Genomic DNA, 51,171 nt, shown 5'->3' on the forward strand with positions numbered 1-51,171 from the left:
GGCGGGGCGGCGGTGTCGGCCTGCGCCGAGGACTGCTGCTGGGCGGAGCGGGCGGTGGACTGCGCCTGAGCGGCGGCCTCCGCCTCGGCCTGAGCCTGAGCGGCGGCCTCGTCGGCCTGGCGCTTCTGCTCGCCCGCGAGGTACTGGGTCTCGGCCTCGACCGAGGAGTCCTTCAGCAGCGCGAGCTGGGCGACCAGCTCCTGCGACTTCTCCTCCTGCGCCGAGAGCGACGCGCGGGCCGACTCGGCGGCGGCGTCGGCGTCCTTGCGGGCTGCGTCCGCCTCGTCCGAGAGCGCCTGGTGCTCGGTGACGGCGAGGTCGGCCTGGTCGCCGAGCGACTCCGCGTTCTGCTTGTCGGCGAGGGCGTCGGCGTAGACCTTCTGCGACTGCTCCGAGAGCTGCGACATCGCGCCGAGCTGGTAGAGCAGGTCGCCCGCGTCCTTGCCCTTGGCCACGAGGCTGGCGGAGAGGTCGCCACCGGCGGCGCGAGAGAGGTGCGCGGCCAGCAGGCCGGCGCGCATCTTCGAGGTCTGGGCCTTGGCGGAGGCGGTGGTCGCCTTCTCGTCGAGGTCGTCGACGGCCTTCGCAGCGGCGTCGAGCGCCTCCTTGGCCTGGCGCCAGGCCTCGGCCTTCTTCATCGCGGTGATCGACTTCTCGTCGACCGCGGTCTGCAGGCTCGCGATGAGGCCGGTGATCGAGTCGATCTCGGCCTGCTTGCTCGCCTCGTCCTTCTTGGCGTTCTGCACGTCGTCCCACGAGGGGTACTTCGCGTCGTCGGCGAGGGCCGGGGTGATGCCGAGGGACGCGGTGACCGCCGTGACCGCGAAGGCGGCGGAGATGACGAGCGGGAGGCGGCCCTTCCAGGCGCGCTCCCGGGGTGCCGGGGTGAAGGTGCGTGCGGTCGTCTGTGCGTCAGCCAAGGGTGACTCCTCGTTGGGCCATGAAAGGTTGGGCGTCGACGGCGGAGCCGTTGACGCGGGTCTCGAAGTGCAGGTGGCAGCCGGTGGAGGCGCCGGTCGAGCCGACGGCGGCGATCTGCTCGCCCGCCTGGACCTGCTGGCCGACGCGGACGTAGATCCCGCCGGACATGATGTGGGCGTAGCCGGTGCTGATGCCGCTGCCGTGGTCGATCAGAACCCAGTTGCCGTAGGTGCCGTTGGGGCCCGCGTAGGAGACGGTGCCGCTGTGCGCCGCGAAGATCGGGATGCCGCAGCCGCCCGCGAGGTCGGTGCCGCGGTGGTACGAGCCGGAGGATCCTCCGCCGGTCGAGATGCTGTCGCGCGGGCCGAAGGTGCCGGTGATGCGGCCCCCGGCGGGGCGGACCCAGCCGGAGTCGCTGACGGCGCTGGAGCCGCCGCCGCCCGAGGGGGCGACGTACCCGCCGCCACCGCCGCCGCTGCCGCCGCTGGACGCGGCCCGGGCGGCCTCGCGGCGCGCGGCCTCGGCCTGGGCGGCGGCCTGGCGGGCGGCCTCCTCCTCGGCGAGCTTCCGGAGGCGCTCGGCCTCGCGGGCGGCGACGCCCGCCTCGTACTCGGCCACGGTCTTCGACTCGGTGTCGCGGAGCGCGGCGAGCTGCTGCTCGAGCACGACGCTCTGCTCCTGCTGCTCGGCGAGCGCGGCCTCGGACGCCTCCTGGGCGGCGGTCGCCTCGGCCAGCTTCTGCTCGGCTGCGACGCGGAGGCGCTCGCGCTCCGCCTGCGCGACCTCGGCCTGGTCGGCGAGGGAGGACGCGGTGTTGCGGGCGGTGCTGGCCTGCTCGTAGATCGCGGAGGAGCGCTCGACCAGCTTGGTCATGCTCCCGATCTTCGACAGCAGCTGGTCGGCCTGGCCGGCCTTCTGGTCGAGGAAGATGTTGACGGACAGGTCGGTGCCGGTGCTGCGGTAGAGCTGCGCGGCGAGCAGGCCCGCCTGCTGCGAGGCCTTGTCGGCCTCCTCGGCGCTGGCGGCGGCCCGGTCCTCGAGCTTCTTCGACTGGTCCGAGGCCTCGTCGAACGCCTGCTGAGCGGCGAAGTGCTCGTCGCCGCGCTGCTGCGCGAGCTGCTGAGCGGAGGCGACCTCGCTCTGGAGGTCGCCGATCAGGGACGTGATCCGGTCGACCTGAGCGGCCGCGGCGGCGGTGTCGCCCTTCGCCGCCTCGACGTCGGCCCACGACGGGTACTCGACCGCCTGGGCGGGAGTGGCGACGAGCAGGCCTGCGACGAGCGCGACGACGGCGGAGGCCAGGGCAGCACCTCGGAGTCGCCCGAGTCGCGGCGCGCCGGGGAGGCGGGCGGGACGCGGACGGCGCAGGGAGTGGGGCATGGGACCTCGGGGATAGGGGGCCCTCCCTCCGCGGCGGTGCGGCTCCGGCGCGCGGGTGGGGGGAAGAGCGATTCCGCCCCACCCTAACCGCGGCCCTGCCCGATCTCCTAGACCCGGGTCAACCCCGGACGAGGTGCACGCCGCCTGCGGAACCGTCGATTTTGCATCCTGCGCCGCGGCCCCCTATGCTTGCGTGTCGGTAGTCATGGGGGGTCGGCCGCAGGGTCGCCCCGCGAGTCTCCGGCCCCATCGTTTAGTGGCCTAGGACACCGCCCTTTCACGGCGGCAGCACGGGTTCGAATCCCGTTGGGGTCACGGATGGGTCGGTACTACCAGCACCACCAGAAGTACCAGCACCACCGGAAAGTGCATCGGCTCGCGAGGGTCGGGGCGTGAAAATAGAACAGCCTCGAAGGCAGTATGCTTGTCTTCGCAACGAGGCCCTGTAGCGCAGTTGGTTAGCGTGCCGCCCTGTCACGGCGGAGGTCGCGGGTTCAAGTCCCGTCAGGGTCGCAAAGAGGCCCTTCCGAGAGGAAGGGCCTTTTTCAGGAGATCACCTCTCCAGCGACATCACGTCGCAACGGCTCTGTAGCTCAGTTGGTAGAGCGCACGACTGAAAATCGTGAGGTCACGGGATCGACGCCCGTCGGAGCCACTGGAACCCTCGCCTAGCTTCTACATGGCGGGGGTTTCTTCGTACCCGGAGGTCCCCGCCGCCGCGATCCACTACGTGCGTCCGTCCTGCCGATCCGGACCGCGCCGAGCAGTGACGGCAGCCCGGATCCCGTCCAGGCGGTCTGCGTAGGCTGGCCCGGCCATGCAACCCGACGCCTTCCCGCCGCCCGATCCCGCGACGCTCGCGCCCGACTCCGCTGCGACGACGTCGTGGCCGGCCGAGCCCCTCCCCTCGGTCCACGCGCCCTACTCCTCCCTCCTCTACCTGCCCGATCCTCGGGTCCGCTGGGGCCTGCCGACCGCCGTGCTCACGATCGTCGGGATCGTCCTGCCGCTGGCCGTGCTCATCCTGCTGTTCGGGTTCGGCGTGCTCCCCTACTCCGCCGGACTCGCCTTCGCGGGGGCGCTCGCGAGCTACCTCGTCGCGCTGATCGTCCCGTTCGCGGCGTCTCGGCTGCGCGGGCTGGGCACGATGGCGGCCGACTTCGGGCTGCGGTTCCGCTGGATCGACGTGCCCATCGGGATCGGGCTCGGCATCGCAGTGCGCGTCGTGATCCTGTTCGTGCTCGCCGCGTTCGCTCCGCTCCTCCAGGACGCGCAGGGGAACCTCGACATCGACCCCGATCCGCTGTGGTTCGTGCTGAGCTCGGTCCTCATCCCCGTCGTCGTCGCGCCGCTGGTCGAGGAGGTCCTCTGCCGCGGCGTCGTGATGCGCGCGGTGCGGAACCGGATGCTCCGGGGCTCGGCGGAGTCGGCGCCGCCCACCCGCGGCCGCCGCGTCTGGGCGATGGTGTTCAGCATCCTGGCGTCCACGGCGGTCTTCGCCCTGCTGCACGGGCACCAGATGGTGAACCCGGCGACGATCGTGACGCTCGGCGTGACGACGGTCACCGCGGGACTCGCGCACGGCTGGATCGCGACGATCACCGGGCGGCTCGGAGCGGCGATCGTCTCGCACGCGACGCTGAACGGCTCCGCGGTGCTGCTGCTGGCGCTGCTGCCGCTGCTGACTCCGTAGGGGGATCTCGAGAGGCCCGCTGCGCGGGGTGCTCGATCGGCAGGAGTCGGGGCGGCCCGATCGGGGGCGTGGGGCGGCGCGTCAGACGTCGTAGGTGCGCGCCCCGGGCAGCGGGCCGCGGACCTGGCGGTGGAGGCGCTCCATGTCGGCGTCGAGGGTGGCGGCGGTGCGGGCCGCGTCGGCGAGGCCGTCGAGGAGCTCCTGCGGGACCTGGCGGTCGTACTTGTAGTAGATCTTGTGCTCCAGGCTCGCCCAGAAGTCCATCGCGATGGTCCGGAACTGCACCTCGACGCAGACGTCGACCGATCCGCCGGAGAGGAACACGGGCACCTCGACGATCGCGTGCAGGCTCTTGTAGCCGTTCTCCTTCGGCTCGGCGATGTAGTCCTTCACCTCGAGCACCGTCACGTCGGACTGCGAGGTGAGCAGGTCGAAGACGCGGTAGACGTCCGAGACGAAGCTGCAGGTGATCCGCACGCCGGCGATGTCGGTGATCGCGTCGGCGATGCCCTCGAAGGTCGTCTCGCAGCCCTTGCGCTCGATCTTCTCGATCAGGCTGTCGGCCGACTTGAGCCGGCTCGTGACGTGCTCGATCGGGTTGTACTCCTGCAGCTCGCGGAACTCCTCCTGCAGGATCGACACCTTCGTGACGATCTCGTCCATCCCGAACTTGTACTGGAGCATGAAGCGCGCGAAGTCGTCGCGCAGGGCGCGGATCTCGGCGACGGTGGTGGCGTCGAGCGCTTCGGCGACGGCATCCGTCAGCGGAGGGACGGCGTGCGCGGGTTCGGGGATGCGGGATTCCACAGTCGGACACCCTACGCGCGGAGTCGTTCGAGACCGGTGGGAGGCGCCCGGCCTAGCCTGGGAGCGTGATCACCGAGCCCCGCCCGCTGCGCTTCTGCGCGTTCGTCATGAACACCGCCTCCCACATCCAGCACGGCCTCTGGCGCCACCCCGACGCCCGGCAGCACGAGTTCGACGACGTGCAGCTCTGGATCGACCTCGCCCGGACGCTGGAGCGCGGCCGCTTCGACGCGATGTTCTTCGCCGACGTGGCGGGGCTCTACGGTCCGGCGGACGGCGACTGGGACGTCAACGCCCGCGAGGGGCTGCAGCTGCCCAGCAACGACCCGTCCGTGCTGCTCTCGGCCCTGGCAGTGAGCACCGAGCACCTCGGCTTCGCGTTCACGAGCTCGGTGCTGCAGTCGCATCCGTTCGACTTCGCCCGGAAGGTCTCGACCCTCGACCACCTCTCGAAGGGGCGGATCGCCTGGAACATCGTCACCAGCGCCCTCGACGGCGCGGCCCGCAACTTCGGCTACGACCGGCTCGAGGAGCACGACGAGCGCTACGCCTGGGCGCAGGAGTACCTCGACGTGGTCTACAAGCTGTGGGAGGGCTCGTGGGACGACGGTGCGCTCCTGCGCGACAAGAGCGGCTCCTTCGCCGACCCGGCGCGCATCCACCGCATAGACCACGTCGGGAAGCGCTACCGCGTGCAGGGGCCGCACCTCTCGGCTCCGTCGCCCCAGCGCACGCCCGTGCTCTTCCAGGCCGGCTCCTCCCCCGCGGGTCGGCGCTTCGCCGCGCGGAACGCGGAGGCGCAGTTCGTGTTCTCGGGGTCGCCGGAGAAGACCCGCGAGCTGATCGAGGACACGCGGGCCCTCGCCGCGGCGGCCGGTCGCGGAGCGGGTGCGCCCTCCTTCTACCTGGGGCTCTCCTTCATCACCGGCGACACGGAGGAGGAGGCGCGCCGCGCTGAGCGCGAGATCGACGAGTACCTCTCCTCCGACGCCTTCCTCGTGCACTCGAACCTCGGCTTCGACCCGGCGACGGGCGAGAAGCTCGACCCCGACCTGCCGCTCTCGGCGATCGAGACCTACGCCGGCCAGAGCCACCTGCAGTGGATCCGCGACGCCTCCCCCGACCGCGAGCCGACCGTCCGCGACCTGGCCCGGCTCTCGGCGAAGCTGCGCGGACGGGTCGTCGGCACTCCCGAGCAGATCGCCGACCACCTGGCGGGCTGGCGCGACGCGGGGATCGACGGGATCAACGTCGTCAACTGGATCCTGCCCGGCAGCTACGAGGAGTTCGTCGACCGGGTGATGCCGGTGCTCCAGGAGCGGGGCCTCGCGCAGACCGAGTACGCCGAGGGGACGCTGCGCCGCAAGCTGTTCGGGACGGACGAGCTGCCGGCGACGCACCCGGCGCGGGCGTACCGTGGGGCGTTCGCGGGCTGAGCCCTCGCGGGCCGGGCTCTGCGCGTCCACTGCCCCTGCACCGGCTGCCCGCCCCGCCCCGCGCTCTCCGCCGAGCTGGGGACGCGAGGGCGGGCGCGGCTCCGTAGCGTCGAGGGATGATCCAGACCTGGGGAGTCCTGACCGCGCTGTACGGAGTCGTCGTGACGGCGGTCGCGGTGCTCGCGATCGTCCTGCTGGTGCTGCTGTGCCGCCTGGTGCTCGCCGCGCGCGAGAACCTGCAGACCTCGACGAGGCTGCGCGAGCTGCAGATCGAGCGGATGCTGCTCGAGGACGAGTAGCGGACGCGCGACGCCGGCCGCGATCAGGTCCTCGGCGAGGAGCAGTCGCGGCCGACGACGCGCGGTCCGGTCAGGGCAGAGCGGGTCGCGCCTCCGGGCGGGGCGCCCGCGGGATGAGCAGGCCGAGGGCGACGGCGACCAGCGCTCCGATCGCGCCGATCACGAACGTGGTCTCGAAGCCCTGCGAGCTCGGCAGCTGCACGTCGCCGACGGACACGGTCAGCTGCGCGAGCACGCCCGCGGTCACGGCGGAGGAGAGCGTCGTGCCGAGGGTGCGCATCAGCGAGTTCAGCCCGTTCGCGGCGGCGGTCTCCGAGGCGGGGACGGCGTGCATGATGAGCGTCGGCATCGCGGCGTAGGCGAGGCCCAGCCCGACGCCGATGAGGGCGTTGATCACCAGGATCTGCCACACCTCGCCGCCGAACGGGAGGATCAGCAGGTACGAGACCGCGATCAGCCCGGAGCCGGCGATCAGCACGAGCCGCGGCCCGGACTGCGCCGAGAGGCGGGCGGCGAGCGGGGACGTCGCCATCATCGCCAGGCCCGAGGGCGCGAGCACGAGGCTCGCCACGATCAGGCTCAGGCCGAAGCCGACGCCGGACGCGGTCGGCAGCTCGAGGCGCTGCGGCAGCGTGATCTGGGCGCCGAAGAACGCGAAGCCGACCGCCACCGAGGCGAGGTTGGTGAAGAGGACGGCGGGGCGGGCGGCCACCCGGAGGTCGACGAGCGGGCTCTCCTGCCGCAGCTCGTACCAGCCCCAGAGGAGCAGGACGGCGATGCCGCCGAGGCCGGAGCCGAGGATCGCGGGGCTCGTCCAGCCGGAGTCGTTGCCGCGCGAGACGGCGATCAGCACGCCGCTCAGTCCGAGGGCGAGGCCGATCGTGCCGACCACGTCGAAGGTGCCGGCCGAGCGCAGCGTCGACACCGGCACGACCAGGAGGACGAGGACGATGTCGAGGACGCCGAGGCCTGCGGACATCCAGAACAGGACGTGCCAGTCGGTGTTCTGCGCGATGAGGGCGCTGAGCGGCAGGCCGAGCGCGCCGCCGATGCCGAGGGTCGCGCTGACCAGGGCGATCGCGCCGGGGAGCCGGTCGCGGTGGAGGGTGTCGCGGAGGATCGAGATGCCGAGCGGGATGACGCCCATCACCGCGCCCTGGAGGGCCCGGCCCACGACCAGCGTCCACACGTCGCCCGCGAAGGCGCAGACGATCGAGCCGATCACGAGCACGACCAGCGCGGCCACGGCCATCCGCCGCTTGCCGTAGAGGTCGCCGAGGCGGCCCGAGACCGGGGTGAGGATGCAGGCGCTCAGCAGCGTCGCGGTGATCACCCACGCGGTCTCGGTGCGGTCGGCGCCGAGCAGCGTCGGCAGCTCGGACTGGATCGGGACGACCAGCGTCTGCATGAAGGAGGCGCTCATGCCCGCGAAGGCGAGGACGGCGGTGATGAGGCGCGGGTCCGGCGAGCGGGTCAGGGAGCGTCTGTCGGAGTCGGGCACGGCGGTCCTTCGTGTCGGCGGCGGACGCGCACCCGGACCGCGGCGGCGGGCGGGCCGTCGTCGGCGGGATCGTATCGCTCGGCTCTGCTTTCGACCGGCTCGGGTCTCAACAGCGCGGGCCGCCGCTTTGTTCCCTCCTCCTCCTTCCCGCGCGCGTCGGGCAGGACGAGGATGGGCGGATGATCGACATCGAGAGCTGGATCGCCGGCTACGAGAAGGCCTGGGCCACGGACGACGCGGCAGACGTGGCCGCACTGTTCACCGAGGACGCCGAGTACTTCACGGCGCCGCACCGCGACGCGATCACTCCGCGCGACGCGATCGTCGAGTGGTGGCGGGCGGAGGAGGAGCCCGCCGACCCGACGTTCGCGTGGGGCCTGGTCGCGCTGACGGAGGAGACCGCCGTGGTGGAGGCGCGCACCGTCTACCCGGGCGACCGCACCTACCTGAACCTCTGGGTCATCCGCTTCGCCCCCGACGGGCGGGCGCGCTCGTTCACCGAGTGGTACATGGAGGAGCCGGCCGACTCCGTGTCCTGACCCGCGCGGGTCCCCAGGTAGCGGCGAGGAGCCCTCAGCGGCGCCCGGTCAGAGCTGCGCGGCCGCGAAGGTGTCGCAGCTGGTGGCGTCGCCCTCGAAGCCGGCCTGGAACCAGCGCTGCCGCTGCTCGGCCGAGCCGTGCGTCCATCCCTCCGGATCGACGGTGCCGGTGGCCTGCTCCTGGATGCGGTCGTCGCCGACGGCGGCCGCGGCGCCGAGCGCGTCCTGGTACTCCTGCGCCGTCACCGGCTTGAGGTAGGGCGTGCCGGTCTCGTCGGGCACCGTCGAGGCGTCGCCCACCCAGGCTCCGGCGAAGCAGTCGGCCTGCAGCTCGAGGCGCACCGAGTCCGACTCGGGGCCGGTGCCGGAGCGGTCCGCCGACTCCATCGCGCCGGTCAGGTTCTGGATGTGGTGGCCCCACTCGTGGGCGAGGATGTACATCTGCGCGAGCGATCCGCCCGAGGTGTCGAACCGGGTGCGCAGCTCGTCGAAGAAGTCGGTGTCGAGGTAGATCGTCCGGTCCGGCGGGCAGTAGAACGGGCCGACCGCGGCGGTCGCGCTCCCGCAGCCGGTGGTGGTGCTGTCCTCGAACAGGTCGACGCCGGTCGGGGTCGTGTAGGCGACTCCGAGGGTGGGCGTCTGCTCGCCCCAGTAGCGGTCGAGCGACTCGGCCGCACCCTCGAGGCGGCAGTCGACCTGCGTGTTCGCGTCGGCGCCGCTGTCGCAGGCCACCGCGGTGGAGGTGACGCCCTCCGGCGAGGACCCGCCTCCGCCGAACACCTCGCCGAGGCCCGAGAGGTTCACGCCGAGCAGCTGCGAGAGCAGCGCGAGCACGACTACGCCCACCGCGCCCCCGCCGACGGCGATGCCGGTGGTGCGGCCGCGACGGCGGACCTTGCCGCCGCTGAGCTGGGAGTCGTCGTTGAAGGTCATGCCGACGAAGCTAGCGCTCCGCGGACGGGCTCCGCTCGGGCTTGCGGTCAGCCCCAGCGCGACTCGCTGGCCGAGCGGATGATCTCGAGCAGCGCCTCGCGCAGGGGGCCGTGCTCGAGCGAGCCCGGGAACATGTCGACCTCGAGGCGGTGCGCCCGGCGCCAGGCCTCGCCGCCCGCGTCGGTGAGCGCGACGAGCTGCCGGCGGCGGTCCGACGGATCCGTGGTGCGCGAGACGTGGCCCTCGCGCTCGAGGCGCTCGATGGTGCGCGACATGGTCTGCACCTCGACGTGGGCCGCGGCGGCCAGCTCCTTCTGCGCGACGGGACCCGCCTGCAGGAGGTGCAGCACGATCAGGCCGGCGTGGGTGAGGCCGATCTCGGCGAGAGCGCCGTGCCAGGCGTGCTCGACCATCCGGGAGGCGGTGGAGAGCAGCCGGCCGGTGGGCCAGTCCTCCATACCGGAGGCGTCGTCCGCGCGCATCTGATCAGGGTAGACCCGCTCCCGGGGCACGACGGCACCGGGCGCGGGACGCTCAGGCACGGGCGCCCGGGCATCCCGGCCGCGAGGCGCGGACCGCCCCGCGCGTCAGGACGCGAAGCGGTCCGTCGCCTCGATCAGCGCGTCGAGGATCCCCGGCTCGTCGAAGGCGTGGCCCGCGTCGGCGATCATCCGGAAGTCGGCCTCGGGCCAGGCCCGGTGCAGGTCCCAGGCGGTGAAGGCCGGGGTGCACATGTCGTAGCGGCCCTGCACGATGACGGCCGGGATGTCGCGGAGGACGCCGGCGTCGCGGATCAGCTGCCCCTCCTCCAGCCAGCCCCTGTGCACGAAGAAGTGGTTCTCGATGCGGGCGAAGGCGAGCGCGAAGACGGGATCGGACCAGTCCGCGATCAGCTCCGGCTTCTGCAGGAGGGTGATGGTCGACGCCTCCCAGGTGGTCCAGGCGACACCGGCGGGGCCGTGCACGGCGGGGTCCGCGTCGTGGAGCAGGCGGTAGTACGCCTCGATGAGGCTGCCCCGCTCGCCGGCCGGGACGACGGAGGTGTAGCCCTCCCAGAGGTCCGGGTAGACCGCGGCGGCGCCGCCCTCGTAGAACCACTCGAGCTCGGCGCGGCGGAGGGTGAAGATCCCGCGGAGGACGATCTCGCTGACCCGCTCGGGGTGGGTCTCGGCGTAGGCGAGGGCGAGGGTCGAGCCCCAGGAGCCGCCGAGCACGAGCCAGCGCTCGACGCCGAGGTGCTCGCGGAGGCGCTCGATGTCGGCGACCAGGTACCAGGTGGTGTTGGTCGAGAGGTCGGCCTCCGGCTCGCCGGCGTGCGGGGTCGAGCGGCCGCACATGCGCTGGTCGAACAGCACGATGCGGTACTTCTCGGGGTCGAACAGCCGGCGGTGGGCGGGCGAGGTGCCGGCTCCGGGGCCGCCGTGCAGGAACACGACGGGCTTGCCCTCGGGGTTGCCCGAGACCTCCCAGTAGAGCGAGTGGCCGTCGCCGACGTCGAGCATGCCGGAGTCGTGGGGCTCGATCTCGGGGTACAGAGTGCGCATGGCCCGCACCCTACCGACTGTCAGGGTCGCGGTCCGCGAGGCGGGCGGCCCGGCACCGGAGAGGGCGGGAGCGCCCGCGTCCACCCGGCGCACCCGCATCCCGCGGTCGTTACTGTGGAGCGGACCTGCACGCCCCCGTCGAAGGAGCCCCCATGCCCACCACTGTGCGCGGCGTCATCGCCCGGTCGAAGGGCGCTCCCGTGGAGCTCGTCGACATCGTCGTCCCCGACCCGGGCCCGGGCGAGGCCGTGGTCGACATCGAGACCTGCGGTGTCTGCCACACCGACTTCCACTACCGCGAGGGCGAGATCAGCGACGACTTCCCCTTCCTCCTCGGTCACGAGGCGGCCGGACGGGTCAGCGCGGTCGGAGAGGGAGTCACCCATGTCGCGGTCGGCGACTTCGTGGTCCTCAACTGGCGCGCGGTCTGCGGCGAGTGCCGGGCCTGCACCCGGGCCGAGCCCTGGTACTGCTTCGACACCTTCAACGCGACGCAGCGGATGACCCTGGAGGACGGCACCGAGCTCAGCCCCGCCCTCGGGATCGGCGCCTTCGCCGAGAAGACCCTCGTGCACGCGAAGCAGTGCACGAAGGTCGATCCGGAGGCGGACCCCGCCGCGGTGGGCCTGCTCGGCTGCGGGATCATGGCCGGCCTCGGTGCGGCGATGAACACCGGGAACGTGACGCGCGGCGACTCCGTCGCGGTCATCGGCTGCGGAGGAGTCGGCACGGCCGCCGTGGTCGGCGCCGCTCTCGCGGGCGCCGGCACGGTCATCGCGATCGACCGGGACCCCAAGAAGCTGGTCGCGGCCGAGAAGCTCGGCGCCACGCACGTCATCGACTCCAGCGGCCTCGACGAGGCGGGCGTCGTCGCCGCCGTGCAGGCCCTGACGAACGGCTTCGGAGCGGACGTCGTCATCGACGCCGTGGGCCGCCCCGAGACCTGGCGCCAGGCGTTCTACGCCCGCGATCTCGCCGGGACCGTGGTGCTGGTCGGGGTGCCGACTCCCGAGATGACGCTCGAGATCCCCCTGCTCGACGTCTTCGGCCGCGGCGGCTCGCTGAAGTCGAGCTGGTACGGCGACTGCCTGCCGGAGAGGGACTTCCCGATGCTGACCGGCCTCTACCTCCAGGGCCGCCTGCCCCTGGACGAGTTCGTGAGCGAGCGGATCGGGATCGAGGACATCGAGGAGGCCTTCGCCACGATGGCCGGCGGCGACGTGCTCCGCTCGGTGGTGGTGCTCTGATGGGCGCGCGGATCGAGCAGCTCGTCACGAGCGGCACCTTCAGCCTCGACGGCGGCACCTGGGACGTCGACAACAACGTCTGGATCGTCGGCGACGACTCCGAGTGCGTCGTCATCGACGCGGCCCATGACGCGGACGCGATCCTCGCGGCCGTCGGCGAGCGCCGGCTCCTCGCCGTGCTGCTGACCCACGGGCACGACGACCACCTCGACGCGGTCGAGGGAGTCCGCGCTGCGACCGGCGCCCCGGTGCTGCTCCACGAGGCCGACCGGATGCTGTGGGACGCCGTGCACCCCGGCACGGCCCCGAGCGGCGCCCTGGTCGACGGGCGGATCGTGCCCGTCGCCGGCGTCGAGCTCGAGGTGCGGCACACCCCGGGCCACACCCCCGGCGCCGTCTGCTTCGTCGCCGAGGCGCTCGGCACGGTGTTCACCGGCGACACGCTCTTCCAGGGCGGGCCGGGGGCCACCGGCCGCTCGTACAGCGACTTCCCGACGATCATCGACTCGATCACGGAGCGCCTGCTGACGCTGCCCGCCGCGACGGTGGTCCGGACCGGCCACGGCGACTCGACGACGATCGGAGCGGAGGCGCCGCACCGCGAGGAGTGGATCGCGCGCGGGCACTGACCGGGCGGGGCGGGGGCGGGGGCTGCCGGCCCTCCCGCTTCGGCGTTCTGCTCGCCCGGATGTCCGACGGGTGTGGGAGTTTCGCAACCGATGGTCGTGCTCCCTTGTTACCGTGAACAATCGCCGGTACCGTGCGAAGACCATACCGCTGGCGGGATCCCCCGTCCGCCCACCGGTTCGCTGCAGAACCCGAGAGGACACGTCGACGATGACGTCACGACCCCCGGGCGGAGGCAGGCCCTCGCGCCTGCTCGCCGCCACCCTCGCCGCATCCGCGACGATCGCCCTCGCCGCCGGCGCCGCCGTGCCGGTCGCCGTCGCCGCGACAGCGGCGACCACTCCCGCGCAGAGCCTGCTCGCGGACTTCACCTTCGACACCGCCCCGAGCGGAGGCGCCTTCACCGACAGGTCGACCCGCGCCGCCGTGAAGGGCACGCCGACCCTCGTCGCCGGCCGCACCGGGCAGGGCAGCGCCGTCTCGCTGTCGTCCTCGTTCTGGCTCGACCTCACTGCGACCGACGGGCAGCCGCTGCTGAAGGGTCGCGACTCCGTCACTCTGTCGTACGACTCCAAGCCCGCCGCCGCGGACAACGTCGGCTGGTCGGTCTTCGCCGCTCGCTCGGCCGCGACCCAGGACTACGCCCAGGAGAAGTACGTCGGCGTCCTCGACAGGACGAACGGCATCACCGTCGAGCGGTACGCCAACAGCGGCGCCCGCGACTCCTCGGGCAACCTCACCGGCCCGAGCAGCACGGAGTGGAAGCACGTCGATCTCGTGCTGAGCGCCGGCACCGCCCGCCTCTACGTCGACGCGAAGCCCGTCGCCGTCACGACGGCCGGCCCCTCGCTCGCGACGGTCCTCGGATCGACCGGCGGAGTCCTGCAGATCGGCAAGGCCAACTGGGGCGGCGGGGAGTACTTCGCCGGACTCCTCGACAATCTGCGCGTCTACGACCGCGCCCTGACCGGGGCCGAGCTGGGCGCGACGAGCAGCACCGTGGCAACCGACCTGCGCGCCGCCCTCGACGTCCCCACGACCGTGCTCGGCGACCTGCCCGCGCAGGTCCTCGGGAACACCGTGACGTGGACCGCCTCCGGCGCCGGCGCCGCGCGCGTCTCCTCCACCGGCGCCGTGAACCTCTCGGGCCTCACCGCTCCCGTCGCCGTCCGCCTCCAGGCAGCCGTCGCCGGGCAGACCTACGCGTGGGACAGCACCCTCGCCGTGCCCGGCGGGCGCATCGCCACCTCCGTCAAGACCGTCACCACGACGAACGGCGTGAAGGACGACCCGCTGGCGTACAACGACGACCGCCGCGCGGACTCGCTCTTCACGGCCGCACTGCCCGCCGGCGCGACCACCTGGGAGCCGCTGAACCGCTCGCAGTCGATCCTCTCCGTCCTCAAGGACGGCGATCAGGCGCAGCGCCCGAACGCCCAGATGGGCTCGCCGCTGCTGTTCCGCTCGAAGGACGGCTCGCTCGGCGCGGTCTCGTCGCAGAACAACGCCACGGACTCCGTCTACCTCTGGAGCTCCGCCGACGGCCGCACGTTCCGCGACCAGCGCGTCCTCCGGGTCGCGCCGGGCTCGGTCGTGACCGACCCGCGGATCGTCTTCGACTCCGCCCTCGGCGTCTACAAGCTGTTCTGGACCGATCTGCTCACCACCGAGGGCCGCGTGACGCTGTTCACGGACCTCGCCTCCGGCACCGCTCCCGGAGCGACCACCCGCGCCGACGCCCGCGTCCCCGGTGTCCAGGGCTCGGGTCTCCCCGCCGGGTTCACCCAGGGCCAGGCCGGCGAGACGGCGCTGACCTCGACCGAGTTCAGCACGTTCTACCGCGAATACGTCGACCTGAAGAACACCGGTGTGAAGTCGCTCAGCGGCTCCGTCGACTCCGGCGCCGGATCCGCTGCGATCGCCGCAGCGCTCCCGGGGCAGGCCGTGATGGAGTACAACGACGGCTCGACCAAGTCGCTCAACGTCGACTGGCAGGACGATCTGACCACCGCCGTCGACACCTCGCGTCCCGGGACCTACCGGGTCACCGGCTCCGTCCAGCAGGACCCCGAGGCGATGGTCAACGAGGCCCGCGCGGATCCGCACGTCTTCTTCAACGAGGACGACGGCTACTACTACCTCACGGGCTCGCACTACGGTCAGGACTCGCTCGGCCCGATCGAGGAGAGCTCCAGCTACCGCAAGATCGGCCTCAAGCGCTCGAAGACCATCGCCGGTCTCGACTCCGCTCCCGAGCAGATCGTGATCGACCCCGACGCCGGCACGCCCGGTCGCCAGAGCCAGTACCCGAACACCTTCTACGGCTGGGGCGGATACATCTGGGCGCAGGAGTTCCACAAGATCAACGGCACCTGGTGGATCGTCGCCGGCATGAACAAGGGCTACGCGCCTGTGGGCGGCTGGTGCGACAACACCGTCCTGATCCCCTACACCGGGACCGACGCCTCGATCGCCGAGGGCGGATTCCTCGACCAGACGAAGTGGGGCGAGCCGGTCGTCCTCGAGGGCGCGGCCTTCGACGTCAGCTACATCGACCGCCAGGAGAACGGCGCCACCCAGGGCTACTGGGTCCTGCCCAACGGCAACACGCTCTCCCTCGCCAAGGCGACGATGGGGCCCAAGGGCACCGTCCCGCTGGTCACCGGTGCGGTCACCCGCATCTACGGCGAGAGCCAGCCGTGGGAGTCGGGCAAGCGCTCGCCGACCCCGTCCGACACCACCGAGGGCAACGACCAGGGCGTCGTCGAGGCGCCGTTCATCGTGTCCAAGGGAGGACGCATGTACCTCACCTACTCGGGCGGAACGGTCGACAAGTACTACTCGCTCGGCATGCTCACGGCCGACGCGAGTGCCGACCTCCTCAATCCCGCGACGTGGACGCAGACCGCGTTCCCCGTGCTGGACACCGAGGACACCTACCTGGGCCGCCTCGGCGCGGACGAGACGCAGTACTTCTCGCGCCAGCAGGCCGGCACCGGGCACAACTCGTTCGTCGAGGACGAGTCGGGCAACCTGCTCCTCGCCTACCACGCCCGCCCCTACCCGGACCCGCACACGGCGACCGACCCGCAGAACGCGGGCGGCCTGTTCGACTCGGACCGCAACACCTGGTTCAAGGGCGTGAACATCCGCGCGAGCGGCCGGCTCGACCTCTCGCTCTCGAAGGAGCAGGAGGTGGCCTCGGCCAACCGCACCGTCACGGCGACGATCACCGTGAAGGCGCCGGCTGTGCCCGTCACCGCCACTGCAGCGGCTCGCTGCGTCGCGGGCAAGGTGGTGGTCACGCTGACCACCGTCAACAAGGCAGCGTCGACCGCCGACCTCCGCTGGAACACCCTGTGGGGCGCGAAGACCCAGCAGATCGACGCGGGCCGGACCGCCTCGCTGGCCGTGACCACGCGGGCCGCCTCGGTCACCGCCGGCACCGTCCAGGGGGTCGCCACCGTCGGCAGCGCCTCCGCTCCCGTGAGCGCCGCCTACCCGGCGCTCCGCTGCGGCTGACCTGACCGGGTCCTCCGACCGACGACGCCCGGCCGCCTCTCACCTGAGGGCGGCCGGGCGTCGTCGTTCCGGTCTGCGGTGATGTGCCGGGCGACCGGGTCGCGACCCTCGATGATCTCGGCGGTGCAGCCGGCATCGCGGGAGAAGACCCACCGGATGACGCAGCCGCGTCGGACGACCGGACCGTTGCGATCCACGAACGACTCCCCATCGAGGGGAGGTCGTCGGTCGGCGACGTACGGGGTGTCGTGAGTCGGACGGGAAGAGGCGAGCCGGTCTGCCGCTGCTGCACGAACCGGCCCGCCCCTTCGGCATCGTCTCAGTGGACGAGGGCGGCCTCCGCCTCGTCCCAGGCGGGGTTCAGGTCTTCCTTCTTCCCTCGGATGAGGAGGAATCCGGTGAGAGAGGCGGCGACCATGGTCACTGCTGCGGCCAGGAACACGGCCTTGTAGCCGTCGGTGAATGCGGTGAGCTCGGCCGTTCCGGACGCGATGGCGGAGTCCGCGGTGCTCGCGTAGAACACGGTGAACACCGCGAGACCGATGGACCCGCCGATGTGGAAGACGGAGTTGACGACGGCGGAGGCCACTCCGGCGTCCTCGTTCTCGACCCCGAGAAGGGCGAGGTTCTGGACGGGCACGAAGAGCATGGAGAGTCCGATTCCGAGCACGACCAGGGCGGGCAGGACCTGGAGGAAGTAGTTTCCGTCCGGGGTGATGCCGAGGAGCAGGAAGAGCCCTGCTGCCGAGACGAGCGGCCCGACGATCATCAGGGGTCGGGGGCCGAACGTGTTGAGGATCTTCGTGGTGACGGGCGAGAACGCCATGATCGCGACGGTCATGGCGAGGTTCGCGAGTCCTGCCATCAGCGGTCCCATTCCGAGCACGATCTGGAAGTAGAACGCGAGATAGAGGATGGCCCCGATCATCACGGCGCCATTGGCGGCCTGGATCAGGATCGCGCCGCCTCGCACACGACGCAGGATGACGCGCAGGGGCAGCAACGGCTGGTCGACCGTGCGTTCGATGAGCACGAAGACGGTCAGCAGGACGATGCCGAGTGCGAGGAAGGCGACGGTGTCGATCGCGCCCCATCCGTGCTCGGCTCGGGTGAACCCGTAGACGATCGCGCCCAGTCCCAGGGTCACGGCGACGGTTCCCCAGACGTCGTAGCGGTTGTCTCCTTCTGCCTTGCTCTCGCGAAGCACGAGAGCCCCGCCGACGAGGCCGAAGGCGACGAAGATGAGGTTGACGAAGAGGCACCAGCGCCAGTCGGTGAATTCGGTGAGCACGCCGCCCAGGATCAGGCCGATTGCGGCTCCGGATCCGGCGACCGTGCCGAAGACGGCGAAGGCGAGATTGCGCTCCTTGCCGTGGGCGAACGTCACGGTGAGCATGGCGAGTGCGGCGGGGGCGAGCAGTGCCGCGAAGGCGCCCTGGACACCGCGGGCGATGACGAGCTCCATACCGCTCTGAGCCAGTCCGGCCCAGAGCGAGGCCGCTCCGAAGCCGATCATTCCGACCATGAAGGTGCGCTTGCGGCCCCAGTAATCGGCGATCCGACCGCCCAGAAGGAGAAGTGCTCCGAAGGCGAGGGCGTAGGCGGTGACGACCCACTGGCGCAGGCTGTCACTCATCCCGAGATCCACTTGGGCCTGAGGCAGGGCGATGGTGACGATCATCGTGTCGAGGACGACGACGAGCTGGGTCATGGCGAGAACGGCGAGCGCCCACCAGCGGGCGTTCGGCTTGTCCGCGATTCTGGACATGAAGAAACCTCCAGGCTTCTGAGGAATGAAGTCGCTGGAGGTTTTCAGCCTCGGATCCCGCACCGGCAGTGCATCTGACCGCCCGCAGCTCCGAAGCTGGGCAGGCCGTTACCGTACCACAACTGTACAATCATGAATGTACAGTTGCTTTCTGATTCGTCGACCTTGACAGCCGTCCCTCCGGCTGCAGTCCGTCGTCAGGACGGCTCGACACCGAGGGGGTCGAGCCTCACCTTCCGACGTCGGCAGGAGAGGATGGCAGACTGGCGGCCGACGCTGTCGCACCCGCTCGTGCGGTGACGCGTCGACACCCTCCGGGCGCCTCAGCACCCGCCGTCCCTAGCCGCTCACTCGGACCGAGGGAGCGGCGGAATCGATCACGACATGGAACCGAACCCGCCCAGCGGTGAGGGGGTCCTGGCTTCTCCTCGGACGTCTCCTCGCGCGACGCGACCCAACAACCGGACTCGGATCCTCGACGCAGCGGTCCGTGTCGCGGCGAGGGAAGGTTCTGTTCGCGTCACGCTCGAAGCGACTGCCGAAGAGGCTGGGCTGACACGCGGTGGAATGATGTACCACTTCCGCGATCGAGCCGATCTCGCCCATGCTCTCCAGGAGCACGTCGCGGCCGGCTGGGAAGCCCAGCTGATCGACGTCGCGGGGAAGACCGCGGACGAGGCCACCTTGACGGAGCGCGTGAGTGCCTACGTCACCGTCGCCCTGACGCCGTCGACGCATATGCAGATCGGACTCCTCCAGGCCACGGGCAGCGACACCGCTCTCCGAGCGCCGGTAGCGGAGGTGCGCCGAAGGTGGACGCCCTCCGCAGAGGAGACCGCGACCGATCCGATCACTCTCCGCCAGTTCATCGCCTGCCTTGCGGCTGACGGCCTGTGGTCGCACCACTCCCTCGGAGGCGATCGGATACCGGACGACACTCGAGCCGCGGTGATCTCCGAGATCGTCCAGCTCTCCAGCACGGGGTGATGCACGAAGGGCGCGTTCCGGCGTGAGGCGGATCCCGGTCGGAGGAGCTCGACCGGGACCGAGACTCTTCCTTCTGCAGTCGAGGATCAGGACAGGCCTGTCCCCGGACCCGGCTCCTGGGTCGAGGCGAGCCCCAGGCCGGCCTCGCACTGCTGAGGATGCAGCAGGGACGGCCTCCTCGAGGAGCGCCGCCATCGCGTCGCGCCACGGCAGCACGGTCGCGAACGCGGCGCCCAGGATGGTCGGCGACGCCTCGTGCTGCCCCGGAGCGCCCAGGACGCAGTCGGAGGCGACGTCCATGTCGAAGTCGCGCCACGTGGAGCGTCACCGACACGACCGATCCGACGACGGCCGACCAGGAGACGTCCCGCGTGCGCCCGCACAGGCACTCGGCTCGTCAGCGGGACAGCAGCGCGACGTGGATCTCCTCGGCGAGGAGGTCCAGTGCTCTGGCGTGGGACGCCAGGAAGGCCCGGCCGTCGCGCGTGATCGAGAAGCGCTCGATGCGCTGCAGCGGGGTCCTCCTGCCTCTCTCGAGGAGCACCAGACCCCGGCGGGAGAGCCGCAGGAGGCGCTTGCGCACCTCGACGACATCGACACGGTCACCGGAGCGGTGGTCGAGAACCTCTCGGAGGCGGGACTCGCCGCGGTTCTCGCCGGTCGCGAGCGCGATCAGGATGAAGACGTCGGTGCTGCAGTCGAGCCCGCAGGCTCCGCAGCGGTTCGTGCACCGCGCAGAGCGTGCCAGGGACACGAGGAATCGATCGAGGCGCATCACGGGTGTCTCCTGGGGAACGGCGGTCTCCTGCTGCAACGAGAGGAACGGGCCGGACCGGTCACGGTCGGCCCGCATCCGGGAGTCCGCTCAGGAGAGGTTCGCACATCAGCGATCGGTCCGGACAGCAGGATACGGCCCGATCGCCGCCCCGGTCCGCAGCCGGTGGTGATGCCGCCGCGGCGGAATCGTCGGGCGATCAGGGTCGAGGACCCGTCCCAACGGCGCAGGGGGGGCTCAGGAGAGAGGGAGGGCGTTGCCGTTGATCAGCAGAAGGTCGTGTCCTCCGACCGCAGCTGCGCTGCCGGCCGCTCCGTCGTCCTTCTCCTCGGTGAGGGTGTGCGACTGCGCGACCTTCGTCAGCACGGGCCCGATCGTCGGGACCGTCCCGGCCCTCCTGCTGTGGTGCATCTCGTCGGTCGTCCTTCTGAGGTGGCGGCACTGCAGGGCGGCGCAGTGCCGGTCGGGGGCGGGACGACGAGGGAGCGGGCGATCGTGGCGCCCGCTCCCTCACCGTCTCAGCGGCAGCTGCGCGCCGGGTAGTCGACGCTCGTCTGCGTGCTGACCGTCTTCCCGTCGACGACGGCCTTTCCTGTCGCGGCCACCGACCCCGCGGGGATCGAGACCGCTCGGGTGGTGACGGCGCTCGACGCGGACGATCCCGGAGCGACTCCGGTCACGGTCTTCGAGCCGAAGGCGGTGACGGTCGTGATGTCCATGATCGAGCGGCTGTCGTTCTTGACCACAGTGGTCAGGACGACCTTCCCGCTGACGCAGCGGGTCGACGCCGTGGCGGTCACGGTCAGGGGCGACGTGACGGTGACCTTGGCGGTCACAGTCCGGTTCGCGGGTGCGACCTCCTCCGTCGGCGTCAGGTCGAAGACCGGCCGGCCGTCGGCGGCGTAGTGGATGCGGGCGAGACGGGTGTCGCGGCCGTCACCCCCGACTCCGTTGCCCCAGGTGTGGTAGACGTACACGTCGTTGCCGTCCTCGTCCTGGGTGACGGCTCCGTGGCCGGGACCCTGCTCGTAGGTGCGGTAGTCGAGGACGCCGTCGGGCAGGGGAACGCTCTGCAGGAGCGGGGCGTCGTACTTGGTCCAGCTCGCGATGTCGGTCAGGTCACTGCCCTCCTTCGCCCAGGCGCCGCCCACGATGTACTTCGGGCTGACGCCGCTGCTGGAGTAGACGAGCGTGATCCTCCCGTCGCGCTGGATCGCGAATGCTCCCTCGGACAGGTGGTCCTCGAACGTCAGCGAGGGCACGATGATCGGGGTCGGCTCGCCGATGACGCGGGTGGGGTTCGCGGGATCGACCTTGGCGATCCAGGTCGCCGGGTCGCTCACTCCGTTGTCGACGTAGCGCTGGGACCAGGCGTAGTACGCAGTTCCACCGGACTCGAAGTAGGTCATGTCGAGGCTGATGTTGCGTCCCGTGCCGGGGCGTCCGAGGGCGCTCCCATCGCTCTTCACGACGGCGCGCGGCGCGCTCCAGTCGGAGGGGTTCGCGGGGTCTCCGCCGTCGCGCAGCTGCATGATGTGCGCCTGCACCGTGAACCACTGACCGTTCTGGTTCGACTGGTCGTTGTCCGGGTTGAAGCACGGGGCGAACAGGATGGAGAGCTTGCCGCCGATCTCGTGGATCTCGGGGGCCCAGTAGCAGCCCGCGATCACCTTGCCCTCGGCGGTGCGGTCCATCCGCGTGGTGCGGTTGAGGAGGTCCACCTCACGGGCCCGTCCGCCGTTGTCGTCGCTGAGCTGGTCGATGCTGTCGGCGACCCGGATCGGCAGGTGCTGCGAGGCGACGTTGTTGTTGTTCGTGTCGTCCGTGGCGGTGAAGAGGTACTGCGTCTTCCCGTTGCGCTCGTAGCGGTAGATCGTCGGATCCGCGCGGTTGTAGGCGAACGGCTCGTTGTACTGCCGCTGGCGGACGGTCCCGGAGAGGTCGTACGTTCCCGGGCCCTTCGCGGCGAGGTCGGCGAGCTGCTGCTGGTTCCAGTCGATGCCGAGGCTGCCGGTCGAGCCGTCGTTGTAGGAGAGCTGCGCCTTCACTCCGGACAGGGCGGAGGTATCGCCCTGATCGATCGTCTGCGGTGCGACCGAGGATCCGGTGTTGACCGTGCGGCCGAACCTCTTCACGAGCGAGTCGGCGACGGAGCCGGAGACCGTCAGCGCGCCGCCCGGCAGAGCGTCGGCGACGCGGCCCGGGACTCCGGAGAGGTCGGGAGCGGCGACGGTGGCGGGGCTTCCTCCGAGGACCGCACCGCGGTTCCCGTCGGTCACGACGACGCTGCGACGGCCGCCGTCCTTCGGCCAGAACGCCTGCGCGCGGAGCTCGGTGCGGGCGAGGTCCGTGACGGTCGTGTACTTCGCCGCCCCGGAGGAGTCCGTCCAGGAGACGAGGTAGCGGTTCTGGTCTGTGTCGTAGACGGCCTTCGGCGCGACGACGCCCCCGGTGGTGCCGAGGTCGATGAGGCCGAGCTCGGTGAAGTCGGACGCGGTGGCGTCCGTGGCCTTGAAGACCAGAGCGCTCGAGGCCCCGGTGCCGTCGGACGCGCCCGACTGCAGGACGCGGGTGGCGATCACGCCGACGGTCCCGTCGGCGAAGGTGAACAGCGAGGGGTTCGCGAGGCCGCGGTTGTCGGCCTTGTCGGTCCCGAGGAAGACCCCGTCGGCGAAGAGGACTCCCGAGTTGCCCGAGAGCGGTGCCGCGTCGGCGACGGACGAGCCGAGTGCCAGGTGGAGGCCGCGGGCGATCGTGTCCTGGTTCGCCTTGTCCTCGCCGGTCGGCGTCCGGGTGTACGACACCACGGTCTTCGCCGTGGAGGCGCTGAGGACGGTGGTGCGGAAGGTCTTCGTCAGCGTGGTGGTGCCGACCTTGACGGAGGCGGTGAGCGCGAGCGCCCGGTCGGTCGCCGTGTCGTTCACGAGGCGTCCGCCGGACAGGCCGGCGCCGTCCGCGCTCCACGACACGGTGTAGCCGGCGAGCGTGGGAAGAGCGGTTCCGGAGGCGACGGTCGGCGGGACGACGAGGGCGGTGCGCAGGCGCGCCGTGGCGTCGGCCTCGGTGTCCGCGGCGACGGTGACGCTGCGCGCGGTGCCGGTGGCGGCGGATCCGGCGAAGGTCGCGGTCGGGGTCAGGGTCACGGTGGCGTTCGCCGAGCCGGGTGCCGGGCGGCGCACGGAGCCGTCGGTGCCGATCACAGCGGGGTCGCTGCTCGCCCAGGTGAGGACGGAGCCGCCCGCGCCGCGGGTCGGCAGGGAGAGGTCGCTGGTGACGGGTCCGGTCACAGAGACGGTCGCCGCGGCGGCGTCCGATGCGGCGATCGCGGCGGCGGCCGGAGCCGCGTCCTCGCGCACCTGGTCCTGGGTCAGTGCGGAGGAGTAGACGTGCACGTCGTCCATCGCCCCGGCGAAGAGAGGGTCGGGGCCGTAGAACGACTTGCCGAGGAGGCCGGAGAAGGCGGAGGTGCCGACCGTCGCCGCTCCGGTCGCGGAGGTCGGGGTGGTCTGGGCGAGCCGGCCGTCGACGTAGGTCGAGACGCTGACGCCGCTGCGCAGGACCACGGCGACGTGGCTCCAGCGGCCGGTGGCGGCGGGACCGGAGTCGGCCGCGCGCTGCTCCGAGCCGTTCTTCACGGCACCGATCAGGTTGCCTCCGCACTGGGGCGTGGTGAAGAGGTACCGCTCGGTCGACTGCCCGAGCGCGTACGCCCAGCTGCAGCTCTGGTTCCCCTCCCAGCGCAGCCAGGCCGACATGGTCACGTCGGTGGTGGCCGCCGTGGTCAGTCCCGGCGCGATCTCGGCGTAGGCGGCGGAGCTGCCTGCAGCGCCACCGGGGAGGCGGAGTGCGCGGTCGGTGCCGCCGCGCGGGCCGGCGACGGTCGTCGCTCCGGTCCCGCGCACGGTGGCGGAGCGGCCGGCAGCGGAGTCGGTCAGGGTCGTGCCCGCGCCCACGGCGGAGCCGACGGCGGCGGACGAGGAGAAGTCGTAGGAGAGGACCGGGCTGGGCACCGCGGCCTGTGCGGGTGCCGCGCCGAGCGCAGCCCCTCCCGCTGTCAGGCTCGCGGCGACCAGGAGGGCCGTCGTGCGTCGGAACCGCATTGTTCGTCTACTTCCGTGGGAGAGGTGGATGCGGGGAGCACGGACCCAGGGTCCGTGCTCCCCTGCTCCGGTGGCCGGAGGCCCCGGAACGGAGGAGGTCAGGGGAGGGGCGGCTCGACGCCGCCCCTCCCCTGTCACCGGCCTAGCGGCAGGTGAGCGCCGAGTACGGCGCGGCGGCCGTCCTCGTGCCGTTCGCGTCCTTCGAGGTGACGCTCACCTCGCCCGCGGCGACCGAGGTCGCCCGGGTGGTGAAGGCGGCGGAGACGGACTTGCCGGGAGCGACCCCGGTGAAGGTCCTGCTCCCCCACTGCGAGCCGACGGTCATCTCGACCGTGGAGCCGCTCGTGTTGGTGCCGGTCGCGGTGACCGTCACCTTGCCGGCGACGCAGCGGCTCGCGGCCGAGGCCGTCAGCGACGGTCCGGGAGGAGCCGTGGCGGTGATGGTGGCGATGGCCGGCGTCGCTGCCGAGTTGGCGAGCTGTCCGCGTACCTGCACGGTGTCGCCCGCCTTCTTCAGCGAGCTGAGATCGGCCGTCTCCCACGTCACGGCGACCGTCTCGCGGTGACCGTCCTTGAACGTCGCGCCCACCGTGGCGGGCAGGTCGACGGTGGTCGATCCGGCCTGCACGGTCCGCGCCACGGCGTCGATCGAGGTCACCAGGAGCGACGGGTTCCACTTCGCGGCGAGCCCGTCGCGCTCCTTCGCGGTGATGGAGACGACGGATCCGTGGCGGGGCGAGGTCGGCAGCGAGAAGCTGCTGGGGATCGTCCACTGGATGTCGCCCTCGAGCGAGTTCGTGCCGAGCGGGATGTAGCCGCGTCCGCCGTAGTTGTCGGTCCAGAGGAAGTACTTGTACCCGGACCGGTCGCCCTCGTTGGTCTTGAAGATCTCGGGACCCTCGACCTCCGGCGTTCCGGCGGTGCGGCCGATGCAGGTGTCGATGAGGCTCCACGCTCCGGAGGCGGTGGTGGCGCGGAGGTTCGTCGACTTCTGTCCGATGATGTCGGGCGAGGGGCAGCCGCTGGTCTCGGTCGCCTTCGTGAAGCGGTAGTAGGTGTCGCCGTCCTTGAGCATCGTGGCGTCGATCAGCCCGTTGCGGCTGTTGAGCGAGGGGACGTCGGCGGCCTTGAACCAGACCTCGGGGGTGGTGAACTCCCGGAAGTCGCGGGTGGTGGAGGTGAGGATCTGGGGTCCGTTGCCGTCCTCGACGTTGCGGGTGCTGTCGGTGAAGAGGGCCGAGGTCCAGTAGACGACGTACGCGTCGATGGTGGGGTCGTAGGTGGCCTCCGGCGCCCAGGTCATGCCCGCGTTGGGCAGGTTGACCTCGACGTGGCGCTGCTGGCCCCAGTTGACGAGGTCCGTGGACTCCCAGATCTCGAGGTAGCGGCTGCCGCGGTTGGTCGAGCCGCCGAAGCCGGTGGTGCCGACGGAGAGGTCGGTGGCCATCAGGAAGAAGCGGTCGCCCTCCTTCGAGCGGAAGATGAACGGGTCGCGCAGGCCCTTCGTGCCCAGGGTCGAGGTGAGGATCGGCTGCGCGTCGTTCAGGGTCTTCCACTTGAGCGAGTCGTTGCCGTCGGAGGTCGCGAAGCGGATCTTCTCGCCCTCGATGCTGTCGCCGGTGAAGTACGCGAACAAGTACGCGTCGAGGTCGCTCGCGGCGACGGGGGCCGCGGCCGGAACGGTGCGCGTGAGGGTCCGGACGAGGGGCGTGGTGCCGGGGACCGTGACCGTCGCGGTGAGGGTGACGGTGGTGTCGGCGGACGGACGCGTGAGCGAGCCCTTCGCGACGACGTTCGGCGCAGTGCCCTTGTCGGCGGAGGTGATGACGGCCTCGTTCGACGAGGTCCAGGTCACCACGGCGCTGGCGCTGTTCGCGCGCGCGGCGGTGGTGGCGACGTCGGCTCCGGTCGAGGGCAGGTTCAGGCTGCCGCGCACCGGTCCGGCGAGGGCGGGATCGTTGGCGATGCCGTCGGCGACGGCCCGGGCGAGCTCGGCCTCGGCGCTGTCACCGGCGGCGTACGCCGGGACGAACACGGTGGTCGCTCGGCCGACGACGGTGATGCCGCCGTGGACGGCGGTCGGGGTCAGCGTGACGGTGGCGTCCGGGCTGCCCGCGGCGGGCCGGGTGACGACGCCGCTGGTGCTGACGACGCCGGGGGCGCTCGACGTCCAGGTGATCGTGGAGCCGTTGGCGCCGGTCGTGGGGAGAGTGAGGTTCGAGGTGACGTTCGAGGTGTCACCGAGCGAGACGGCGGCGTCCTGGTTCGCGAGCACCGAGTGCACGGACGCGGCGCTCTGCTGCACCTGGCCGGCGGTGAGCGCGGAGGTCCAGACCTGCATGTCGTCGATCGCGCCGGCCCAGTAGGCGTCCGCGCCGTAGAAGGACTTGCCGAGGAAGCCGGAGAACGTGGAGGTGCCGATCGCCGAGGCGGCGGTGAAGGTCGTGCTGCCCTGGCCGACGAGAGCTCCGTCGAAGTAGGTCGAGACCGACTGGCCGCCCTTGACGACGACCGCCATGTGCACCCAGCGGTTCGCGGCGACCGGAGTGTTGCCTGCGGCCCGCACCTCGGAGCCGCTCTTGATCGCGCCGAAGCCGGCCGGTCCGCACTTCGTGGTGGAGAGGACGTGGGAGTCGACGCTGGAGCCGAGCGTGAAGGGCCAGGTGCAGTCCGGAGCACCGCTCCAGCGCAGCCAGGCGGACATCGTGACGTCCTGGGTGCCGGCGGGGATCAGGCCCGGGGCGATCCGGACGTGCGGCGCGGCCGACGTGCTCGATCCGCCCGGGAGCGAGAGAGCGCGGTCGGTGGAGGCGCCGGAGGGACCCGCGACGCTGGTCGCGCCGGAGTTGATCAGGGTGCCGGGGTGGTTGCCCGGAGCGGAGTCGGCGACGACGGCTCCGTTGGCGAGCGTCGCGCCGATGCCGTCGAACGAGTACTGCAGCGCGGGAGCGGGGACGGTCTCTGCGGCGCCGGCGGCGCCGATCGGTCCGAGGACGCCGCCGAGGCAGGCGATGGCGAGCGTCAGCGCGGCGCCCGCTCGGGGGAGGCGTGAGCGCCGGGTGCGCTCCTGCCGGGGGGTTCGTGACATGGGGGGTCCTTCAGGTGAGGGGTCGGAGGGGGAGGACGGAGCCCGCGCGATCGGCCGGCGGAGTGGTGAGTCCGGCGTCCGTCTGGCGGGGAGGGAATCGCCGGAAGGCGGCCCGGGACGCGGGCCTGGCGACCCGTGATCGGGAGGCGGAGGTCGACGTGGGTGCGAGGACGAGACGTCGCGCGCTGCGGGCGCCGACCGCGGTCACCGCGTGGGAGGTGTCGGCCGGGCCGACAGTCATCGGGGCCGGGCGTGGGCCTGCGGCGGGAGGGTGCGGCGGGAGGGTGGTGCTGTCGTCATCATCGACGTTCCTCTCAGGTTCGCCTTCGAACCGGTCGGAGTGGGACGCGAGGCGCGAGGACGCGCTTGCCCACTTCAGGTGACACCGTACCGACTTTTGTTAACGGTAACAATGGCGGATTCCCGGGCGATGCCGCAGCGACGGCGGGTGTGAGCGCTCTCTCCCTGGGAGCACGGGGATCCGCGTGGACGGATCACCCTCGCCCGGCGGGGCTCGGACCGGATCCGCTCGAGACCGGCACTTGACACCGGCTCCGCGACCGGTCGATGGTTGTCCACGTCAACATGCAGGTCGTGATCAGCTTCCCATCCCACTCGGAGCGTCGGCGCTGACGCGTCCCGCGGCGGGACGACCGGATCACCATCCCGGTCGCTCCGGCGCATCCTCTGCCGTGCTCCGACCCCTTCGGACACGGCTCCTTCCTGCGACCCTCACCCGCGTCCCTTCGGGGACGCCGGATGTCTGTGAAAGGCACCCATGTCCCGGACAACGAAGTCCCACCCCTCCAAGCGCCTGATCGGCGCCCTGATCGCGGCCGTCGTCGGCATCACGACCTTCGGCATCAGCTCGCCCGCCTCTGCAGCCACCGCCCCGGTCGGCCTCGGATCGGCGCAGGAGATCCGCAACCAGCACAGCAGCATGTGTCTCGACGACTTCGACTTCGGCACTCAGCCCGGAGCCGAGGTGCGGCAGTGGAGCTGCACCGAGGGGAGCAACCAGCGCTGGCAGGTCACCGACCTCGGCACAGGCTACGCCGAGATCAAGAACACCTTCAGCAACCTCTGCCTCGACAACTTCGACTTCGGCACCACCCCGGGCTCGGAGGTGCGGCAGTGGAGCTGCAACGGCAGCACCGCCCAGCAGTGGCGGATCACCTCCGTCGGCGGAGGCTACGCCGAGATCGCCAATCGGCACAGCGACCTCTGCCTCGACAACAAGGACTTCCGCCAGCTCGACGGCTCCCCCATTCAGCAGTGGACCTGCACCGGCTCCAAGGCCCAGCGCTGGGCACTGACCGATCCGACCGTGCAGAAGATCACCTGGACGCTGAACCGCGTCGCGAGCCCGACCGCTGACGAGGCCGACGCCTACGCCCGCATCACCGACGCGATGGACCGCGCCGTGGCCCGCTACAACCGCCTCAGCAACATCTCCCGCTCCCTGACCGTCTCGTACAGCCCCGGAACCCCGACGGCCGATGCGAACATCTACGGCCAGATCCGCTTCGGCAAGGAGCGCGTCTACATGGTGGAGGGCACCGCCATGCACGAGATCTCGCACACCGTGGGCTTGGGCACGTCGACCACCTTCAACACGAACTGCGAGAACAGCAGCTGGGACTCGGCCCTGGCACTGCTGCGCACCTGGGACGGACCGGACGCGACAATCCAGTGCACCCCGGGTCACATCTTGAACTACGGCCTCAACTACAACAGCGAGTTCAGCCAGCTGAACCTCGATCGCCACGTGAAGCTGGTGCAGTCCATGCTCAGTGACGGCATGTAGCCGTCACTCGAGGCACGCCCGAACGAGCATCCTCGCCGCCCCTCGCGGGCGGCCGGCGCCGGCGGGGCGGGGAACCAGAGCCCTCCACCCCGCCGGCGCCGCATGCCCCGATGTCTCCCTCCGGAGGCGCGGGGCAGCGGAGCGCTCGGGAGTCGAGGAGGGCCCCTCGACCGGGTGGTCGCAGCCGACGTGCCGGACGCCGCACCCTGGGGAGGGGGCGTCCGGCACGTCTTCCTCGTGTCCGCGCCGTCCGGTCCGCCGGACCCCCCGGAGGCGCATGACGGGCGGCGTCTGCGGGCGCTAGCGGTTCTGCTCGACGGTGCTCGGCGCGGTCCGGTGCGTCTCCGGCGCCTCCGTGCCGACGGGCTCCGCCTCCCCGCTCGCCGCGGCCTCCCGCAGGTACTGCGCCGACATGACGCGGTAGGAGCGGGTGAGCATCGCCGCGCCGGCCGCGATGATCATGACGACTCCGCCGACCAGGAACACCAGCGCGATCCCCCGGCCGATGCCGTCGCCGAGCAGCCCGCCGAACGCCGAGCGCCCGGCCGGCGACTCCATGTACGGGATGAGCGCGAACTCGGCGATCGGGGCGATGAGGAACGACGTGATCGGAGCGGCGGCCGACTCGAACGCCGCCGCGAAGCCGAAGACGCGCCCCTGGGTCTCGAAGGGGACGACCTTCTGGATCACCGTCTGCTCGGCGGCCTCGACCGCCGGGATCAGGGTCATGTAGATCCAGATGCCGCCGGCGTAGAGCCACCACCAGTCGCGGAGGGTGAAGACCGCGCCGATCAGGCCCATCGCCATCACGAGCAGCAGCATCGTCCGGATGGGGTTCCTCCCGAGGCCGAACCTCGCGACGAGCAGACCGCCGATGACGAAGCCGGTCGCCGTCACTCCGAGCACCACGCCCCACAGCTCGACCGGGAACAGCTCGAGGCCGTACGGGTCCATCAGCGCCATGTAGACGCCGCCGATCAGGTTGTTGAACGTCGAGAAGACGATGAGCGCGAACAGCCCGGTCGCCGCCCGCACCGCGGTGATGCTGCCGCGGAGATCGATCAGCGGCGCCCTCTCCCCCGTCGGCGCGGGCCGGTCCTCCGGGATGCGCAGGAAGAGGAGGTGCAGGAGCGCGGCGGTGGAGAGGCCGATCGCGATCACCAGCGTCCACCCCATGCCGAGCAGGCCGATGGCGAGCCCGCTGAACACGCTCGTCACCACGAAGGCGAGGCCCTGGACCGTGCCGACGAGGCCGTTCGCGCGGGCGTGCCCCTCGACCGGGACCAGCAGGGTCACCGTCGTGGACAGGGCGATGTTGCGCATGTTCTCGATGACGGCGCCGAAGAGGATCGTGCCCGAGAACACCCAGAACCAGGGGGCGCGGAAGTCCAGGAGCGCCGCCTCGGGCAGCGCGAGGAAGAGGCCGCCCGCGACGCCGAAGGACACCAGCGTGACCGCGCCGGCGAAGACCATGACGCGGAACTTGCGGTGCCGGTCCACGATCGTGCCGAACGCCATCGCGAAGACCGCGACGAGCAGCATGTAGGCGCCGCCGATGATCCCGGTCGCCAGGACGGAGCGCGTTTCGAGGTACACCCAGAACGTGAGCGCGAACCAGAGGAAGCTCGTCGTCACGTTCGCTACGGCGGTGTTGAGGAGGATCTGGTGGAAGTCGCGGAGCCTCGTCGAGGCGTCGACGGCGGGTCCGGGCACGGGGGCGGTCGAGGACACGGCTTCCCTCCGCTCGCGACGGCGCCGTCGGTCCCGCGGCGGGAGTCGAGGGTCGTCGCAGCCACTGTAGGACCGCGCCGTCGGCGAGTCGAGAGGGGCCGGGCGTCCGGCGGGGATGCGCTGCCGCCTCGCGCGCGGAACGAGGGCGCCGCCGCCCTCGCGACCCGGATCAGCGGGCCTCGGGGGCGGCGGCGCCGACGGGTCAGACGATGGCGGCGCGGAGGGCCGCGGCGGCCTCGCCGACGTCCGGGGCGCCGTAGATGGCCCCGCCCGCGACGGCCACGAGGGCGCCGGCGCGCTGCACCGACTCGATGGTGGCGGTGCTCACGCCGCCCGCGACCGAGAACGGCACGCCCGAGGACTCGCCGTCGCGCAGCAGGGTCTCGAAGGTGAAGCCCTCCTCCGCCTGCTCGTCCAGACCGGCGTGCATCTCGACGAACTCGGCGCCGAGGGCGACGACCTCGCGGGCGCGGGCGGCCTTGTCGGGCACGCCGATGAGGTCGACGACGACGCCCTTGCCGTGCTTCCTCCCGGCGGCGATCGCGCCGGCGATGGTGCTGTCGCCGGCGACGCCGAGGACCGTCACGAGGTCGGCGCCGGCCGCGAAGGCCATGTCGGCCTCGAGCTCGCCCGCGTCCATCGTCTTGAGGTCGGCGAAGACCGTCTTGTCGGGGTGCGCCTCCTTGATGGCGGTGATGGCGGAGAGGCCGGCGCTCTTGATGAGCGGGGTGCCCAGCTCGAGGATGTCGACGTGCGGGGCGGCGGCAGCGGCGAGCTCGAGGGCGGCGTCGGTGCTGAGGGTGTCCATGGCGAACTGGAGCTTCACGGGGTTCTTCTTCCTGTCGAGGTGGGGAGTCGGGTCATTCGAGGTTCGCGTGGCGCGGCCAGAGCTCGTCGGCGCTGTCGCCGCGCCGCTGCCAGAGCGCGTGGAACAGGGCGTCGCCGGTGAGCACGACGACCTGCTCGAAGAGCCCGCCGGAGTACTGCGCCGAGGCGGCCCCGGAGCGGTCGAGCTTGTCGGCGGCGGGCACGACCACCACGGCGGAGGCGAGCCCGGCCAGCGGGGAGTCGGCGGCGGTCGTGATCGCCGCGACCCGCGCTCCGGCGTCGACGGCGGCCTGCGCGGCGCGGACGATGCCCCCGGTGGTGCCGGAGCCGCTCGCGGTGAGCAGCACGTCGCCGCCGCGGATCGCCGGGGTCGTCACGTCGCCGACCACGTGCACGACGAGTCCGAGGTGCATGAGGCGCATGGCGGTCATCCGCAGGGCGAGGCCGGAGCGGCCGGCGCCGTGGACGAAGACGCGGTCGGCGCCGGCGAGCAGCTCGAGGACGGGCTCGAGCCGGTCGGTCGTCAGCGAGGCGGTCGCGGCGGACACCTCGGCGGCGATCACGGCGAGCGCCTCTGCGGGGTCGGTGGTGCGGTCGTCAGCGGGCATGGGTCCACAGTGCGCCCGGCGACCGGATCCGCGCGCCACCTGATCGAGGAGGTCTACCTACCCGATCGGGTGGGCGGTGCCGCTCGCGGGTAGGACGGGTAGGTTCGGGGGATGGATCCCGCCGAGTCCCCCGCCTCCCGCACCCTGCTGCAGCAGCACGCCCGCACGGTGGCCGAGCAGGCCGACCGGCACGCGGTGGCGCTGGAGTCGGTGCTCGCCGCCCTGCGCGCCGAGCGCCTCGACGACCGTGCGGCCCGCACCGTCGCGATCGACATCGCCGCGAACGCCCTGGTCGAGCTGCGCACCGCCTCGGACGAGCAGCGCAGCGCGATGCTGGAGCCCGTCGTGGGCGCGTTCGCGCGGCTCCGGAGCGACCTGCGCCCGCTCGTGCGCTTCGGCGACCTCGACGTGCAGTTCGTCGAGCCGCCCGCCACCGGGCGCGCCCTCCCCGGCGAGGTGGCGCACGCCGCCCGCGCGATCGTGCGGAGCGCCGTGCTGGCCTTCGTGGAGTCGGAGCAGACGCGCCGGGTGCGGATCCAGTGGGACTGCGACGGGCTCAACCTGCTCATCGAGATCCGCGACGACGGCCGGGGCGAGCTGACGACCCGCGACGACGCCCTGCGCCCGATCGCCGAGCGCGTCCGCGGGCTCGACGGGGAGCTCTCGGTCGCGTCGACCGCGGGCTGGGGGTCGACCCTGTCGATCCGCCTCCCCCTCGATCCGCCGGCGCAGCCCGACGGGCTCGACCTCGCCGAGCTCAGCGCCCGCGAGCGGGAGGTGCTGAACCTGATCACGCTCGGCGCCTCGAACCAGCGGATCGCGGACGACCTCGGCATCAGCGGCAACACCGTGAAGTTCCACGTGTCGAACCTGCTGCGCAAGGCCGGGGCCCGCACCCGGGCGGAGCTGGCGGCGCTGGCGCGCTGATCGATCCGGGTGCCCCGTCCTCGCAGAGCCGTCCTCGCAGAGCCGCCCCCGGACGCACGGACGGGCCGCGGCGGCCGCCGAGGGTCTCCCGCTCTGCGGCGCCGCGGCCCGTCCGGCCGATCAGCGCGCCCAGATCACTCGCTCCGGAGCAGCCCGAAGCGGAACCGGCCGGAACCGTCGAGCGTGTCGTCGATGCCCGAGATCGTGGAGGAGGCGATGACGGTCTCCGTGCCCTCGAGGAGCGGCACGGTGATCGCCTTCTCCGCCGCGAGGCGCTGCGCCTCCTCGATCGCCGCGGTGCGCTCGTCGCCGGGGGCCAGGCTCCGCTCGCGCAGCACGACCTCGTTGTAGGCGTCGTCCTTCACGGCGGCGCCGAGGATGGAGGGGGCCTCGTCGGTGCCGTAGAGCAGGTTCAGGTAGTTGTCCGAGTCCGGGTAGTCCGCGAACCAGCCCTGCTGGTAGAGCGGGTAGGAGGTCGACTTCTCCTTCACGTACTGCGTCCACTCCGTCGACTGCAGGTCGACCGTGAACAGCCCGCTGCGCTCGAGCTGGTTCTTGATGAGCGCGTACTCGTCCGAGGTGCTGGAGCCGTAGTGGTCGGTGTTGTACTGCAGCTTGAGGTCGACGGGACCGGTGATCCCGGCCGCCCGGAGCGCGGCGGCGGCCTCGTCCGCGCTGGGACCGCCGCTCCCGTCGCCGAAGGCCTGCTCGTACGCCGGCGTCGATCCGGTCAGGGCGCTGGGGACGATCGAGTAGACCGGCGCGTAGGTGCCCTTGTAGACCTGGTCCGACAGCTCGTCGCGGTCGATCAGGTCGGCGACGGCGGTGCGGACGGCGAGCGCCTTGTCGGCGTCGGCCTCGGAGGTGGCGGAGCCGTAGGGCATGGTCTCGGGGTTGAAGACCAGGAAGCGCATCTCGGCACCGGGACCGGAGTGCACCGTCAGGCCCTCCTCGCCGCGGAGGTCCTCCGTGTCGGTCGCGTTCAGCGTGCGGTAGGCGACCGCGATCTCGCCGCGCTGGATGTCGAGCTTGAGGTTGCTCTCGTCCGCGTAGTAGCGGACGATCACGGACTCGTTGGCGGCGGCGCCGAGGAGGCCGTCGTAGGAGTCGTTGCGGGTGAGCTGCACGAGCGAGTTCAGCGTGTAGCTCGTGATGGAGTACTGCCCGCTGAAGGCGTCGCCGGCGACGATGTCGTCGTCGGTGGTGAGGGAGTCGGCCGAGAAGACGTCCTCGTCGACGATCGCGGCGGCGGGGCTGGTGAGGATCTGGGGCCAGAGGGCGTTGTCCGGGGTGGCCAGTGTGAAGACGACGGTGGAGTCGTCCTCCGCCGCGACCGAGACCATGTCCGAGAGCAGCGACGAGGGGCCGTTCGGAGCGGCGATCGCCACCTGGCGCTCGAAGGTGAAGACCACGTCCGAGGCGGTGAGCGGATTGCCGTTGGCGAAGGCGGCGTCCTCGCGCAGGGCGACGCGGTAGTGGGTCGGGTCGGTGAACTCGGCCGAGGCCGCGAGGTCCGGCACGGGATCCGTCGATCCGGGGGCGGAGGTCAGCAGCCAGGAGAAGACCTGGTTCTGCAGCGTCGCCGAGCCGAGGTCCCAGGAGCCGGCGGGATCCAGGGCGGTGACCTTGTCCGTGGTCCCCAGGAGGATCCCGGGGGGCGCCTGGGCGCCGGTGGTGCCCGGCGAGCAGGCGGTGAGAGCGACCGGCGTCGTGCCGTCGCGGTTCCGGCTACTCGAGCAGCTTGCCCGCGGTGGCGACCTCGCCGCTGATCAGCGCCTGGATCTCCTCCGGCACCGCGGGGATCTCCTCGCGCGTGATCCCCGCGGAGGGCGACCAGACGAGGTTCACCTGGAGGGCCGGGTCGATGTCCGGGTAGTCGCTGCGGTTGTGGCAGCCGCGGCTCTCCCGGCGCTCGAGCGCTGCCTCGAGGGTGGCCCGCGCGGCCATCGCGGCCGACTTGAGGTCGAAGGCGTGGGCGAGGTCCTGGAAGCCGGCGATGTCCGGGTGCACGCCGATGTCGGCGATGCGCGCCTCGATCGCGTCCAGCTCGGCGAGCCCGGCGAGCAGGCCCTCCTCGTCGCGGACGACTCCGGCGTGCTCGGTCATCGTGTTGCGGATCGCGCGCTGCAGAGCGCGGACGTTCTCGGTGCCGTCGGCCGCGAGCAGGCCGGCGATCTCGTCGCGGGCGACCTGGACGGACGCGGCCGAGCGCGTCTGGGCGGTCAGTGAGGCGGAGTACTCCGCCGCCGCCTGCCCGACGATCCGGCCGAACACCAGCAGCTCGATCAGCGAGTTGCCGCCGAGGCGGTTGGCGCCGTGCAGTCCGCTGGAGGCCTCTCCGATCGCGTAGAGCCCGGGGACGTCGGTGCTGTGGTCGTCCGAGCGCACCCAGACCCCGCCCATAGAGTAGTGCGCCGTGGGCGCGATCTCGATCGGATCCTTCGTGATGTCGATCATCTGCAGCTCGAGCATCGTCTGGTACACCCGCGGCAGCCGGGTCATGATCGTCTCGCGCGGCAGGTGCGAGACGTCGAGCCAGACCCCGCCGTTGGGCGTGCCGCGACCCTCCTTGATCTCGGTGTAGCAGGCGAGGGCGACGCGGTCGCGGGTCGAGAGCTCGAGGCGCTCGGCGTCGTACTTGCCCATGAAGCGCTCGCCGAGGCCGTTGCGAAGGATGCCGCCCTCGCCGCGCGCGGCCTCGGAGATCAGCGTGCCCGCCGCGTTCTCGGGCTCGATGATGCCCGACGGGTGGAACTGGACCAGCTCCGGGTCGCGCAGGCGACCGCCGGCCTCGACGGCCAGGCGGAACGAGTCGCCCGTGTTCTCGTCCCGGCGGGAGGAGGTGCGGCGCCAGATGCGGTTGTGCCCGCCCGCGGCGAGGATCACCGCGTCGGCGTGGATCAGGTAGCGGGTGCCGTCGACGAGGTCGAAGCCGTAGGCGCCGAACACGGCTCCGTCCTCGTTGACGAGGATCCGCGTGACGTACACGGTGTCCAGGATCGGGATCTCGAGCTGGGCGGCCCGGTTGACGAGCGTGCGCTGGATCTCGAGGCCGGTGTAGTCGCCCGCGAAGGCGGTCCGGCGGTAGGTGTGCGCGCCGAAGAAGCGCTGCGAGATGCGGCCGTCGTCCTCGCGGGCGAACGGCATGCCGTAGCGCTCGAGGTCCTGGATGCCGCGGGCGGCGTTGGAGGTGACGATCTCGACAGTGTGCGGGTTGGCGAGCTGGTAGGACTCGGTGATGGTGTCGGCCGCGTGCTGCTGCCAGCTGTCGTCGGGGTCCATCGTGGCGAGGGCGGCGTTGATGCCGCCGGCGGCGAGGGAGGTGTGCGCGTCCGACTTCGAGCGCTTGCCGAGCGCGAGGACGTCCACGCCCGCCTCGGCGAGCTCGATCGCGGCGCGCAGGCCCGATCCGCCGGTGCCGATGACGAGGACGGAGGTGGAGATCCGACGCTCCGGTGCGGTGGTCTCTGAAGTGGTCATGCCTCCACGCTAGGCACGGCGCTTCGATTACTCCAATGCATAATGCTGGGCACGGCCATACGCATAGGGTATGCATGTGGATCTCGAGCAGCTCACCGGATTCGTCGAGGTCGCCCGCCTCGGCAGCTTCACCCGCGCCGCCGAGGAGCTGCATCTCGCGCAGCCCTCGCTGAGCCGCCGGATCGCCGCGCTGGAGCAGGACCTCGGCTCCGAGCTCTTCCACCGGGCGCGTTCCGGCAGCACCCTCACACCGGCCGGGGAGCTGCTGCTGCCGCTCGCCCGGCGCATGCTCGCCGACGCCGGATCGGTGCGCCGCGAGCTGGCCGAGCTGGCCGGACTCGAGCGCGGCCGGGTGCGGTTCGGCGCGACGCCGACGCTCTGCATCAGCCTCGTCGCGGAGGTGCTGCACGCGTTCCACTCCGCGCATCCCGCCGTGGAGCTGCACCTCGCCGAGGACGGGTCGCGGAGCCTCTTCGACCGGCTGGCACGGGGCGAGCTCGACCTGGCGCTGGTGACGACCTCGACCGCGGCCGCTCCCGGCGCCTTCACGGTGACGCCGCTGCTCGTCGAGGAGCTCGTCGTGGTCTCCTCCGCCGCGGAGCCTCCCCTCGCCGCGACCGGCGCGCTCGACCTGGCCGCGGTCGCCCGCCTCCCGCAGATCGTCTTCAACTCGAGCTACGACCTGCGCCGCACGACCGACGCCGCGTTCGCCGCCGCGGGCCTGGAGCCGGACGTGGTGCTGGAGGGCGCCGAGATGGACGCGGTGCTGCGCTTCGCCGAGCGGGGCCTGGGCGTCGCGGTCGTCCCGGCGATGGTGCTGCAGGGGCGCCCGGGGCTGCGCTCGATCCGCATCGAGGAGCCGACGCTCGAGAAGCCCACGCTGACCCGGACGATCAGCCTCGCGCGCCCGGCGGACCTCGCGCCGACCGCCGCGGCGCGGGTCATGCAGCGCACCATCGCGGCGACCGCCCGCGCCTTCGCCGCCCAGGCCGGCGGCACGATGCGCCTGGCCGACAGCCGCTGACCCAGCGGGGTCTCATCACCCCGCTGCGCGGCCGGCACATGCTGATCGAGCAGCCCCGGAGGGGCGTATCGAGATCCCCCCGCACGCGCAGGAGCGCCCCCGGCCCCGCAGGGCCGGGGGCGCTCCCCGGTGGTTCAGCCGTGCGCTACGAGCACGGGCGCGCCGCGTACGGAGCGCTCACCTCCGTCTCGACGGGGGCGCCGTTCATCGTGGCCGTGGCCTCGACGGTCACCGCACCGGCGGGCAGGTTCGCCTGACGGGTGGTGAAGGCGTGCGACACGGTCTTGCCGGGCGCCACCGAGGTGAACGACTTCGTGCCGGACGTCGACGTGAAGGTCACGCCGACGGGGACGTCGGAGCCGTTGCTCGCCTGGACGGTGACGATCGCCTTGCCCGCGATGCAGCGGGTCGCCGCGCTCGCCGTGATGTCGAGCGCCGGAGCCGCCTCGCCCTCGGTGAAGGCGAAGGTGTCGAGCTCGAACAGGTCGCCGGAGGGTCCGGAGTAGCTGAAGAACACGTCGTGCACTCCGGTCGCTCCGGTCAGCGCGGCGCTGACGTCGGTCCACTCACCGGTCGTCCCGTTCACCGCGACGGTGCCCGCGACGGGCCCGGTCTCGGAGTCGAGGCGGACGGTGACGGTGCCGCCGGCCTGCAGCGCCTTGGCCTTCGCGGTGAACGTCGCGGCTCCGGTGTCCCCGAAGTCGACGGCGGACAGCGCGGTCCAGTCGCCGTTGTCGAGGTCCTTCAGCACGAGGTTCTGCGTCGCGCCCGCGGCGGGGGTGCCGAGCGGCGCCGTCGCGATGCCCTTGCTCCAGCCGATGGTCTCGGCCGGGAAGGTGCGGTACGGATCGAAGTCCTTCACCTGGTCGACGCCCTTGTAGTCGCCGACCACCTGCTGCACCGTGCCGTCGGCGTTGAACTGCAGCTCCTGGATGTGCGGGCTGCGATACCCCTGGGTGGTGTCGCCGTTGATCCGCTTGTTGAGCGTCGGCGCGTGGTAGGTGAAGTAGTACTTGCCGCCCAGCTCGAAGACCGACTGGTGGTTGTTGCCGCCGGTGCCGGCTCCGAAGAAGCGGCTCTGGTTCGGGAACATCACGCCGGCGTAGTTCTCCTTGGGCCAGGACATCGGGTCGTCCGAGATCATGTAGCCGATCTCGCCGCCGCCCGGGTAGCCGGGCTCGCGGGTCTGGTTGCCGCCGAAGTCGTTGCCGCCGAAGTGGGACGAGTACGAGAGGTAGTACTTGTCCTGGCGCTTGAACACCTGGGCCGCCTCGAACGCGACGGGCGCGTCCACGACGGCGGAAGTGCCCTGGGTCGAGATCATGTCGTCGCCGAGCTCGATCACGCGGATGTTCTTCGGGTTGTTGAAGCGCTCGGCCGCGGGGAGCGCGGTCGAGGCGGGTCCGCCTCCGAAGAACAGGTAGCCCTGGCCGTCGTCATCGACGAGCGGTGCCGGGTCGAACTTCCACGCGACCGCCTCGGCGCCCGGGGTGGACGCGTTGATGAGCGTGGAGGTGCGCTGGCTGGTCCACGGGCCCACCGGCGAGTCGCCGGTGATCACGTTGCTGGAGCCGCCGCCGTTGGCGTAGTAGAGGAAGTACTTGTCGACGCCGTTCACGGTCTTCTTCGCCATGCCGGGAGCCCACGAGTTGCCGGTGTAGGGCGCGACTCCGGTGGAGCCGGCGACCTGGATCTCGCCGTGGTCGGTCCAGTTGACGAGGTCGTCCGAGGAGATCACGGTGATCTGGTTGATCTTGCCGTAGTCGATGCCCGCCGAGACGCCCGTGGCGGGGTTCGGAGCGTAGCCCTGGGTGTCGTTCGTCATGTACATGTACACGCGGCCGTTCTCGACGAAGCCGAAGCCGTCGGCGCCGAACTTCCAGCCCATGAGCGGGTTGTGGTCGCCCGGGATCTTGCCCACGACCTCGATGGTGCGCGAGGCGGGCGCGGGCGGCGCCGCTCCGACCAGCGAGACGTCGTCGAGCTTGTAGTCCATGAGGTGCGTCTCGGGCGCGGCAGACGGAGTCGCGGTCCACGGCGTCTCGAAGAAGAGGCGCGCGGTGGCGACGCTCTGCCCGGCGGGGATGGTGAACGATCCGTTGATCGTCGCCCACTGCCCCTTCGTGGCGGTGACGCTCGCGAGGTTCGTGTAGGTGCCTCCGCCGTAGTGCATGGTGGCGAAGAACTGCTTGGTCGCGGGGCTCGCGGCGTTCTCGTACTTGATCTGCGCCTTGACCTGGTAGGTCTGGCCGGCGACGACCTTGCCGCTGAGGTCCTGCATGGCGCCCGCGCCGGTGGTCGTGCGGCCGGTGACGAGCGCTGCGGCGGTGCCGGTGCGCGCGTCCGTGGTCGTCGCGATGGCGCCGGCGTCGGCGGCGTTGCCGTTGTTGACGAACCAGCTGCTGATGCCGCTCTCGAAGCCGCCGTTGACGATGAGCTCCGCCTCAGCGGCGGACGAGGTCTGGGCGGCGAAGGGTGCCACCAGGAGCGCGGTCAGCGCGGCCGTGGCCAGCAGCCTCAGCCGCAACCGCCCCTTCGGAGCGGCTTCTCGTTGTGGTGATCTCACGGATCCTCCTTGATCGTGTCGTGCAGGAGATCGTCGGCGACGGGTGCCGCTGACGCGTTCGGGGGCGGGGGCGGCCGCGCGGGCCGCCCCCGGAGTGCTCAGCCGCAGGACGCGGCCGGATGGGGCGCTCTCACCGTGGTCGTCACCGGCTCGCCGTCGAGGGTGGCGGTCGCGGTCACGACCACCTCGGCGGCGGGGACCGAGGCCGCCCGCGTGGTGAAGGCGTGGCTCGTCGTGGCGCCGGGTGCGAGCGCGGCGACCGTCTTCGTGCCGGACGCGCTCTCCATCCGGAGGGCGACGGGCACGTCGTCGGCGTTGGTCGCCCGCACGGTCACGACGACCTTCCCGGCGATGCAGCGGGTCGCGGCGGCGGCGGTCACGTCGAGCGACGCCTCCTTCAGCGTCCCGAGGCGGGCCAGCTGGTAGCTGAGCGCGCGCTCCGGGGCGTCGATCTGGTTCTGCGTTCCCGCGGTGCCGACCGACTGCGCCTTCGCGAGGACCGACTGGAGGTCGGACCAGGCGTCGGCCGGGTAGTCGTCGGAGCGGAGCGTCGCCGCGTGGGCGACGGCCGCGTCGAGCTGCGAGCGGTCGAGCGCCTTCCCCTCCGAGGAGAGGGTGTCGCTCAGGAGGAACTCGTCGACGTCGACGTGGCCGCCGGCGGTCTTCGTCGCGTAGCTGAACAGCCCGAGGCGGTGGCCCATGAAGTGCGTGAGCTGACCGTCGAGGGTCTGCGGGCCGACGCGACTGCCGAGCTTCGTCCAGCTCGTCCCGTCGAGGCTGTACGAGAAGGTCGTCCAGAGCTGTCCGGCCGGGGCCGAGAGCTCGAGGTCGGCCTTCAGGCGCACCTGCGAGGCGTCGCCGAGGGCGGCGGTGGTGCCGGGGAGGAAGGACTCGACGGCCGCCTGATCGAACGTGGTCGCGAACGGCTGGCTGCGGTTCACGACGCCGACGGTGGTGACGCCGTCCACGCGCTTGACCGCGACGTACGAGAAGCCGCGGTTGTAGGCCGCGAGGCCGGCGACGTCGCCGTCCTTCATCCCGGAGACGTCGAACGCCGCCTCCGCCGACTGCTTCGGAGCCACGATGCGCTGGGAGAGCGTGTTGCGCGCCTCCTCCAGGTACGTCATCTCGGGCGAGCCCGAGAGACGCGTGTGCGCGGCCGTTCCGCTGAGCACCTTCCCGTTGGTGAGGCGGAGCCAGCCCTCGCGCTCGGTCAGCGACCAGTAGCGGTTGTCGGGGGCGTGGTTCCACTGCCAGGGGAGGGCGAGGGTCGAGCCGTTCGGCTCGATCTCGGCGGCCGTCGGGCGCTCGAGGGTGGGAGCGGCGCCGACGAGCGAGACGTCGTCGAGCAGGTACTCGGTGCTCGAGGACGCCGGCTGCGGATTGCCCCACGGCGTCTCGACGGCGAACTTCACGCTGCCGACGTTCGCGGTCTCGGGCACCGTGTAGGTCCCCGTGATCGTCGTCCACTGCCCCTGCGTGACGGCGGCGGAGGCCATCGTCACGGGTCCCGCGCCGAAGTCGGCGCAGAGGTTGAAGCGGACCGACGCGGGGCCGGTCGTGTACTTCACCTTCGCGGACACGGTGTAGGTGACGCCGCGCTGCAGCTTGTTCGCCAGCACCTGGCTCGGGCCGGAGCCGTTGAGCGTGCGGGTACCCACGCGGAGCGCGGCGGTGCCGGACGCCGGGTCGGTCGTGTCGGCCGACAGCGTCGCGCCGAACTGGCCTGCCCACGGCGCCGTCCCCGACTCCGCTCCCGGGTTCTGGAGCAGCTGCACGCCGAGCAGCGACGCGTCGTAGGCGGGCGCGGGCGGGATCGTCCACGACTCGTCCTGGTAGGCCTTCGCCGGGGCGTCGTTGTCGAAGTCGTCCGAGACGACGATGCCCTTCTGCCGCTCGAACAGCTCCTCCTCGGGGCTGAGGCGGATCGGCTTCGGGAAGCTCCCGCCCACCGGCACCGAGCCGTTCGTCCCGAACGTCGGCCAGCCGTCCTTCCACGTCGCCGGGATGAGCCCGGGGATGCGGCCGGTCGGGAAGCTGTCGCGGAAGAACATGCCGTGCCAGGCGGTCGAGCCGTCCTCCTTCGCGATCGGCACGAGGCTCCCCTGGGCGAACCCGCTGGAGTTCAGCACGCCCTTGCCCTCGTAGGGGTTGCTGCCGTCGGCGGTCGCGTAGCGGCCCAGCAGCTCGGACGAGCGGAACAGCGCCACCTGGCGGCCCTGGCCCGAGGGCCAGGTGATGATGACGATGTAGTACTGCCCGTCGATGTACTGCACCTGCGCGCCCTCGAACAGGCCGCCGAGGTAGCCGGCTCCCGGGTAGTCCGAGGTGCGGAGGATGTTCGGGTACTCGGCGACGACGGTCGTCAGGTCCTCGCTCAGCTTCACGGCGCTGGTGGATCCGGAGCCGTAGAAGATGTACGGCGTGCCGCCGTCCGCGTCGTCGAAGAAGAGCGACGGGTCGTGGAAGGCGCGGCCGAGGGCTGTGCGGGTCCAGGCTCCGTCCTCGATGTCGTCGGTCGAGTAGAGGTAGGAGCCGCCGAGGTTGTTGGTGTTGAAGACCGCGTAGTAGCGGCCGTCGTGGTACCGCAGCGACGAGGCCCACTGGCCGTTGCCGTAGGAGTTCTGCCCGTTGCGGAGCGAGAAGCGGTCGCCGATCTCGAGCCGGTCGAAGACGTAGTTGACGATCTCCCAGTTGACGAGGTCGTAGGACTTCATGATCGGGGCGCCCGGGCTCAGGTGCATCGTGGTGCTGATCATGTAGTAGATGTCGCGGCCCTCGTCGTTCTCGGACGCGGGCACGCGCTCGACGCTGACGTCGGGCACGTCGGCGTTCAGCAGCGGCACGGAGTAGGTGCCGTCGCCGCGGTCCGTCGACGTGTAGGAGGCCTTCGGCGACCACGCGCCGGCCGCGGTCGCCGGAGCCGCGCCGGAGGCGAGCAGGCCCGCCGCGAGGAGGGCGCCGATCGCCGTGGAGGCGACTGCGCGCATCGGGGTCATTCGAACAGCGACAGCGTCAGGACGGAGGAGTAGTCGCCGGGGGCGACGTCGGCCTCGGTCTTCAGGGTGAGGCCCGCGGACACGGTCCAGGACCCGTCCGTCGCGGTCTCCTGCGAGTCGAGCGACAGCGCGAGCAGCTCCTGGTCGAACAGGCCCACGGCGTCGGCGCCCTCGTCGAGGATCGTGTCGACCGGGTCGCCCTCGGACACGAGGCCCGACTCGCCGCCGTCCACGAGGACCGGCGTCCAGCCGAGGTGGTCGGAGGAGATGTCCTCCTGGTCCGCGTCGCCGGTGAAGGCGCTCGCCGAGCCGAGGACGTACCAGCCGGCTCCGGCCGGGATCTCGTCGACGGTCCGGGTGTCCGTCACGGTCACGTCGGGCAGCTGCCCCGTGAAGGCGCGCACGGTCGGGGTGGAGCCCTCCTCGGCGAGCGTGGCGGAGGTGCCGTCGATCGACATCGAGAGGGCGCCGGGCTGCTCCAGCTCCTCGATGCTGACGTTCACGTCGACGTCGTCGGAGCCGTACTCGGTGTCGGCGGCCGCGGCCGCGGCGGCGACGCCGGACAGGAGCAGGCAGCCGGCGAGAGCGGCGCCCGAGCGGACGAGCCAGAGGGGTCGGGGGGTGCGTCGCGTGGACATGGTGTTCCTCACTCGATCGGCATCGTCGCCGATCAGGTCGAGCGCCGGACGGCGCGGAGTGGTGGCGCGGCCCGAGGCCGCGAGAGGACGGAGCGCGGCGCAGCCCGAGGGGCGTTCGGCCGCGCCTGGAGCGCAGGACGCGCGGAGAGCGGCGGACGGCTCGTGCGCGGCGGCTTCCACAGCGTGGCCACGCGAGCTCCAGCTCTCGACCCCCTCAGCACTGAGGGGAGAAAGGCTGCCCGATACTCGTCTCTCTCGACTGCTGAGCTTTCCCTCAGCTAGTCTTGCGGGCAATGTTACCGGGAACATTCCCGATTGCAAGGACGTGTTCTCAACCGTCCGGAGCAGCGCAGCGAGGCGATCACCGCGTTCCGCCGCGGCCGGGCGGGGACGGCGGGAGGGGACGAGGATGTCCGCAGGGGCGGCGACGGCGGAGGCCGAGCAGGAGGTCGTGACGACGGAGTGCGCGGAGCGCTCAGGCGTCATCGGCGTGCTCCTGGGCGACTTCGAGCCGTTCGGCACGGAGGTGCTGCAGGGAGTGGCGACGGCGCTCCGGGGGACCCGGTTCGACCTCCTCGCCGGCAGCGGGGCGAGCCGCCGGGGCCGGGCGGGATGGGAGCAGGAGTCCCTGCGGCGCCTCACCGAGGCGCACGTAGCGGGAGCGATCCTGGTGACTCCCTCCGGCGTGATCCCCCCGTCGGACCTGCCGCTCGTCGTCGTGGATCCGCTGACCGCGCAGACCGAGCTGCACTCGGTGGCGACCGACGACTTCGGCGGAGCGCAGCTGGCGACCAGCCACCTGATCGGGCTCGGCCACCGCCGCATCGGCTTCGTCGCGGGCCGCCCCGACCTGGAGTCGTCGCACCGGCGCGGCGCCGGCTACCAGCGGGCGCTCGCGGACGCCGGCCTCCCCTACGACCCCGCGCTCGTACGGGTCGGCTACTACCGGCACGACCCCTCCCTCGCCGCCGCCCACGAGCTGCTGCTGCTGCCCGACCGCCCGACGGCGGTCCTCGCCGCGAACGACGCCTCCGCCATCGCCGTGATCGAGGCGGCCCGGGCGCTGGGCCTCTCGGTGCCGGGGCAGCTTTCGGTCGTGGGCTACGACGACGTGCCCGACGCCTCCCGGGTGGTCCCCGCGCTCACGACGGTGAGGCAGCCGCTGCACCGCGTGGGGCGCGCGGCCGCCCGGGCGCTCCTGACGCTGATCGACGGCGGGAGCGTGGCCGAGCAGCACGTGCGGCTGCGCAACAAGCTCGTGCTCCGCGGGTCGACGGCGCCTCCCGCCGAGGGCCCGCCGTCCGGCTGACTCCTCCCCCTCCCCCAGCCGGCGGGAATACGCTCGGCGCATGAACCAGCAGCGCACTCCGGTCACGGTCACGGTCACGGGAGCCGGAGGCGCCATCGGCTACGCGCTCCTTTTCCGCATCGCCTCGGGTCAGCTCCTCGGGCCGGACGTCCCCGTCCGCCTGAACCTGCTCGAGATCCCCTCCGGCCTCCGCGCGGCCGCGGGCACGGCGCTCGAGCTGCAGGACGGCGCCTTCCCCCTCCTCCGCGGGATCGAGGCGACGGACGACCCGGCCGCCGCGTTCGACGGCGCGAGCGTCGCCCTCCTCGTGGGCGCCCGGCCGCGCAGCGCGGGCATGGAGCGCGCCGACCTGCTCGCCGCGAACGCGGGCATCTTCGGACCTCAGGGTGCCGCGCTGAACGCGCACGCCGCCTCCGACATCCGCGTGCTGGTCGTCGGCAACCCGGCCAACACCAACGCCTGGATCGCGCGGCGCAGCGCCCCGGACATCCCTGCCGGCCGCTTCACCGCGATGACGCGCCTCGACCACAACCGGGCGGTCGCGCAGCTCGCCGCGAAGCTCGACGCCCCCGTCGACGCGATCGAGGGCGTCGCGATCTGGGGCAACCACTCCGCCTCGCAGTACCCGGACGCGACGCACGCCACCGTCGGCGGACGTCCGGTGCCCGAGCTGGTCGACGCCGAGTGGCTGCACACGGAGTTCGAGCCGCGGGTCGCCAAGCGCGGCGCCGAGATCATCGAGGTCCGCGGCGCCTCCTCGGCCGCGTCCGCCGCCTCCGCCGCGATCGACCACGTGCGCGACTGGGTCGACGGCACGTCGTGGACCTCGGCCGCCGTCGAGTCGGACGGCTCATACGGGGTGGAGGAGGGGCTGATCTCCTCGTTCCCGGTCCGCTCCGTCGACGGCGAGTGGCGGATCGTCGAGGGACTCGAGATCGACGCGCACTCCCGCGCGCGGATCGACGAGTCCGTGCTCGAGCTGCGCGCCGAGCGCGACCAGGCGCTGGCGTTCCTCGCGTCCTGACGCGCCCCTCCCCGTCCTGTCTCCGCGGGATTCCACTCCGGTGCGCCTCGCGCGACGTGTCGCGTACCGGAGCGGCATCTCGAGGAGGGGCTCAGCGGCGCTTCTCCGGAGTGGGGAGGGTGCCGGAGGCGCGGGCGGCCTCGTACCAGGCGTGCGCCTCCTCCTGGCGCTCCGCCTCGGCGCCGGTCGCGATCGCCGCGCGCACGTGCTCGGGCCCGTAGCCGAACGACGCGACCAGGTCGGCGGCGTGCGGGCGGATGCGGGCGAGCAGCCGGTCGATGTAGGACGTCACCGCGACCGCTCGCTGCGACGACAGGCGCCCGTGGATGAGGTACCAGTCGAGGTGCTTCTCGATCAGGCCCAGGCCGAAGAGATCGCGGAGCCAGGTGAGGACGGTGCGCGTGCCCGCGTCCTCGACGCCGGCGAGCGCCTCCGTGAACGCCTCCCACTGCAGCAGCTCGGCGTGCGCGCGCGCCGCCTCGATGAGCTCGCTCTGGTGTGCGTTGAACAGGCGGGCCGCCTCGTCGGAGGGCAGCTTCGACGCCGGGCGCAGCCGTGAGGCGATCCCCGCGACCATGCTCTCGACGCGGCCGGTGAGCAGCTCGCGCTGGTCCTCCCGCAGCTGGCCGACCGAGCGGGCCGTCGATCCGCGATCGGCGACCACCTGGGCCAGACGGCGCAGACCCGAGTTGTCGACGGTCGCCCCCGCGACCTGCGAGGCGGCGTAGCGCGCCAGCTCCGCGGGCTGGGCGCCCTTGAAGCGGCGGCCGACGTCGGTCAGGAGCCGCTTGGCGACCAGCTGGAGGAGCACGGTGTTGTCGCCCTCGAAGGTCGCGTACACGTCGAGGTCGGCGCGCAGCTGCGTGAGCCGGTTCTCCGCGAGGAAGCCCGCGCCTCCGCAGGCCTCGCGCGCCTCCTGCAGCGTGTCGAGAGCGTGCCAGGTCGAGAGCGCCTTCAGCCCCGCGGCGAGGGTCTCGAGGTCCTGCCGCGACTGCTCGGTGTCGTTCGCGCCGGAGAACACCTCGTCGAACGCCGTCAGCAGCTTCTCGTGCGCGAAGGCGGCGGCGTAGGTGGTGGCCAGGCGCGGCAGGAGGCGGCGCTGGTGCCGCTGGTAGTCGAGCAGCACCTCCTCCCGCTCGCCGCCGCCGGTGAACTGGCGGCGCTGATCGCCGTAGGTGACGGCGACCGTCAGCGCGATCTTCGCCGCGGCGACCGAGGCTCCGTCGAGCGAGACACGGCCCTGCACGAGCGTGCCGAGCATGGTGAAGAAGCGGCGGCCCGGGCTCGCGATCGGCGAGGAGTAGGTGCCGTCGGCGGCGACGTCGCCGTAGCGGTTCAGCAGGTTCTCGCGCGGGACGCGGACGCCGTCGAAGTGGAGGCGGCCGTTGTCGATCCCGTTCAGACCGCCCTTGAGGCCGTCGTCCTCCCCGCCGACGCCGGGCAGGAACGCGCCCTGCTCGTCGCGGATCGGGACGAAGAAGGCGTGGACGCCGTGGTTCACCCCGCGGGTGACCAGCTGCGCGAAGACGACCGCCGCGCGCCCGTCCACCGCCGCGTTGCCGAGGTAGTCCTTCCAGGCCGCGCGGAACGGCGTCCGCAGCACGAACTCGCCGTCCTCGTAGGTGGCGGTCGTGGCGATCGACGCGACGTCGGATCCGTGCCCGGTCTCGGTCATCGCGAAAGCGCCCGGGATCTCGAGGCTCATGATCCCCGGCAGCCACTTCTCGTGGTGCGGGCGGGTGCCCAGGTGCAGGACCGCGGCGCCGAAGAGCCCCCACTGCACGCCGGACTTGATCTGCAGGGAGGGGTCGGCGGTGACCAGCTCCTCGAAGCCGGCGATGTTGCCGCCGTGGTCGGCCTCGCCGCCGAGGTCGACCGGGAAGGCGCGGTGCACGCCGCCCTCGGCCGCGAGCACGCGCATCTGCTCCGAGACGCGGAGGCGGTGCTCCTTCATCGGGAGGCCGTCGGTGCGGTGCAGCTCGGGGCGGGCGGTCAGGGCGCGGCTGGCGAGGCGCTGCTCGCGCCAGGCGCCGAGCAGGGTCTCGCCGAGGGCGGCGACGTCGACGGAGGGGGCGCCGTCCTCGTCCAGGCGCGCGTCGACCTCGGAGCCGAGGGAGTCCACCGGCGGCGTGGGCGCGATGGAGCCCGAGCGGGAGCGCCGGGCCCGCGTGCGCCCGGTGGCCGCCCGGTCGGCGGCGTCGGCGGCGGAGCGGGGGTGGGGAGCGGTGCTGACCATGGTGTTCGTGTCCCTTCGACCGTCTGCGGTTCGGGCCGCTCCCCGTGCGTCGTGCGCCGACGGGCGCGGCAGCGGAGGCGGTCCTCGCACGGTAGGTCGCGCGGCGGCGCGGCGGAAACGTTCCGTCGCCCGGGCACAAACGGCGCCGGGCGGAGGAGGAAGCGCGTTGTCGGAACCGACCAGGCGGGGGCGGGGCGCGCGGCTCGTGCGCAGGACGGGCTGTCCCTGCGACGGGAGCGGAGAAGGGGGCGGCTCGTCCGTGTGCTGAACGGGCTGTCCCTACGGGTTGCTTCTGCGGAGGAGGGACGCCGCACCGGAGGCCGCCTCGCTAGTCTCTCGGCATGAGCGAGCCGCCGCTGCCTCCCCCTCCGCCCGCCCGACACCCGGCGGCCGGGCCGCCCGCGGACGTCGCGGCGGCGCCTCCCCGGACTCCGGGTGCGCCGCCCGTGGACGTCGCGGCCGCGCCTCCCGCGCCTCCGGCCGCGCCGGGATCCGGGGTTCCGCATGGGCGCCCGGTCCGCGTCTGGGACCTGGTGCTGACGATCGTGCTGATCCTCGTGGCCTCCGCGGTGACGCTGCTGCTGTCGTTCTTCGGGCTGTTCTTCGCGATGGCCAGCGACTCGTGCGGCGGATCGAACGCCTGCGACATCGGCCTGATCGAGGGCGGGGTGGTCCTCGCCGCAGGAGGAGTGTGGGTGCCGTTCCTCGCGGCGCTGGTCGTCTCGATCGTGCTGCTGGTGCGGCGGCGCATCGCGTTCTGGGTGCCGGTGGCGGGCCTCGCGGTGTCGTTCTGCTGCACGCTGCTCGGCGGGTGGATGGCGTCGACGGGCGCGGGCGGCTGAGGGCGCTCGCCGACGCCTCGGACCGAGGACGCTCGCGTCGGTGACGAGATGGGCACGATCGCCGACGCGGAGCCCGGAACACGGTCGCCCACGCCGGCGCCCGCCTCCGTCGCGGGTGGTGAACCGCGCGCCTCAGCGACGGATCAGTAGCTGTCCCAGCCGGGCTCCCAGTCGGGCTCGTCCGGCGGCACCCAGTCGTCCTCCGGCGGCTGAGCGGCGGACACCGGCGGACCGGACGACTCGCGGCCGAACGAGGGCTTCGCCCCTTGCGAGCGGGACGACCCGCCACGGGCGGCCGGCGCGCGGCGGGGAGCGGGAGCCTCCTCACCGGGTTCCGGGACGGCGATCTCGGGGCTCTCCCCCGCGACGACGGCGAGAACGGCCTCGCCGTAGGTGAGCAGCTTCTTCTGGCCGACGCCGCCGATGATGCTGAGCGCGTCCATCGTCGCCGGCTCGGCGGTCGCGATCTCGCGGAGGGTTGCGTCGTTGAAGACGATGTAGGCCGGGACCGCCTGCGCTCGGGCCTGCGCGGCGCGCCACTCCCGGAGCCGCTCGAACAGCGGCTGAGCCTCGCCCGACAGCTCGGCGACGGTGGACCGCCCGGAGCGGGAGGATCCGCTGGAGCGGGCCGGCTTCTCCGGCTCCTGCCGCAGCTCGACCTTCCGCTCGCCGCTGAGGACGGAGCCGGACGCGGGCGTGAGCACGAGCGTGCCGAAGCCGTCGTCGTTCACGCCGAGAAGGCCCTGCGCGAGGAGCTGGCGGGCGACTCCGCGCCACTGGGTGTCGCTGAGCTCGGCGCCGATGCCCCAGGTGGCGAGGCCGTCGTGCTGGTGCTGGGTGGTGCGCGGCGTGGTCTTGCCGCGGAGGACGTCGATGATGTGTCCGGCGCCGAACTGCTGATTGCGCTCGCGCTTGAGGCGGACGACCGTCGACAGGAACTTCTGCGCCGCGACCGTGCCGTCCCAGGAGGCGGGCGGCTCGAGGCAGGTGTCGCAGTTGCCGCAGGCGGTGCTCTCCTGGCCGAAGTAGGCGAGCAGGTTCACCCGGCGGCACTGGACCGTCTCGGAGAGCGCGAGCATCGCGTCCAGGTGCGCGGACATCCGCCGACGGTGCGCCAGGTCTCCCGGCGACTCGTCGATCATCCGGCGCTGCTGCACCACGTCCTGCAGGCCGTAGGCGAGCCAGGCGGTGGACGGCAGTCCGTCGCGGCCGGCGCGACCCGTCTCCTGGTAGTAGCCCTCGACCGACTTGGGCAGGTCGATGTGCGCGACGAACCGCACGTCCGGCTTGTCGATCCCCATGCCGAAGGCGATGGTCGCGCAGACGATGACGCCCTCCTCGCGCAGGAACCGCGACTGGGCGGCGGCGCGTACCCGCGAGTCGAGGCCCGCGTGGTACGCGACGGCGTCGAAGCCCGCCGAGCGCAGCGCCTCGGCCGTCGCCTCGACGCTCTTGCGGGAGAGGGCGTAGACGATGCCCGCGTCGTGCGCGTGCTCGCGCCGCAGGAAGTCGATCAGCTGCTTGCGCGGCTCGACCTTGTTGACGATCCGGTACTGGATGTTCGGGCGGTCGAAGCTCGAGACGAAGTGGCGGGCGGCGCCGAGGTGCAGGCGCGAGGTGATCTCGCGGTGCGTCGCCTCGGTGGCGGTCGCGGTGAGGGCGATGCGCGGGACGTCGGGCCAGCGCTCGGCGAGCTCGCCCAGTGCGAGGTAGTCGGGGCGGAAGTCGTGGCCCCACTGGCTGACGCAGTGGGCCTCGTCGATCGCGAAGAGGGCGATCCGGCCGCGGGCGAGGAACTGCTTCATGCCCTCGTTGCCCAGGCGCTCCGGAGCGACGTAGAGCAGGTCGAGCTCGCCGTCGAGGTAGGCGCGCTCGACGCGGCTGCGCTCGCCCGCGTCCTGGGTGGAGTTGAGGAACTCGGCGCGGACGCCGTTCGCGCGGAGGGCGTCGACCTGGTCCTGCATCAGCGCGATGAGCGGGGACAC

Annotated in this window: 36 protein-coding genes and 3 tRNA genes; 17 read left to right on the forward strand and 22 right to left on the reverse strand. The window is 72.0% G+C overall.

Going from position 1 to position 51,171, the window contains the following annotated elements:
- The coding region (locus tag C5C82_RS09455; RefSeq protein ID WP_104354964.1) for an NlpC/P60 family protein at positions 1-920 on the reverse strand (920 nt) is incomplete at its 3' end.
- Complete coding sequence (locus tag C5C82_RS18190; RefSeq protein WP_104354965.1) at positions 913-2,301, reverse strand: peptidoglycan DD-metalloendopeptidase family protein; 1,389 nt, start codon at positions 2,299-2,301, stop codon at positions 913-915. The genes C5C82_RS09455 and C5C82_RS18190, both read right to left, overlap by 8 nt.
- Positions 2,302-2,543: 242 nt before the next feature.
- Between C5C82_RS18190 and C5C82_RS09465 the strand changes: the two genes are divergently transcribed.
- The 4 genes from C5C82_RS09465 to C5C82_RS09480 all read left to right on the forward strand — a co-directional run bounded on the left by C5C82_RS09465 (position 2,544) and on the right by C5C82_RS09480 (position 3,994).
- Positions 2,544-2,616, forward strand: a tRNA-Glu gene (locus C5C82_RS09465).
- Between the two features lie 124 nt (positions 2,617-2,740).
- Positions 2,741-2,814: transfer RNA gene (locus C5C82_RS09470), tRNA-Asp, on the forward strand.
- Positions 2,815-2,883: 69 nt separating this feature from the next.
- Positions 2,884-2,956: transfer RNA gene (locus C5C82_RS09475), tRNA-Phe, on the forward strand.
- Between the two features lie 162 nt (positions 2,957-3,118).
- Positions 3,119-3,994: a CPBP family intramembrane glutamic endopeptidase gene (locus C5C82_RS09480; protein WP_104224403.1), complete on the forward strand. Its 876-nt coding sequence runs from the start codon at positions 3,119-3,121 to the stop codon at positions 3,992-3,994.
- An 81-nt stretch (positions 3,995-4,075) separates the two neighbouring features.
- Here the strand turns inward: C5C82_RS09480 and C5C82_RS09485 are convergent, their stop codons facing one another.
- Complete coding sequence (locus C5C82_RS09485) at positions 4,076-4,678, reverse strand: GTP pyrophosphokinase family protein (protein WP_104234325.1); 603 nt, start codon at positions 4,676-4,678, stop codon at positions 4,076-4,078.
- A gap of 230 nt (positions 4,679-4,908) precedes the next feature.
- On the opposite strand from C5C82_RS09485, the gene C5C82_RS09490 reads away from it, so the two are divergent.
- On the forward strand, positions 4,909-6,237 hold the full coding sequence (locus tag C5C82_RS09490) for an NtaA/DmoA family FMN-dependent monooxygenase (protein WP_374953130.1): 1,329 nt from the start codon (positions 4,909-4,911) through the stop codon (positions 6,235-6,237).
- Between the two features lie 116 nt (positions 6,238-6,353).
- The gene (locus C5C82_RS09495; RefSeq protein ID WP_104234313.1) at positions 6,354-6,536 is read left to right on the forward strand and encodes a hypothetical protein; all 183 of its coding nucleotides are present in this window, start codon (positions 6,354-6,356) and stop codon (positions 6,534-6,536) included.
- Positions 6,537-6,606: 70 nt separating this feature from the next.
- Here the strand turns inward: C5C82_RS09495 and C5C82_RS09500 are convergent, their stop codons facing one another.
- Positions 6,607-8,037 carry an MFS transporter gene (locus C5C82_RS09500; protein ID WP_258059764.1) on the reverse strand — a complete coding sequence of 477 codons (1,431 nt, stop codon included), beginning with the start codon at positions 8,035-8,037 and terminating at the stop codon, positions 6,607-6,609.
- Positions 8,038-8,216: 179 nt separating this feature from the next.
- On the opposite strand from C5C82_RS09500, the gene C5C82_RS09505 reads away from it, so the two are divergent.
- Complete coding sequence (locus C5C82_RS09505) at positions 8,217-8,576, forward strand: nuclear transport factor 2 family protein (protein ID WP_104234314.1); 360 nt, start codon at positions 8,217-8,219, stop codon at positions 8,574-8,576.
- 48 nt (positions 8,577-8,624) lie between these two features.
- Here C5C82_RS09505 and C5C82_RS09510 read toward each other — a convergent pair whose 3' ends face one another.
- The 3 genes from C5C82_RS09510 to pip form a co-directional block, all read right to left on the reverse strand.
- Positions 8,625-9,509 carry a neutral zinc metallopeptidase gene (locus tag C5C82_RS09510; RefSeq protein ID WP_104224400.1) on the reverse strand — a complete coding sequence of 295 codons (885 nt, stop codon included), beginning with the start codon at positions 9,507-9,509 and terminating at the stop codon, positions 8,625-8,627.
- A 47-nt stretch (positions 9,510-9,556) separates the two neighbouring features.
- Complete coding sequence (locus tag C5C82_RS09515) at positions 9,557-9,991, reverse strand: MarR family winged helix-turn-helix transcriptional regulator (protein WP_104224399.1); 435 nt, start codon at positions 9,989-9,991, stop codon at positions 9,557-9,559.
- A 105-nt stretch (positions 9,992-10,096) separates the two neighbouring features.
- Entirely contained in the window at positions 10,097-11,053 is a 957-nt protein-coding gene (gene pip, locus C5C82_RS09520) for a prolyl aminopeptidase (RefSeq protein ID WP_104226020.1), read from the reverse strand.
- Positions 11,054-11,205: 152 nt separating this feature from the next.
- On the opposite strand from pip, the gene C5C82_RS09525 reads away from it, so the two are divergent.
- From C5C82_RS09525 to C5C82_RS09535, 3 genes are all read left to right on the forward strand, one after another.
- Positions 11,206-12,300 carry an S-(hydroxymethyl)mycothiol dehydrogenase gene (locus C5C82_RS09525; RefSeq protein WP_104354966.1) on the forward strand — a complete coding sequence of 365 codons (1,095 nt, stop codon included), beginning with the start codon at positions 11,206-11,208 and terminating at the stop codon, positions 12,298-12,300.
- Positions 12,300-12,929, forward strand: a complete 630-nt coding sequence (locus tag C5C82_RS09530) for an MBL fold metallo-hydrolase (RefSeq protein WP_104224396.1) — start codon at positions 12,300-12,302, stop codon at positions 12,927-12,929. The genes C5C82_RS09525 and C5C82_RS09530 overlap by 1 nt, the downstream gene beginning before the upstream one ends.
- A 208-nt stretch (positions 12,930-13,137) precedes the next feature.
- A complete protein-coding gene (locus tag C5C82_RS09535; RefSeq protein WP_104354967.1) occupies positions 13,138-16,449 on the forward strand; it encodes a family 43 glycosylhydrolase in 3,312 nt (1,103 codons plus the stop codon).
- A 319-nt stretch (positions 16,450-16,768) separates the two neighbouring features.
- On the opposite strand, the gene C5C82_RS09540 is transcribed toward C5C82_RS09535, so the two are convergent.
- Positions 16,769-18,217, reverse strand: coding sequence for an MFS transporter (locus tag C5C82_RS09540; RefSeq protein ID WP_104234319.1), 1,449 nt, complete (start codon positions 18,215-18,217; stop codon positions 16,769-16,771).
- A 384-nt stretch (positions 18,218-18,601) separates the two neighbouring features.
- On the opposite strand from C5C82_RS09540, the gene C5C82_RS09545 reads away from it, so the two are divergent.
- Positions 18,602-19,204 (forward strand): TetR/AcrR family transcriptional regulator, encoded by a 603-nt coding sequence (locus C5C82_RS09545; RefSeq protein WP_104325867.1) that lies wholly within the window; start codon positions 18,602-18,604, stop codon positions 19,202-19,204.
- Between the two features lie 397 nt (positions 19,205-19,601).
- On the opposite strand, the gene C5C82_RS09550 is transcribed toward C5C82_RS09545, so the two are convergent.
- The 4 genes from C5C82_RS09550 to C5C82_RS09560 form a co-directional block, all read right to left on the reverse strand.
- Positions 19,602-19,982, reverse strand: a complete 381-nt coding sequence (locus tag C5C82_RS09550) for a hypothetical protein (RefSeq protein ID WP_146076480.1) — start codon at positions 19,980-19,982, stop codon at positions 19,602-19,604.
- A 234-nt stretch (positions 19,983-20,216) separates the two neighbouring features.
- A complete protein-coding gene (locus C5C82_RS17540; RefSeq protein ID WP_181068307.1) occupies positions 20,217-20,390 on the reverse strand; it encodes a hypothetical protein in 174 nt (57 codons plus the stop codon).
- 107 nt (positions 20,391-20,497) lie between these two features.
- Entirely contained in the window at positions 20,498-24,079 is a 3,582-nt protein-coding gene (locus tag C5C82_RS09555; protein ID WP_104354968.1) for a LamG-like jellyroll fold domain-containing protein, read from the reverse strand.
- 142 nt (positions 24,080-24,221) lie between these two features.
- On the reverse strand, positions 24,222-27,167 hold the full coding sequence (locus C5C82_RS09560) for an immunoglobulin-like domain-containing protein (RefSeq protein WP_104354969.1): 2,946 nt from the start codon (positions 27,165-27,167) through the stop codon (positions 24,222-24,224).
- Between the two features lie 778 nt (positions 27,168-27,945).
- On the opposite strand from C5C82_RS09560, the gene C5C82_RS09565 reads away from it, so the two are divergent.
- Complete coding sequence (locus C5C82_RS09565; protein ID WP_104354970.1) at positions 27,946-28,974, forward strand: RICIN domain-containing protein; 1,029 nt, start codon at positions 27,946-27,948, stop codon at positions 28,972-28,974.
- 300 nt (positions 28,975-29,274) lie between these two features.
- On the opposite strand, the gene C5C82_RS09570 is transcribed toward C5C82_RS09565, so the two are convergent.
- The 3 genes from C5C82_RS09570 to hxlB all read right to left on the reverse strand — a co-directional run bounded on the left by C5C82_RS09570 (position 29,275) and on the right by hxlB (position 32,141).
- Positions 29,275-30,705, reverse strand: a complete 1,431-nt coding sequence (locus tag C5C82_RS09570) for an MFS transporter (RefSeq protein WP_104354971.1) — start codon at positions 30,703-30,705, stop codon at positions 29,275-29,277.
- A 202-nt stretch (positions 30,706-30,907) separates the two neighbouring features.
- Complete coding sequence (gene hxlA / locus C5C82_RS09575) at positions 30,908-31,531, reverse strand: 3-hexulose-6-phosphate synthase (RefSeq protein WP_104224387.1); 624 nt, start codon at positions 31,529-31,531, stop codon at positions 30,908-30,910.
- 34 nt (positions 31,532-31,565) lie between these two features.
- Positions 31,566-32,141 carry a 6-phospho-3-hexuloisomerase gene (gene hxlB, locus C5C82_RS09580; protein WP_104249685.1) on the reverse strand — a complete coding sequence of 192 codons (576 nt, stop codon included), beginning with the start codon at positions 32,139-32,141 and terminating at the stop codon, positions 31,566-31,568.
- A 111-nt stretch (positions 32,142-32,252) separates the two neighbouring features.
- On the opposite strand from hxlB, the gene C5C82_RS09585 reads away from it, so the two are divergent.
- Positions 32,253-33,068 (forward strand): response regulator transcription factor family protein, encoded by an 816-nt coding sequence (locus tag C5C82_RS09585; RefSeq protein WP_104239653.1) that lies wholly within the window; start codon positions 32,253-32,255, stop codon positions 33,066-33,068.
- A 134-nt stretch (positions 33,069-33,202) separates the two neighbouring features.
- Here the strand turns inward: C5C82_RS09585 and C5C82_RS09590 are convergent, their stop codons facing one another.
- Both C5C82_RS09590 and C5C82_RS09595 read right to left on the reverse strand, forming a co-directional pair.
- Positions 33,203-34,588 carry an ABC transporter substrate-binding protein gene (locus C5C82_RS09590; RefSeq protein WP_258066058.1) on the reverse strand — a complete coding sequence of 462 codons (1,386 nt, stop codon included), beginning with the start codon at positions 34,586-34,588 and terminating at the stop codon, positions 33,203-33,205.
- A gap of 208 nt (positions 34,589-34,796) precedes the next feature.
- Positions 34,797-36,548 carry an L-aspartate oxidase gene (locus C5C82_RS09595; protein ID WP_104354973.1) on the reverse strand — a complete coding sequence of 584 codons (1,752 nt, stop codon included), beginning with the start codon at positions 36,546-36,548 and terminating at the stop codon, positions 34,797-34,799.
- Positions 36,549-36,618: 70 nt separating this feature from the next.
- Between C5C82_RS09595 and C5C82_RS09600 the strand changes: the two genes are divergently transcribed.
- Positions 36,619-37,572, forward strand: a complete 954-nt coding sequence (locus tag C5C82_RS09600; protein ID WP_104224383.1) for a LysR family transcriptional regulator — start codon at positions 36,619-36,621, stop codon at positions 37,570-37,572.
- Positions 37,573-37,717: 145 nt separating this feature from the next.
- Here the strand turns inward: C5C82_RS09600 and C5C82_RS09605 are convergent, their stop codons facing one another.
- From C5C82_RS09605 to C5C82_RS09615, 3 genes are all read right to left on the reverse strand, one after another.
- Positions 37,718-40,138, reverse strand: a complete 2,421-nt coding sequence (locus C5C82_RS09605; protein WP_219812464.1) for a family 43 glycosylhydrolase — start codon at positions 40,136-40,138, stop codon at positions 37,718-37,720.
- A gap of 98 nt (positions 40,139-40,236) precedes the next feature.
- Entirely contained in the window at positions 40,237-43,128 is a 2,892-nt protein-coding gene (locus tag C5C82_RS09610) for a family 43 glycosylhydrolase (RefSeq protein ID WP_258066059.1), read from the reverse strand.
- A 5-nt stretch (positions 43,129-43,133) separates the two neighbouring features.
- Positions 43,134-43,775: a hypothetical protein gene (locus C5C82_RS09615; protein ID WP_104233676.1), complete on the reverse strand. Its 642-nt coding sequence runs from the start codon at positions 43,773-43,775 to the stop codon at positions 43,134-43,136.
- A gap of 409 nt (positions 43,776-44,184) precedes the next feature.
- Between C5C82_RS09615 and C5C82_RS09620 the strand changes: the two genes are divergently transcribed.
- Entirely contained in the window at positions 44,185-45,084 is a 900-nt protein-coding gene (locus C5C82_RS09620; RefSeq protein ID WP_104224380.1) for a LacI family DNA-binding transcriptional regulator, read from the forward strand.
- A gap of 40 nt (positions 45,085-45,124) precedes the next feature.
- Positions 45,125-46,108: a malate dehydrogenase gene (locus C5C82_RS09625; protein ID WP_104226035.1), complete on the forward strand. Its 984-nt coding sequence runs from the start codon at positions 45,125-45,127 to the stop codon at positions 46,106-46,108.
- Positions 46,109-46,199: 91 nt separating this feature from the next.
- On the opposite strand, the gene C5C82_RS09630 is transcribed toward C5C82_RS09625, so the two are convergent.
- Positions 46,200-48,344, reverse strand: a complete 2,145-nt coding sequence (locus C5C82_RS09630; protein WP_104291760.1) for an acyl-CoA dehydrogenase — start codon at positions 48,342-48,344, stop codon at positions 46,200-46,202.
- A gap of 341 nt (positions 48,345-48,685) precedes the next feature.
- Here C5C82_RS09630 and C5C82_RS17545 point away from each other — a divergent pair, with 341 nt between their 5' ends.
- On the forward strand, positions 48,686-49,186 hold the full coding sequence (locus C5C82_RS17545; protein ID WP_181134429.1) for a DUF6264 family protein: 501 nt from the start codon (positions 48,686-48,688) through the stop codon (positions 49,184-49,186).
- A 143-nt stretch (positions 49,187-49,329) separates the two neighbouring features.
- Here the strand turns inward: C5C82_RS17545 and recQ are convergent.
- Positions 49,330-51,171 (reverse strand): DNA helicase RecQ (gene recQ, locus C5C82_RS09640; RefSeq protein ID WP_104354976.1); only part of this gene is annotated, 1,842 nt, incomplete at its 5' end.

Origin of the sequence: Rathayibacter sp. AY1D5 (assembly GCF_002932515.1) — a bacterium.
Lineage (GTDB): Bacteria > Actinomycetota > Actinomycetes > Actinomycetales > Microbacteriaceae > Rathayibacter.

Coding starts and splice junctions, on each gene's coding strand:
- C5C82_RS09600 (WP_104224383.1), top strand. CDS start 36,619: ATGCATGTGGATCTCGAGCAGCTCACCGGATTCGTCGAGGTCGCCCGC.
- C5C82_RS17545 (WP_181134429.1), top strand. CDS start 48,686: ATGAGCGAGCCGCCGCTGCCTCCCCCTCCGCCCGCCCGACACCCGGCG.
- C5C82_RS09535 (WP_104354967.1), top strand. CDS start 13,138: ATGACGTCACGACCCCCGGGCGGAGGCAGGCCCTCGCGCCTGCTCGCC.
- C5C82_RS09495 (WP_104234313.1), top strand. CDS start 6,354: ATGATCCAGACCTGGGGAGTCCTGACCGCGCTGTACGGAGTCGTCGTG.
- C5C82_RS09505 (WP_104234314.1), top strand. CDS start 8,217: ATGATCGACATCGAGAGCTGGATCGCCGGCTACGAGAAGGCCTGGGCC.
- C5C82_RS09560 (WP_104354969.1), bottom strand. CDS start 27,167: ATGTCACGAACCCCCCGGCAGGAGCGCACCCGGCGCTCACGCCTCCCC.
- C5C82_RS09480 (WP_104224403.1), top strand. CDS start 3,119: ATGCAACCCGACGCCTTCCCGCCGCCCGATCCCGCGACGCTCGCGCCC.
- C5C82_RS09490 (WP_374953130.1), top strand. CDS start 4,909: ATGAACACCGCCTCCCACATCCAGCACGGCCTCTGGCGCCACCCCGAC.
- C5C82_RS09485 (WP_104234325.1), bottom strand. CDS start 4,678: ATGCTCCAGTACAAGTTCGGGATGGACGAGATCGTCACGAAGGTGTCG.
- C5C82_RS09515 (WP_104224399.1), bottom strand. CDS start 9,991: ATGCGCGCGGACGACGCCTCCGGTATGGAGGACTGGCCCACCGGCCGG.
- C5C82_RS17540 (WP_181068307.1), bottom strand. CDS start 20,390: ATGCACCACAGCAGGAGGGCCGGGACGGTCCCGACGATCGGGCCCGTG.
- C5C82_RS18190 (WP_104354965.1), bottom strand. CDS start 2,301: ATGCCCCACTCCCTGCGCCGTCCGCGTCCCGCCCGCCTCCCCGGCGCG.
- C5C82_RS09615 (WP_104233676.1), bottom strand. CDS start 43,775: ATGTCCACGCGACGCACCCCCCGACCCCTCTGGCTCGTCCGCTCGGGC.
- C5C82_RS09540 (WP_104234319.1), bottom strand. CDS start 18,217: ATGTCCAGAATCGCGGACAAGCCGAACGCCCGCTGGTGGGCGCTCGCC.
- C5C82_RS09565 (WP_104354970.1), top strand. CDS start 27,946: ATGTCCCGGACAACGAAGTCCCACCCCTCCAAGCGCCTGATCGGCGCC.
- C5C82_RS09510 (WP_104224400.1), bottom strand. CDS start 9,509: ATGACCTTCAACGACGACTCCCAGCTCAGCGGCGGCAAGGTCCGCCGT.
- C5C82_RS09525 (WP_104354966.1), top strand. CDS start 11,206: ATGCCCACCACTGTGCGCGGCGTCATCGCCCGGTCGAAGGGCGCTCCC.
- C5C82_RS09630 (WP_104291760.1), bottom strand. CDS start 48,344: ATGGTCAGCACCGCTCCCCACCCCCGCTCCGCCGCCGACGCCGCCGAC.
- hxlB (WP_104249685.1), bottom strand. CDS start 32,141: ATGCCCGCTGACGACCGCACCACCGACCCCGCAGAGGCGCTCGCCGTG.
- C5C82_RS09530 (WP_104224396.1), top strand. CDS start 12,300: ATGGGCGCGCGGATCGAGCAGCTCGTCACGAGCGGCACCTTCAGCCTC.
- C5C82_RS09585 (WP_104239653.1), top strand. CDS start 32,253: ATGGATCCCGCCGAGTCCCCCGCCTCCCGCACCCTGCTGCAGCAGCAC.
- C5C82_RS09625 (WP_104226035.1), top strand. CDS start 45,125: ATGAACCAGCAGCGCACTCCGGTCACGGTCACGGTCACGGGAGCCGGA.
- C5C82_RS09620 (WP_104224380.1), top strand. CDS start 44,185: ATGTCCGCAGGGGCGGCGACGGCGGAGGCCGAGCAGGAGGTCGTGACG.
- pip (WP_104226020.1), bottom strand. CDS start 11,053: ATGCGCACTCTGTACCCCGAGATCGAGCCCCACGACTCCGGCATGCTC.
- C5C82_RS09545 (WP_104325867.1), top strand. CDS start 18,602: ATGGAACCGAACCCGCCCAGCGGTGAGGGGGTCCTGGCTTCTCCTCGG.
- C5C82_RS09595 (WP_104354973.1), bottom strand. CDS start 36,548: ATGACCACTTCAGAGACCACCGCACCGGAGCGTCGGATCTCCACCTCC.
- C5C82_RS09555 (WP_104354968.1), bottom strand. CDS start 24,079: ATGCGGTTCCGACGCACGACGGCCCTCCTGGTCGCCGCGAGCCTGACA.
- C5C82_RS09610 (WP_258066059.1), bottom strand. CDS start 43,128: ATGCGCGCAGTCGCCTCCACGGCGATCGGCGCCCTCCTCGCGGCGGGC.